The organism is Nonomuraea composti (assembly GCF_012034275.1).
GTDB classification, from domain to species: Bacteria; Actinomycetota; Actinomycetes; order Streptosporangiales; family Streptosporangiaceae; genus Nonomuraea; species Nonomuraea composti.
On sequence record NZ_JAATEP010000009.1, the window covers coordinates 223825 to 281495 of the forward strand.

Sequence of the window (57671 nt, forward strand, 5' to 3'; positions counted from 1 at the left end):
AGCTCCATGCGGCTGATCTTGGACTCGGACGCCCGGATGTGGAATCCGGCCTGTGCCCGGTCCAGCCCGCTGGCCTCGCGGAGACGCCTGAGACTCGCCCCCAGCATGATGCGCCGAACGGTTGAACCGGTCCCGGGCGGATCAATCGACACGTGCTGCTCCTTGGTCGTTTCCTTGCAACACGGCGGGACCGCACCGTTCTCGGCGGCGCCCACCGCACGTAGCGAACTGCACCCGCGATTGCCCCTTTTGTACGGGCGACCGCAGGGTAGCGGAGTATGCACCTACAGTCTGTCACTTCACGGCCGAAAGATCATGGGCCGCGGACAAGATCCCCTTTCCCCCATATTGACCATTTGAGGGCAACCGTAGCGCGTGCACGAGTTGTCTGCACGTGCATTCGCTCTTGCACCTGCACGAGAGTTTGAAGCAGAATGATCACGTGCAACCCACCACGGCACACGGCCAGTGGACCACGTTCGATTGGTGGCCCCCTGTCGGCTGGTGGCCGGAGGCCGCCCGCGATCTGCTGGTCCCCGGCCCGTCCATGAGTGCCACGTTCGTGCTCCCGCCCACCGCCGCCTCGGTCCATTCCGCCCGCAGCTTCACCGTGGGCGCGCTGACCGGCTGGGGTCTCGGCGAGCTGGCCGACAACATGGAGCTGGTGGTCTCCGAGCTCGCCACCAACGCGCTGCGGCACGGCCTGTGCCTCGACGACCCGTGCCGCCAGCGCTCGGTCCACATGTCCCTCGTCCGCCGGGGGCCGCTGGTGACCAGCGCCTTCACCGATCCCGGCTCCTCGGTGCCGGTGCTGCGATACCCTGGCCCCCTTGACACCGGCGGCCTCGGACTCCACATCGTCGAATCGCTCAGCCTCCGCTGGGGCTGGTCCGCACTCGCGCCTCACGGAAAGATCGTCTGGGCAGTCCTCTCCTGACCGGGGGTGATCTGCATTACCGTGGATGGTCATGGCTCACGGTGAGTCCCGCGCGCGACCCCATGAGAGTGCTGACAGATGGAAGATCACCTGCTCGGCTGGCTGCGAACACTGGACGAGGACAGGCTCGGCCGCATCCTGGCCAACAGGCCTGACGCCATCGCCGCGCCCTGGCCCAGGCGGCTCGACACCCTGGCCCAGCGGCTCGGCAACGCCGTCGCCGTGATCGAGACCCTGCGCCGCCTGCCGTTGCCCTGCCTCCAGGTGGCCGAGACCGCCCTGGCCATGACCCGCCCCACCCCCGAGTCGCTGGCGCGCTTCCTGAGCAGCCCGCCCGAGGAGGTGGCGCCCTGGCTGGAGCACCTCTACGACCACGCCCTGGCGTGGCCCGACGACGAAGGCGTCATCCGGCTCGCCGAAGGCGTCTCCCGCTGGTGGACCGCTCCGCTCAGCCTCGGCGAGCCCCTCAGCCACTACCTCAACGCCTGGTCGATCAGCAACGACGCGCTGCACACGCTCGCCCGCAACCTCGGCCTGCCCGTGCAGGGCAACAAGCGCCGCATGATCGCCCGCGTCATCGAGGCGCTCAGCGACACCGACCGCGTCAGGGCGCTGATGCGCCACGCCCCCGAGGGCACCGTGCCGCTGCTCGACCGCTTCGCCTGGGACGGCCCCGCCCTCGCCGTCGACGGCGCCAGGTTCGTCAGCCCGGGCACGCCCGAGCGGTGGTGCGCCGACCACGGCCTGCTCTTCCGGCCGAGCTGGCACAAGGCCGAGATCCCCCGCGAGGTGGCGATCTGCCTGCGCGGCTCCGGCTACCACCCGGCCTTCCTGCCCGACGCGCCCGAGGTGGCCACCATCCCGGTCGACCCCGAGGAGGTCGACCACCTGATGACGCTGGCCGCGCCGCACGTGGTCGAGCGCTGCGCGGCCCTGCTCGACAACGCCTCCAAGACGCCGCTGCCGCTGCTGAAGACCGGCGGCGTGGGCGTGCGTGAGATCCGCAGGGTGGCCAAGGAGACCGGCTGCGACGAGGACGAGACGCGCCTGCTGCTCGAAGTGTGCGCGGTGGCCCGGCTGCTGGCGTGGGACGAGCCGTCCGGCGGCATGATCCCCACCGAGCGCTTCGACCGGTGGCGCCTCGACGAGGGCTCGGCCCGGCTGCGGGTGCTGCTGGCCGCGTGGTGGCGGATGGAGCGGTCCTCGCTGCGCAAGACCGACGGCAAGTACGGCACCCTGCTCGGCGACGACCCGGCCGGCCCCGTGCTCGCCCAGGTGCGCCGGGCCGTGCTGGCGGTGCTCGCCCACCTGCCCGCGGGCACGGCCTTCGCCGACCGCGACAGCCTGATCAGCAGCGTCCACTGGCACGCCCCGCTGATCGACCGCGACCTGCTGCGCGAGTGCGCGCCCGCCGTGCTCGACGAGGCCAGGCTGCTCGGCCTGCTGGCCAACAACACGCTGACCGACCTCGGCCGCGCCCTCGCGGGCCTGACGGCCGGGCCCGGAGACGAGAACGACGACGCCGTCCCCATGGTCGAGCACGACCCGATGCTGGCCGAGGCGGCCACGAGGGCGCTGGCCAGTGTGCGCAGGAGCGCGTTGTTCGGGCCCGACCTGACCGCGGTCGTCACGGGCCCGCCGTCGGCGGAGCTGGCGGCGCTGCTCGACCGCTGCGCCGACCGCGAGTCACGGGGCGCCGCCTCCGTGTGGCGCTTCACCACGCCGAGCGTGCGGCGCGCGCTCGACCAGGGCTACGACGCCGACGAGCTGCTCGACGAGCTGGCCGGGGTGGGCACCATCCCGCAGCCGCTCGAATACCTGGTCCGCGACACCGCCCGCCGGCACGGCGAGGTGACGGTGTCCACGGTCGGGTGCGTGGTGCAGGCCACCGACACGGGGCTGCTGGCCGAGATCGCCGCCAACCGGCGGCTGATCCGGCTGGGCCTGCGGCTGCTGGCGCCCACCGTGCTGGTCAGCGCGGCGCCCGCCGACCGCACGCTGGCGGCGCTGCGCGAGGCCGGCTACTCCCCCGTCCCCGTCTCCGACACCGGCGAGATCACCATCCACCGGGTCAGGGCCGAGGAGAGCGCCCCCGGCAAGCTCATCCTGCTGCCCGGCGGCCAGGTGGCGGAGCTGTCGGAGTTCCCCGGCCTGGCCGAGTACGGCGCGCTGCCCCACATGCTGGCCGAGCCGCCGCCCGACCCGTACGAGCACGCCCGCCGCCTCGTCGCCGCCGGCCGCGCCGACGACGAGAAGAACGGCCGCACCTGGGCGATCATCGGCAGGATGGCGACCAGGCTGCCGACGGCGCAGCAGTCGCTGCTCGGGTTCGTGGTCGACCGGGGCGTGCGCGCCGGCATCACGCTGGCCGACGGGCTGACCGCGACGATCAGCCACGGCGAGCTCAAGGGCGGCGCGCTCGACGCCTGGTGCGAGGAGGCCGGCGACTACCTCGAATTCCCCCTCGCCGAGATCGTCGAGGTGCGCGGGGCTTACTGAAGCGGCTTCGCCTTCTTCAGGTTCGCCACCAGCTCCTCCAGGAACGTCGCGTACCCCTGGTAGCTGAAGGGAGCCTCGGCCGACCACGGGTAGAGCTGGCCCGCCTTGACCGCGGGGAGCTTGGCGAACGTCGGCTTCTTCATCATCTCCTCGGGCTTGAGCGCCTGCGTACGCGTGTCGTAGAGGATCACGTCGGCGTCGTACTCGTCGGCGTTCTCCCAGCTCAGCGTCTGGAAGAAGCCGCCCTCGTCCACCTTGGCCGGGGTGACGACGTTCAGCCCCGCGTTGACCATGTGCACGATGTCGGGGTACTCGGGCGGGTTGACCACCCAGAACGCGTCGGCGCCGCCGGACACGAGCAGGACCTTGAGGTTCTTGAACTGGCCGAGCTCCTTGGTGGCCGCCTCCATGCGGGCCTTGGCCTCGGGCACGCCCTCCATGCCGGCGCCGAGCGACTTGGCGAGCTCCTCGTACCTGCCGATGACCTCGGTGGCGCTCTTGCCGGTGAGCATGATGCCGGCGGTCGGGGCGACCTGCTCGATGGTGTCCTTGGACTTCTCGGGCACGTACCAGAGGGTGCCGTTGATGTACATGCTGCTGACGAGCAGGTCGGGCTGCAACGCGATGTACTGCTCGACGTTGAACTCGTCCCACACGTTGCCCAGGCCCGTGACCTTGGTGATGTCGACGTTGCCGGCCTGCGGGTCCTTGCTGCCGTCCTTCAGCTTGTGCGGGCCGAACACGCCGATCGGGCGCACGCCGAAGTCCCACAGGGCGGCCGCGGCGCCCACCTGGGCGACGATCCTGGTGGGGACCTTGGGCTGCTCAAGCTTCTTGCCGCGGTCGTCGGTGAACGTCCACGCCCGGGCGGGGGCGGCGGACGAGGCCGCGGCCCCGGGGCTCGCCTGCGTGGCCGTCCCGCCGTCACCGCATGCCGCGAGTGTCAGGGCCGTCGCGAGTCCTGCCGCGCCCGCCAGGAAGCCCCTGCGAGCCAGTACCGGTCCCGACATGTACATCTCCAATGGTTAGGCTTGCCTTCTTGTACGGGCATTAGATTAGCCTTGCCTAAGTTTGACTCGCTACGAGAGGGGGTCGGGTGCGCCCGGCTGAGATAACGGTCACGGCCGGAGCGGAACAGCGGGACGGCGGGCCCGACGACGGGCGCAAGGCCAAGGGGCGGCCCTCGGTGCTCGTCGCCGGGCTGATCGTCACGGCCGGCGTGCTGGCGCTGGTCGCCATGGCGAGCGTGGCGCTGGGCGCCCGCTCCGTGTCGTTCTCCACCGTGATCGACGCGTTCGTGGCGCCGGACGGCTCCAGCGACCACACCGTCATCCGCGAGCTGCGCGTCCCGCGCACGCTGCTCGGCCTCGGCGTCGGCGCCACGCTCGGGCTGGCCGGCGCGCTCATGCAGAGCCTGACCCGCAACCCGCTGGCCGACCCCGGGCTGCTCGGCATCGACCAGGGCGCCGCGCTCGGCGTCACGCTCGCGCTCGGCCTGTTCGGGCTCACCGACCCCGTCGTCTACGTGTGGTTCGCCTTCGGCGGCGCGGCGCTGGCCTCCGTCGTCGTCTACGCGCTGGCCTCCGCCGGCCGCTCCGGCTCCAGCCCCGTCCGCCTGGCCCTGGCCGGAGTCGCGTTCGGCATGGTCTGTACGGCCATCGCCTCCGCCATCCTGCGCATGGACCCCCAGACCTTCGACCGCATGCGGTTCTGGCTGACCGGCTCGCTGGCCGGGCAGACGGCCGACACGCTGGTCCGGCTCGCCCCGTTCATGATCGCCGGGCTCGTGCTCGGGCTGCTCCTCGCCAGGCCGCTCAACATGCTCGCCCTCGGCGACGACGCCGGCAAGGCGCTCGGCGTGGCCGTGAACAGGACCAGGATCCTCACCGGCGTCGCCGTCACCCTGCTGTGCGGCGCCGCCACCGCCGCGGCCGGGCCGCTGGTGTTCGTCGGGCTCATCGTGCCGCACGCCGTGCGCGCCCTGGTCGGGCCCGACCAGCGGTGGGTGCTGCCGTACTCGGCGCTGGCCGCGCCCGTGCTGCTGCTGGGCGCCGACGTGATCGGCCGGCTCATCGCCCGGCCGGGAGAGGTGCAGGTCGGCATCGTGTGGGCGGTCCTCGGCGCGCCGATCTTCATCATCCTCGCCCGGCGGAAGAGGGTGGCGGCGCTGTGAACGTCCGCGTCGGCCCCTGGTCCGTACGGCTCGCGCCGCGCGCCCTGCTCGTCAGCGTCGTCCTCGTCGCGGCCGGCTTCGCCGTCACCGTCGCCGCCCTGTCCACGGGCGAGTTCACCGTGCCCGTCCCCGACATCATCTCCGCGATCTTCGGGCAGGGCACGCCCGTCGCCGAGCTCATCGTCGGCAAGCTGCGCGCCCCCCGCGTGGTGACCGGGCTGCTCGTCGGGGCCGCGTTCGGCCTGAGCGGGGCCATCTTCCAGAGCCTGACCCGCAACCCCCTCGGCAGCCCCGACTTCATCGGCTTCACCGCCGGCGCCTCCACCGGCGGCATCCTCGCCGTCGTCGCGGGCGGCTCCGCCATGACGATCGCCGGCGGCGCCCTGGCCGGCTGCGTCGTGACCGCCGTCCTCGTGTACGCGCTCGCCTACCGGGGCGGCGTCCAGGGCTACCGGCTGGTGCTGGTCGGCATCGGCGCGAACGCGCTGCTGCTGGCGGTCAACTCCTACCTTCTCACCAGGGCCAACATCAACGACGCCGCCAACGCCGGCGCCTGGCTCACCGGCAGCCTCAGCGGGCGCGGCTGGGACCACGCCGTCCCCGTGGCGCTGGCGCTGCTCGTGCTGCTGCCGCTGTGCGCGTTCATCGCCCGGCCCATGCGGATGATGGAGATGGGCGACGACGCCGCCAAGGCCATGGGCATCAAGGTCGAAGCCGTCCGCGCCGTCGCCGTCACCGCCGGCGTGCTGCTCGCCGGCGTCGCCACCGCCGCCGCCGGGCCCGTCGTCTTCGTCGCGCTGGCCGCGCCGCAGCTCGCCCGCCGGCTGACCCGCTCCCCCGGCGTGACCCTCGCCTCCTCCGCCCTCATGGGCGCCGTGCTGCTCACCGCCGCCGACCTGGCCGCCCAGCGCGTGCTCGCCCCCACCCAGCTGCCCGTCGGTGTGCTGACCGCCGCCATCGGCGGCACGTACCTCGTCCTGCTCCTGCGAAAGGATCGCCGCTGATGGACTGCCGTCTCTCCGGCACCGGCCTCACCCTCGCCTACGACCAGCGCGTCGTGGCCACGGGCCTGAACGTGACGATCCCCGACGAGTCCTTCACCGTGATCATCGGCCCGAACGCCTGCGGCAAGTCCACCCTCCTGCGGGCGCTGGCCAGGATGCTCAAGCCCAAGACCGGCGCCGTGCACCTCGACGGCGAGGTCATCACCTCGCTGCCGTCGAAGGAAGTGGCGCGGCGGCTGGGCCTGCTCCCCCAGAGCTCCATCGTCCCCGACGGGATCACCGTGGCCGACCTCGTCGCCCGCGGCCGCTACCCGCACCAGAAGCTCATGCGGCAGTGGTCGAAGGCCGACGAGGCCGCCGTGTCGGAGGCCATGCGCGCCACCGACGTCGCCGAGCTCGCCGACCGGATCGTGGACGAGCTGTCGGGCGGGCAGCGGCAGCGGGTGTGGCTGGCCATGGCGCTGGCCCAGGAGACGCCCATCCTGCTGCTCGACGAGCCCACCACGTTCCTGGACATCTCCCACCAGATCGAGGTGCTGGATCTGTGCGCGGACCTGCACGAGCAGGGGCGGACGATGGTGGCGGTGCTGCACGACCTGAACCAGGCCTGCCGGTACGCGACGCATCTGATCGTGATGCGCGGCGGGACCATCGTGGCCGAAGGGGATCCCACCGAGATCGTCACGCCGGAGCTGGTGCGGGAGGTGTTCGAGCTGCGCTGCGAGATCATCCAGGACCCGCAGTCGGGCACGCCCCTCATCGTCCCCGAGGCCCGGCGCCGCGTCCCCGCCTCGTCCTGACGCCCCCTCCCGCCGTACTTCGGCGGGGTCCTTCTGGGGAGGAGGGAGGGCGAGGCACGCGTCGCCTTCGCCCCCTCGGGCGCCATCGCGCATCGCTCCATCCCGCGCCTCGCGCCGCCCGCACCCCGCGCCTCCGCAGCGGTGGGATCGGGCCGTGCGCCGCGCCTTCGCGCGCCCCCGGAGCCGGGCCACGCTCCACCCCACGCCGCGCGCCGCGCTGGACCCCGGGGCCGGGCCGTGCGTGCGGGGGGTCAGGTGAGGGTGGTGGCGAGGGTGGTGAGGGCGGTGAGCGTGCGGTCGCGGCCGTATTCCGTCTGGAGGACGTCCGCCAGCTCCGCCTGCATCGCCGCCAGCAGCGTGTGCGCCAGGACGTCGGCGTCGCCGCCCCTGGACTGGGCGAGCAGGATCGCCACGTGCCGGTGCCAGAACCAGTAGGACCCGATACGGTAGCGGGCGCCCGGGCTGGCCGTCTCCGACATGCGGACCAGGTCGAGGTGGGCGAACAGGAAGTCGAGGTAGGCGCGGACGAAGGCGACCAGCCGCTCGCGGGCGGGCGCGCCGGGCCCGAGCGGCGGCGGCCCGGACAGGATGCGCTGCTGGAGGTCGCGCTCGCGTGCGTCGAGCAGCGCGACCGCCAGCCCCGCCTTGTCACCGAAGCGCCGGAACAGCGTGCCCTTGCCGACGCCGGCCTCGGCCGCGACGGCGTCCATGGACACCGCGTCCACGCCTTTCTCGGCGAACAGCCGCGCCGCCGCGGCCAGCACTTTCTCCCGGTTGCGTGCCGCGTCCGCCCGCTCCTGGACGGGCCGGCTCATGAGCAGCTCCAGCGATGTCTCCCGCACCATCCGGACTTTAGTCCAAATCATCGGCGCTGGAACGCGCCAAAGGACGTGGAAGGAAATCCATCCGCGGGCGACCCTCTGCCGAATGCTCACAACGGCTTCACAGGGGGAGACCACATGGACCACGCCGTCGTCATCGGGGCGAGCATCGCGGGCCTGCTGTCCGCCGCGGCGCTGCACCGCAGGTTCGCGCAGGTCACGGTGCTCGATCGGGACGCGCTCCCGGCGGTGGACGCCCATCGCAGGGGCGCCGGGCAGAGCCGGCACGCGCACGGCCTGCTCGCCAGGGGCAGCGAGACCATGGACGAGCTGCTGCCCGGCCTCTCGGCCGAGCTCGTCGCGCAGGGCGCGATCAGGGGCGACCTTCAGGACCGGGCCCGCCACGTCCATGCGGGCCGCCGCCTGGCGCGGGGCCACAGCGGGCTGACGGGGCTGCTGGTCAGCCGGCCGCTGCTCGAAGGCCAGGTGCGGCGCAGGGTGAGCGCCTTACCGGGGGTGCGGGTGCTGGCCGAGCGGACGGTCACGGGCCTGCTGACGCGGGCGGGCAGCGTCACGGGGGTGCGGCTGGCGAGCGGGGAGGCGATCCCGGCCGACCTGGTCGTGGACGCCTCGGGCCGCGGCTCGCGCACGCCGTTCTGGCTGGGCGAGCTGGGCTGCCGGCCGCCGCGCGAGGAGCGGGTGGCGATCGACCTGAGGTACGCGACGCGCGAGTTCCGCCGCCGCGACGACCATCTCGCCGGTGACCTGGTCGCCGTCGTCGCGCCCACGCCCGAGGTGCCGCGGGCGGGGGTGGCGCTGGCGCTGGAGGACGAGCGCTGGGTGGTGACGCTGGCCGCCTACGGCGAGGACCCGCCGTTCGCCCCGGCCGACTTCGCCGCCTACGCCGCCACCCTCACCGCACCGGACCTGCACCATCTGATCACGGCCGCGGAGCCGCTCGGGGAGCCGCGGGCGTACCACACGCCGGCCGCCATCAGGCGCCGCTACGAGCGGCTGACCTCCTTCCCCGGCGGCCTGCTGGTCACCGGGGACGCGGTCTGCGCGTTCAACCCGCTGTACGGCCAGGGCATGACGGTCGCGGCCATGGAGGCCAGGGCGCTGCTCGACCCCGACCTGGGCGCGGCGGCGTTCTTCCGCCGGATCGCGGCCGTCGTGGACACCCCGTGGGAGCTCACGGTCGGCGCCGACCTGCGCATGCCCGTCGGTGACGGGCGGATGCCGGCGAAGGCCCGGCTGATCGGCGCCTACCTCGACCGCTACCACGCGGCCGCCGCGCACGACGCGGAGCTGACGCGCCGCTTCCTGCGGGTGACGAACCTCTACGACCCGCCGCAGTCGCTGATGAGCCCTCCGGCGCTGCTCAGAGTGCTGCGCAGCGGCGCACAGCGAGCAGTGCCAGTGCCCGCGTGACGTCGAGCAGCTCCTTCAGCTCGACCTGCTCCCTGGGGGCGTGCGCGAACCGCACGTCCCCGGGGCCGTAGTGCAGCGTCGGGATGCCGCCCGCCGCGTAGAGCCGCAGGTCGCTCCCGTACGGCGCCGCCGTCTGGGCGGGCCGGGCCCCGGTCGTGTCCTCGACGGCCCGGCCGACCTGGTCGAGCAGCTCGTGCCCGGCCGGCAGCCGGCCGCTGGCGAACTGCCCGCCCGGCCAGGTCACGACCGGCGGGTTCGCGCGCAGCCACGGGTCGGCGACGTCCGCGACCGCCTCCTCGAACGCCGCCCGCGCCGCCGCCGGGTCCTCGTCCAGCCGCACGCCGAGCCGCCCCTCGGCGACCAGCAGGTCGGGCACGGTGCTGGCCCAGTCGCCGGCGTGCACGGTGCCGATCTCGATCGGGTACGGCATCGCGTTGCCCGCGAACAGCTCGGGCACGTCCCGGTTGCGCTCGGCCTCCAGCCGCCTGATCGCCTGGAACACGGGCCAGAACGCCTCGATCGCGTTGACGCCCTCGTAGCGGGTGGCGCCGTGCGCGGCCCGCCCGGCGATCTCCAGCCGGAACGTCAGCGCGCCCGCGTTCGCGGTGATGATCGCGCCGCTGGTCGGCTCGCTGATCACCGCGGCCTCGGCCGTGTGCCCCCGGTCCAGGGTGGCGAACGCCCCCAGCCCGCCGTCCTCCTCGCTGATCACGCAGTGCACGGCCAGCGGCCTGGCCAGCTCGATCCCGGCCTGCTTGATCGCGTGGGCCACGGCCAGGTTGGCGACCAGGCCGGCCTTCATGTCGCAGGCGCCCCTGCCGTGCAGGGTGCCGCCGGTGATGCGGGCGGCGAACGGGTCGCTGCCCTCCCACTTGGCCAGGTCGCCGGTCGGCACGACGTCCACGTGGCCCTGCAGCGCCAGCGCGGGCGGGCCCTCGCCACCCGGGGTGACGGCCACGACGCCGTACCCCTCCCCCCTCGGCGCCTCGGTGCCGGGGAAGCCGGGGCGGGCGGTCAGGTCGCCGAGGTCGAGCTTCCAGACGTCCACGTCCATGCCGGCCTCGGTGAGCAGGCGGGCCATGCGGTGCTGCAGGTCGGACTCGGCGTCGGTGCCGGTCACGCTGGGGACCCTGACGGTCTCGGCCAGCAGGTTCACGGTCCAGGTCTCGTCGATGGCGTTCAGGACCCGGGCTTCTGCGTCGTGCATGGTGCACACCTTCTCATGAACCCGGATGGCGCTTTGTGGCGATACAGGCCGTGCGGACATGGACGAGCTGGATCATGGTGGTGCCCTTCGCCCTGTGGGCGGCGGTGCGGTTGAGCGGATTCGAACCGGACTGGCCGTGGGTGCCGGCGGTGGCGTACACGCCGTACGCGGTGTGCGCGGCGGTGCTCGGCCTGGCCGTGGCCTGCGTGCTGCGGCGGTGGGCGGCGGGCACGGTCGCGCTCGTGTCGGTGCTGGCACTGGTGCCGGCCGTGCTGCCGCGCGCGCTCGCCGACGGCAACCCCGACGCGGAGGGGCCGGTGCTGCGGGTGCTGGCGGCCAACCTGATGGTCGGCCAGGCGGACACGGCGGAGCTGGTCGCCCTGGTCGAGCGGCTGGAGCCGGACGTGCTGGCCCTGCAGGAGCTCACCCCGGACGCCATGCGGCGGCTGGAGGAGGCGGGGCTGCGCCGCACCCTCCGGTACGCGGTCACCCGCCCGCTGACGGGGGTGGGCGGCTCCGCCGTGTACGCGCGGCATCCGCTCAAGGACGGCGGCTTCATCAAGCTCGGCGCGTTCGGGCAGGCCAGAGCCTGGCTGACGCACTCGGACGGGGACCGTGTCGAGGTCGTCTCCGTGCACCCGTGCGCTCCCAAGCGGGCCGGGCGGCAGCCGTGCTGGCGGGCCGGGCTGGAGGCGCTGCCCAGGGGTGGCGGGGCGGCGCCGCGCGTGCTGGCGGGCGACTTCAACGCCACGCTCGACCACCTGCCGGTGCGCGACCTGCTGGCGTCGGGGTACCGGGACGCGGCCGACGTGATGGGGCGGGGGTTCGTGGCGACGTGGCCGCAGTTCGGGTCGTGGCTGTACTCCCCCGGGGTGACCATCGACCACGTGCTGGCGGACTCGCGGATGGCGGTGCGCGACTTCCAGGTGCTGACGCTGCACGGCACCGATCACCGGCCGGTGTTCGCCGAGCTCAGGCTGCCGTAACCGGCCCCATGGCGGTGGCACCGGCGGCGGGGCGGCCGGTGTGGGCATCCTGGGGGAGCGCGCGTCCGCCTGCTCGTAAACTTGAGCCTGTGGTAGAGCCCAAGTTCGAGATTCAGATGCTGCACGACCGGGTCATGATCAGGTTGGAGCAGGAGGCCGAGGAGCGGCGCAGCGGCTCCGGGATCGTCATCCCCGCGACGGTCAAGATGGCCAACCGCCTGGCCTGGGGCGAGGTGTGCGGCGTCGGCACGAACGTGCGCTCGGTCAAGGTGGGCGACAAGGTGCTGTTCAACCCCGAAGACCAGTTCGAGGTGGAGGTGCACGCCAAGGTCTACCTGGTGATGCGCGAGCGCGACCTGCACGCCGTCGCCACCCAGGAGACCGACCACGGCACCGGCCTCTACCTGTGACCGCCTCTACCTGTGACCGCCTCTACCTGTGACCGCCTCTACCTGTGACCGTGGACGAATGACAGCCACAGGTCGGCGGCCCACGTCCGGGCGGGCACGCCGGCCAGCACGCGCGTGAGCCTGCCGCCGAGGTCGAGCACCGACAGGCGGTAGGCGCCGCGGTGCGGCACGACGGCGATGAGGTGGCCGTCGTCCCACCAGCCGAGCACCGCCGCCGGCCGCGCCGCCACCCGCGCGGCGATCCGGCCCGTGGCCGGGTCCACCAGGCACAGGTGCTCCGCGAAGCGCGACGGGCACCAGGTGAGCAGCCGCTTGCCGGAGGGCGAGAACGGGTCCTCGGGGCCCGTCGGCAGCCCCGCGCCCGCGTACGTGCGCAGCACCGCCCCGTCGGAGGCCCGGTGCACGCGCAGGCCGGCGCCGTGCCGGGTGACGAGGTCGCCGCCCGGGCTCCACCAGAAGCCCGCCCCCGCGCTCAGCCCGGAGATCCGCACCGTGCGGGCGGTTCTGGAGACGACGTCCACGACCGTGAAACCGAGCACCCGCCACGTGCCGCTGACCTTCCGCTCGACCGTGAGCGCCACGCGCCTGCCGTCACGCGCCCACGAGGCGTAGGAGGCGGTCATCGGCTGCTTCACCGTGCGGATGGTGGCGGACCTGCCGGTGGTGCGGTCGGTGACGACGAGATGGTCATAGCCCGAGCGGTAGGCGCGGGGCACGCCGGCCGTCCAGCGGCCGTCCGGCGAGATCGACACCTCCGACAACGTCTTCTCCCAGGTGAAGGCGTTGCCGGTGGCGGACCTGAGATAGGCGCGCTTGGTGCCGAGGCCGTAGGCGGCCAGGCGTACCGGATCGCCCGCCTGCTCGCGGTAGGTCACCCCGCCGGTGCCGGGCAGGACCACCTCCGCCCGCGCGGCGGGAGCTGCCGTGACAGGGACCGAGAAGAGCAGGGACAGCGCGACGGCGAGATGAGCGATCACGCCTCGCACACTAGGCAGCCGGACGGGCGATTCCCCGCCCCGATAACGACCGGGTCTGGATGTGCGGTGCTAGACGAAGCGCTGCGCGATCTCGATGACGTCGATGCCCAGCGTGAGCAGGCCGAAGTAGACGATCACCGCGGCGGCGGCCACCGTGACGAGGAGCACGAGGATGCGCACGATCCAGCCCTGCCGCTTGTACCACTCGGTCCAGGCGTGCAGCGTCTGCTTGCCGAACTCCAGCACCTTGTGCGCCCAGTGGAACTCCGTGGCCAGCACCGCCAGCCCGGCGAACACCACGAGCCAGCCCGGCCCGGGGAACGGCACCATGATGAGCCCGCCCACGACCATGATGGCGCCGATCACGCCGACGACGATCTTCAGGGTGAGCGCGCCCGTACGGGTGGAGCGCACGCCGTCGAGCCAGCCCTTGAAGCCGGAGCGGCGTCCGGGCATGCTCGAGTGCTCGGCGGCCTCGTCCTTGATCACGTCGGCTTCGCCGGTGTCGGAGTTACGAATCGCCACAAGTCCCCCCGGCAGTCGGTGTGCGTCCCAGGATACGACCCTGCCCGGCATGGCCACTTGCAGACGACTAGCAAACCACCAAACCCCATGACCGGTAAAATTTCCCGCCTGAGCAGCCTTTATCCGGCAAACATCGGTTAATGTGCGTTATGCCCGAGGTTCTGCTCCGTACCGTCACCGGCCCTGTACGCGTGGCCGCCATCGACGGCACCGTCCTCCCCCATGAGCACCTGCGTACCGACATGCGCTGGGCGGTCGGCATCGACTCCGACCCGCACCGCTGGCTCGACGAGGAGATGACGGTCAGCGCGGAGCTGCGCGAGCTGCGCCAGTCCGAGCAGCTCGGGCTCGTGGTCGAGCTGACCTGCATGGGCATGGGCCGCGACGCCGCCGCGCTCGCGCGCATCGCCGCCGGCAGCCGGGTGCCGGTCATCGCCTCGACCGGCCTGTTCGCCGAGCCGTTCACGAACGTCGGCGACGAGGACGTGGACAGCCTCACCGCCCGCCTCATGGAGGAGATCGTCAGCGGCGTGGACGGGACCGGCGTCTTCCCGGGCGTCATCGGCGAGGTCGGCTCCTGGGGCCCCGAGCCGACGGCCCGCGAGGAGCGCTGCCTGGTCGCCGCCGCCCGCGCCTCCCTCCGCTCGCGCCTGCCCGTCGCCACCCACGGCAGGAACGGCCTGGCCCTCCTGGAGATCCTGCTCGGCCAGAACCTGCCCGGCTCCCGCATCGCCGTCGGCTACGCGGGCACCGACCTGGGCGCGGCCAGGAAGATCGCCGAGTCGGGCGCGTACGTCAGCCTCGGCGCGCTCGGCCTGGGCGCCGACCAGGCCGCCAGGCTCGCGCTCGGCCTCATCGAGGACGGCCACGCCGGCCGCCTGCTGCTCAGCACCGGCCTCAGCCGGGTGGCGCAGGTGCGCCGCTACGACGGGCCCGGGTACGCGCACCTGTTCCACGCCCTGCTGCCGCGCCTGCGCGAGGCGGGCACCAGCGAGGACGTGATCCGCCTGATCACCCACGACAACCCGCTGCGCTGGCTGACCGACGGGTTCGCCGCCTGACCCTGACTTGACCTCAACCAACGTCAAGGTTGCAGACTGGGCGGCATGATCTTCACAGCAGCGGAACTCGACTACCTCGCCGGCCAGCGGCTCGGCCGCCTCGCCACCGTCGGCCCCGACGGGCAGGTGCAGAACAACCCGGTCGGCTTCTTCGTCCAGGACGGCACCATCGTCATCGGCGGGCACGCCCTCGGCATCTCCAAGAAGTTCAAGAACATCCAGCGCGGCAGCACGATCGCCTTCGTCGTGGACGACCTCGCCTCCGTCGACCCCTGGGTGGCGCGGGGCATCGAGATCCGCGGCACGGCGGTCGCGCTGACCGACGTCGAGCCGCCCGTGCCGTTCTTCTCCCGGGAGGTCATCCGCCTCTCCCCCACCAAGATCATCTCGTGGGGGCTGGACGGGTCCCGATCGAGCCGGAAGGTGTGAAAGCTCGCTAGGATCGGGGCTACACGAGCCTGAACGGGTGGGGGGATGGCGACCGACGACACGCGGAGCACCGGGCGTCTGCGCAGGCCGCTCGCCGCACTGTCGCGCCTGAGCCGGCTGGGCGACGTGCCCGTCGTCGTCATGCTGGCGTGGGCCGGATGGCTGGCGGTCCCGTGGTCGTTCAGCGGCCTCGCCCAGGCCCGCGCGGCCGCCGCCGCGGCGGCCGCCGACGCCGAGACCCCCCAGCTCCAGACCCCGGCCACCGACCAGCCACCGGTCCTGCCGCCCGTCGCCACCCAGTCGCAGGGCCTTCCACCGGACGACGGCCTTCTGCCCGCGACCGGCCGGCCCGCGTCGGTGGCATGGGGCATCCCCGCCGCCCGCGTCGCCCCGTTCACCACCGTCCGCCCCTGGCACCCGGCCCCCGACACGGAGTCCGTGCTGGCGCGGGAGCGGGCCAGGATCGCCGGTGAGGTGCACGACGCGGCCGGTCACGGGCTGGCCGCCATCGCCATGCAGGCCGGCCTCGCGCTCGTCACCCTCGACGACGACCCCGAGCAGGCGCGGGCGTCCTTGCTCGCGATCAAGGAGACCAGCACGACGGCGCTCGCCCACCTGCGGGCGGCGCTCGACGGCATCGACCCGCCCGCCGGCGACCTGGCCGCGCTCATCGACGGCGTCCGGGCGGCGGGCCTGCCCGTGGACGTCGAGCCCCCGGCTCTCACCGTGCCCCCGCACCTCCACGGCCCCGTCTACCGGGTGGTGCGGGAGTCCCTGACGAACGTGCTGCGGCACGCGGGCCCGACCCGGGCACTCGTGCGCGTCACGGAGGCCCCGGGCGAGCTCGTGCTGGAGGTCACCGACCGAGGCATCGGCCCCACGGGCGCGGACGCCGGCGCGGGCGAGGGTCGTGGGGTGGCCGGGATGCGGGCCAGGGTCACCGAGGCGGGCGGCCGGTTCACGGCGGGTCCGCGCGAGGGCGGCGGGTTCCGCGTGGAGGCCAGGTTCCCGCAGGTCTCGGCATGAGCAGCGACACGGCCCAGGGCGCGAACGACGGCACGGCGCGGGGCATGAGCGGCGACACAGTGCGGGGCATGAGCGGCGACACGGTGCGGGGCATGAGCGGCGACGTGGCGCCGGGCATGAGCGGTGATGCGGCGCCGGGCGTGATCAGGGTCGCGGTGGCCGATGATCAGGCCGTGGTGCGGATGGGACTACGGGCGTTGCTGGAGCGGGAGCCCGGCATGGAGTGCGTGGGCGAGGCAGGTGACGGGCAGGCGGCGCTGGCGTTGATCCGGCGCACCCGCCCCGACGTCCTGCTGCTCGACATCCGCATGCCCGGCCTGGACGGCCTGGCCACCCTGCGCGCCATCGCCGGCGACCCGGAGCTGCGCGGCACCCGGATCGTGGTGGTGACGACGTTCGCCGTGGACGAGTACGTCTTCACCGCCCTCCAGGCCGGCGCGAGCGGGTTCCTGCTCAAGGACAGCGCCCCCGACGAGCTGGTCAACGCCGTCCGGGTGGTGGCCGCCGGTGAGGCGTTGCTGTCGCCGGCCATCACCAGGAAGGTCATCGGCCTGTTCGGCAGGCAGGGCGACGCCCGCCCGGTGGAGGGCATCGAGACGCTGACGCCGCGCGAGCGGGAGCTGGTGGCGTGGGTGGCCACGGGCCGGTCGAACGAGGAGATCGCCAGGGAGCTGACGATCAGCCCCGACACCGTGCGCACGCACGTGAGCCGCGCGATGGTGAAGCTGCGGGCGAGGGACCGGGCGCAGCTCGTGGTGTTCGCGATGCGCGCCGGCCTCGCCCTCCCCGGCTGAGCACCCGCCCCCGCTGAGCACGCACCGCCGCTGAACGCACGCCCCCGCCGTGCACGCACCGCCACCGCCGCTGAACACCCGTCCCGGCTGCGCGCGTCACTTCTTCAGGAAGCCTTCGTAGTTGCGTTGCTGGAGCTGGGCCTCGATCTGCTTCACGGTGTCGAGCCCCACCCCCACCATGATCAGGATGCTGGTCCCGCCGAACGGGAAGTTCTGCTGCGTCCCCGGGTCCCGCAGGATCGCGAAGGCGACGAGCGGCAGCAGCGCCAGCACCGCGAGGTACAGCGCTCCGGGTGCGGTGAGCCGGCTGAGCACGTACGCGAGGTAGGCCGCCGTGGGCCGGCCGGGCCGGATGCCGGGGACGAAGCCGCCGTACTTGCGGATGCCGTCGGCCACCTCCTCGGGGTTGAAGGTGATGGACACGTAGAAGTAGGCGAACCCGGCGATGAGCAGCACGTACGCCGTCATGTAGAGCGGGTGCGTCCCGGAGGTGAGGTTGAGCTCGACCCACGCCCGCGCTCCGGGCCCGAGGAGGGGGGCGGCCAGCGTGGGCAGGTAGAGCAGGGACGAGGTGAAGATGACGGGCACGATGCCGGCCTGGTTGACCTTCATGGGGATGTAGGTGTTCTGGCCGAACGTGCGGTTGCCGATGAGCCGCTTGGTGTACGACACCGGCACCCGCCGCTGCGCCTGCTCGACGAACACGACGGCGGCCACGAGGAACAGCCCGGCCACGATCATGACGACGAAGCTCACGGGGCTGAGCACGAAGATCTTCGACAGGTACGCCGGGAACACGGCGACGACCTGGGTGAAGATGAGCAGCGACATGCCGTTGCCGACGCCGCGCTCGGTGATCAGCTCGCCGAGCCACATGACGGCGCAGGCCCCGGCGACCATGGTGAGCACGATGACGGTGACGGCGAGCAGCCCGTCGTCGCGCAGCAGCGGCTGGGTGCAGCCGGGCAGGAGGCGGCCGGTGCGGGCGAGGGTGACGACCGTGCCGGCGTTCAGGACGGCGAGGCCGACGGTGGCGTACCGGGTGTACTGGGTGATCTTCGCCTGGCCGTTCTGTCCCTCCTTCCTGAGCGCGTCCAGCCTGGGGATGACGACGGCGAGGAGCTGCATGACGATGCTCGCCGTGATGTACGGCATGACGCCCAGCGCGAACACGGACAGCTGGAGCATGGCGCCGCCGCTGAGCATCTGCACCATGTCGAACAGGCCGCCGCCGGCGGAGCCGATGCACCGGCGCACCACCACGATGTCCACGCCGGGGGCGGGCAGGAGCTGTCCCAGCCGGAACAGCACGACGATCCCCAGGGTGAACAGCACCTTCCCGCGCAGCTCTGGCGTCCGGAAGACTCGGGTCAAGACGGTCAGCATGGGCACCGAGTCTGCTCGCGGGCGGGGGCGCGGTCGTCCGCCGAGGCGAGGCACCGGCGTACGCAGATCCGCGTATACGGTGATCGGGTGAGCACGCTCTGGGTGATCAGCGGGCCGCCGGGGGCGGGCAAGTCGACGGTGGCGGCCGAGCTGCTGGCCCGCCTGTCCCCGGTGCCCGCGCTGCTCGACAAGGACACCGTGTACGGCGATTTCGTGGCCGAGGTGCTGCGGGCCCATGGCCGCCCCGACGGCGAGCGCGAGGGCCCCTGGTACGACGAGCACATCAAGCGGCACGAGTACGCCGGGCTGACGAGGATCGCCCGGCAGATCAGGGAGCACGGCTGCCCGGTCATGCTGGACGGGCCGTTCACCACGCAGGTGCACGACGCGGCCGCGTGGGCGCGGTGGGTGGCGGAGCTGGGCGGGGCGCCGGTGCGGCTGCTGTGGGTGCGCTCCGACGGGCCGACGCTGCGCGCGCGGCTGACGGCCAGGGGTTTCGGGCGGGACGCGGGCAAGCTGGCGGCGTTCGACGCCTATCTGCGGGCGATCCGGGTGGACGAGCCGCCGGTCGTACCGCATCTGGAGATCGACAATCGGCGGGGCGCGCCGGCGGTCGGGGCGCAGCTCACGGCGGCGGGTATACCGCCGCGAACACGGCGGGCAGCCGGGGAACGAGCCGGGTGAAGCGGCCCTCCTCGTAGGTGGCGCCGGGCTCGTTGGCGAGCTGCTGGGAGACGGGCCCGGCGATGAGGCTGGCGGCCAGGGCCAGGCCCTCCTCGCTGGCGGCGTCGGGGTGCAGCTCGCCGCGCCGGACGGCGTCCCTGATGAGGGTGGCGAAGTGCTCGTGGATGGCCAGCGCGGGCGCGTACGACTCGGGCGAAGGGGTGAATCCGGGCACCGGCCGCCAGAACAGGAGCTGCGCCAGCACCTGGTTGTCCATGATCCACCGGGCGCCGGCCTCCAGCGAGGCCCCCATCCCGCGCAGGCCAGGCTCACCGGGGGCGCGCACGGCGGCGAGGTAACCCTCCTGTCCCAGCTTGAACAGCGCGTCGTAGACCGCGTGCCGCGACGGGAAGTACTTGTAGAGCGAGGGCGGCCGCACCCCCAGGCGCCGGGCGACGGTCGCCAGGCTCAGCCCCGCCACCCCTTCCTCCGCCATGACGTCGAGCGCGATGTCGAGGATCTCGGCCTGCGTCTCGGCCCTGCGGCGGGCTCTGCGGTCGGAAATGTCAGCCATGCCCGATAGCTTAGGCTAATAGTAGTAGCTCTAGCTATGGGGGTGAGTCTGCGTGTCGCGTGACATCGAGCTGATCGGGCTGCGGCAGAACAATCTCAAGAACGTCTCGTTGCGCCTGCCCAAGGAGCGGCTGACGGTGTTCACGGGCGTGTCAGGCTCCGGGAAGTCGTCCGTCGTGTTCGGGACGATCGCGGTGGAGTCGCAAAGGCAGCTGGGCGAGACGTTCAGCGCGTTCGTCAGGCACCGGCTGCCCAAGCACGAGCGGCCGAGAGCCGAGCGCATGGCGAACCTGACGGCGGCCGTCGTCGTCGACCAGAAGCCGGTCGGCGGCGGCGCCCGCTCGACCGTGGGCACGATGACCGAGGTGCAGGCGCTGCTGCGGGTGCTGTTCTCGCGGCGCGGCACGCCGTCGGCGGGGCTGGCCAGCGCCTACAGCTTCAACGACCCGCAGGGCATGTGCCCCGGCTGCGACGGGCTGGGCCGGACGGTCGAGGTCGACCTGGACAAGCTGATCGACCCCGATCTGTCGCTCAACCAGGGCGCCCTGGCCCTGCACCCGATCGGCTCGGCGCCGTGGCAGATCTACGCCGAGTCGGGGTTGTTCGACCCCGACAAGCCGCTGCGCGACTTCACCGGCGAGGAGCGGGAGCTGCTGCTGCGCGGGAGCGGGTTCAAGGTCAAGCGGGGCAGGTACATGAACACGTACGAGGGCGTGGTGCTCCGCTTCAACCGGCTCTACCTGCGGCGGGCGCGCGAGCACGTGGACGAGGAGGCCCGCCCGTACGTGCGCGAGCGCACCTGCGCCACCTGCGGCGGCGCGCGGCTCAACGCGGCCGCGCTGGCATCGAGGATCGACGGCCGCAACCTCGCCGACTACGCCGCGATGGAGGTCACCGACCTCATCGAGGTGCTCGAACGCCTCGACGACCCGGTGGCGGAGGCGGCCGTGGAGTCGCTGCGCAGGATCGAGGCCATCGGGCTCGGCTACCTCAGCCTCGGCCGCGAGACGCCGACCCTGTCGGGCGGGGAGGCGCAGCGCCTCAAGACCGTGCGCAACCTGGGCAGCAGCCTGACCGGCATGACCTACATCTTCGACGAGCCGAGCGTCGGGCTGCACCCGCGCGACGTGCACCGGCTGGGCGACCTGCTGCTGGAGCTGCGCGACAAGGGCAACACGGTGCTGGTCGTCGAGCACAGCCGCGACCTGATCGAGCTGGCCGACCACGTCGTGGACCTGGGGCCGGGCGCCGGCACCGAGGGTGGGCGGGTCGTCTACGAGGGCACGGTGGCGGGGCTCGCCGCCGGCGGCACGCTGACCGGCCGCATGCTGCGCCGGGTGACCCCGCTCAAGGAACGCGTGCGCGAGCCGACCGGCCGGCTCACGATCGCGGGCGCGAACGCCCACAACCTCAGGAACGTCACCGTCGACGTGCCGCTCGGCGTGCTGACGGCCGTCACCGGCGTCGCCGGGTCGGGCAAGAGCACGCTGATGCGGCAGGAGCTCATGGCGCGGCATCCGGAGACGGTCCTCATCGACCAGTCGGCCATCGCCGCCTCCCCGCGCTCCACGCCCGCCACGTTCCTGAACGCGATGGACCCGCTGCGCAGGCTGTTCGCCGAGGCGCACGGGGTGGCGCCGGGCATGTTCAGCTTCAACTCGGCCGGGGCGTGCCCGGTGTGCAAGGGGCGCGGCGAGATCAGGACGGACCTGGCGTTCATGGACCCGGTGACGCGGGTGTGCGAGGCGTGCGGCGGCAGCAGGTACAGCGGCGAGGCGCTGTCGTACCGGGTGGCCGGGCGGACGATCGCGGACGTGCTGGCGATGACGGCGGTCGAGGCGGCGGCGGTGTTCGAGCTGCCGGGCGTGGCCCGGCTGAGCGAGGTGGGGCTCGGCTACCTGACGCTGGGGCAGCCGCTGAGCACGCTGTCGGGCGGGGAGCGGCAGCGGTTGAAGCTGGCGCACCGGCTGCGCGAGCGGGGGCGGGTGTACGTCTTCGACGAGCCGACGACCGGGCTGCACATGGCGGACGTGGACACGTTGCTGGCGCTGCTCGACCGGCTCGTGGACGACGGCAACACGGTGATCGTCATCGAGCACGACCTCGACGTGGTCAAGCGGGCCGACTGGGTGATCGACCTGGGGCCGGAGGCGGGGCAGCACGGGGGCAGGGTGGTGTTCGAGGGGACGCCGGCCGCGCTGGCCCACGCCTCCACCCATACGGCGAAATATCTCGCTAAGGCTCTAGATAGTCGTCGTCCCGGACGTCCATGATCGCCATGTGCCCCGGCAGGTGGCCGATCGCGAAGTCGATGCCGCTGGCCAGCACCGCCGCCTGCGGCGTCACCCCGCACGCCCAGAACACCGGCACCTCCCCCGCCCGCACCTCCACCGGATCGCCGTAGTCGGGCCGGGCGAGGTCGTCCACCCCGATCGCGGCCGGATCGCCGATGTGCACCGGCGCCCCGTGCACCAGCGGGTACCGGCCGCTCACCTCGATCGCGGTGCGCACCAGCTCGCCCGGGATCGGCCGCATCGACACCACCAGCGGCCCCGACAGGCTGCCGGTCGAGCGGCAGGGCACGCTCGTGACGTACATCGGCACGTTCGTGCCCGACTCCAGGTGCCGCACCGGCACCCCGGCGTTCAGCAGCGCCCGCTCGAAGGTGAAGCTGCACCCGATCAGGAACGGCACCAGGTCCTCGCGCCACTCCTCCACCACGTCGTCGAGGTCGGCGACCGCCTCGCCGCCCCGGTAGAGCCGGTAGCCGGGCAGGTCGGTCCGCAGGTCACCCCCGAACAGCTCGGTGGACCACGCCCCCGGCTCCCCGATGTCGAGCACCGGGCACGCCTGGGGGTTTCTGTGGGCGAACAGCAGCAGCTCGTACCGCAGCCGCTTGGGCACGGCGATGAGGTTGGCCTGCGTCCAGCCCTGGCACCAGCCCGCGGTGGGCACCCGCTCACCGGTGCGGAAGCGCTCCCGCGCCTGCGCGGGGCTCAGGTCGGCGACGTCCACGCCTTCGAGCGTAGGAGCGCGGCCTGCGCAGGTCCACCGTCGCGGCCCGCTCGTCACACGGGTTTGACCGGCTCCTTGGCGCGCTCGTCGTACGCCTGCCTGGCCGCGATCACCTCGTCGGCGTGCTCGCCCGCCCACTCGCCGATCGAGCGCAGCACGCCGACGACGCTGCGCCCCAGCTCGTTGAGCTCGTAGTCGACCCGCGGCGGGATCGTCGGGTAGACGGTGCGCACGATCAGCCCGTCGCGCTCCAAGGCGCGCAGGGTCTGCGACAACATCTTCTGCGTGATGCCGTCGAGCATCCTGCGCAGCTCGTTGAAGCGCCGCGGCCCGTCGAGCAGCGCGCCCAGCACCAGGCCCGTCCACTTGTTGGTGAAGATGTCGAGCACCGTGCGCGGCTTGCACGCCTGGAGGAACGCGTCGGCGCCGCCGTACTGGCGTAGGTCGGGAAACGTGGTATCCATCAGGTACCTGAATACCGCAGAAGTGCCTTCTTCACAACGGATACCGGCCTTCACCAGCATGGTCGGTGTGACAGAGAAGATGCGCGCGATCGTCTACCGTTCGTTCGGCGAGCCAGAGGTGCTGGAGCTCGCCGACATTCCGCGGCCCGCGCCGGCCCCCCATGAGGTGCTGGTACGTGTCAAGGCCGCGGGCGTCAACCCGCCCGACTGGAAGCTGCGGCGCACCCCGTACCCGCCGGACTACACCGAGCCGCCGCTCGTCCCCGGCTGGGACGTGTCGGGCGTCGTCGAGCAGGTCGGCGCCTACGTCGGCCGGTTCAAGCCCGGCGACGAGGTGTTCGGCATGGTCAACTTCCCGCTCTACGGCGGGGCCTACGCGGAGTACGTCGTGGCCAGGCCGCGGCAGTTCGCGTCCAAGCCGGCCGGGATCTCGCACGCGCAGGCCGCGGCACTGCCGATGCCGGGGCTGACGGTGTGGCAGGCGTTCGGCGACATCGCCGACGTGTCGCCGGGGCAGCGGGTGCTCGTCCACGCCGCCGCGGGCGGGGTCGGGCACCTGGCCGTGCAGGTCGCCAAGCTGCGCGGAGCGTACGTGATCGGCACGGCGCGGGCCGCCAAGCACGACTTCGTCCTGAGGCTCGGGGCCGACGAGATGATCGACTACACCGGCACGGACTTCGCCTCGGCCGTGTCCGGCGTGGACCTCGTGGTGGACATCGTCGGCAAGGACTATCCGGCCAGGTCGCTGCCGCTGATCCGGCCCGGAGGCGCGCTGATCGCGGTCGCCGGGGTGACGCCCGAGGACGTGGAGGCGTACACGAAGGCGGGGGTGCGGCAGGGCCTGCTCATCGTGGAGCCCGACCACGCGGCGCTGGCGTCGCTGGCCGCGCTGGTGGCGGACGGCTCGCTGACCGTGCACGTGGACCGCGTCTTCCCGCTGGCCGAGGCGGCCAAGGCGCACGCGTTGATGGAGAGCGGCGACTTCGTCGGCAAGCTCGTCCTGGAGATTTGACATCCGACCCCGCGTCAACCTATGTTGACCCTCATAGGCAAGTCAATCAAAGTTGACGCGGGGTGGTTTCGATGGACGCACTGTCGGTCGCCGTGGCGGCCAACCTGCCGGTCCTGCTCTGGGGAGCACCCGGCACCGGGAAGACCTCGGCCGTCCTGGCGCTCGGGCAGCGGCTCGGGCTGCCGGTGGAGGTCGTGGTCGGCTCGATCAGGGAGCCGAGCGACTTCGCCGGGCTGCCGGTGCTGCGCGACCGGGAGACCTGGTTCGCGCCGCCCCGCTGGGCGGAACGGCTGGCCGCCGCGGGGACGGGCATCCTGTTCCTGGACGAGCTCACCACGGCGCCGCCCGCCGTCCAGGCCGCCATGCTGCGGGTGGTGCTGGAGCGGGCCGTCGGGGACCTGGCGCTGCCCCCGTCCGTGCGGATCGTCGCGGCCGCCAACCCGCCCGAGCAGGCCGCCGACGGGTGGGACCTGTCGGCGCCGCTCGCCAACCGGCTCATCCACCTGGACTGGACGGTCAGCGCCGAGTCTGTGGCGGAGGGGTTCATCGGCGGCTTCCCCGCGCCGGCCGCCCCTTTGGGGCAGGTCGGCGGCGCTCTGGCCGGGCGGGCCCGGGCGCTGGTAGGGGCCTTTCTGCGGGTACGGCCGGAGCTGGTGCTCGCGGTGCCGGACGGACCGGCTCGGGCGTGGCCCAGCCCTCGGACGTGGGAACTCGCGGCCACGGCCCTGGCCTGCACCTCGGCCCTCACACCTACGCAGGGCCCCTCTCTTGACGTGATCAGCGGTCCTGTCGCCTATGAGCGGGTGGAGGTGGCGGGACCCGGGATGGAGCGGGTGCGGGCCGAGCTGGTGGTCGGCGCGGTCGGGGAGGCGGCCGGGTTCGAGCTGCTGTCCTGGCTGCGGGACCTGGACCTGCCCGACCCGGCCACCCTGCTCGCCGACCCCACCGCGCCGCTGCCCGACCGGGTGGACCGGGTGCACGCCGTGCTCGGCTCGGTGGTGGCGCACGTGGCCGCCGACGGGAGCACCGATGCGTGGCAGCGGGCGTGGACGGTGATCGGCCGCGTCGCCCGCCGCACCCCGGACGTGGCGGCCACCGCCGCCCGCTCGCTCGCCGCCCGCCGCCCGCACGGCGCCACCCTGCCGCAGGCGGTGCTGGAGCTGGCCCCCGTCCTGCGGTCCGCGGGGCTCATGCCATGACCGAACCTCACGAGCGGTCCAGGGAGCTCACGCCATGACCGAACCTCACGAGACGCCTGCCCCATTCACCGGCTCATCCACCGGCCCATCCACCGGCCCATCCACTGGCCCGGCCGCCGAGCGGGCCGTGCTGGAGCGTTTCGCGGGCGCTCGGTTGTGGGCCGCCGCCCGTGCCCCGTACCTGGCCTCGGCCCTGTTCGCCCTCACCCCGCTCCCCCACGAGGACGCCCCACCCCGTCCCGCCGCCGACGAGCACTGGAACCTGCACCTCAACCCCGCCACCACCCCCGCCACCCCCGTGCCCGAGCTGGGCTGGTGGCTGCTCCACCACGTGGGCCACCTCCTCAGGGACCACCACACCCGCGCCCACCCGTACCAGGAGCACCAGGACGAGGCCCTGCGCTGGGCCCGCGCCGCCGACGCCGAGATCAACGACGACCTGACGCGGGACGCCCCGCCGGACGCGATCTCCCCCGAAACCCTCGGCCTGCCGGACGGCCTGCTGGCCGAGCGGTACGCCGCCCTGCTCGACCTCATCGACCCGCCACCCCACCTGACCCCCTGCGCCCGCCCTCCCTTCACGGGTCCGCAGGCGATGACGGCGCTGGAGCGCGAGCTCCTGTCCAGGGCGGTGGCCGCGGAGATCGAGGCCAGGGGCACCGCTCCCGGCGGGTGGCGGCGCTGGGCCGAGCGGACGCTCCGCCCCGAGGTGGACTGGCGGGCGCGGCTGGCCCGGCTCGTCCGCAGGGGCCTGGCGCGGGCGTCCGGCCGGGTGGACTACAGCCACGCCCGCCCGTCCAGGCGGGCCGCCGCCGCGCCGTCGATCGTCCTGCCCGCCCTGGTGCGGCCCCTCCCCCGCGTCGCCGTCGTCGTGGACACGTCGGGCAGCGTCACCCGTACGGTGCTGGAGCAGGCACTCGCCGAGCTGGACGGCGTGTTGCGCGCCACCGGCCACCGGTGGCTGGAGGTGATCTGCTGCGACACCGAGGCGTACCCGGCCCAGCGGGTGCGGGCGGCGGCGCAGGTGGAGCTGGTGGGCGGCGGCGGCACGGACCTGCGGCCGGGGTTCGAGGCGGCGGCCGGGGCCGACGTGGTGATCGTCCTCACGGACGGCGACACCCCGTGGCCGGCGCGGCGCCCCCGCCCGTACGTCATCGTCTGCCTGTTCGACCCGAACATTATCCCCAGCCTTAGCGGTGACCCCAGCCGTGGCTTCGGCCCCGACCCGCGCCCCGGCTCTGGCGATCGGCACCCGGTTCCCGCGTGGGCGAGCGTGGTCCGCGTACCCCAGGAAAGGAGCGCCAGGTGACGGAGTGGGACGGCTTCACGCAGGGTGAGGTGCGGAGATGGCGAGGGGCCGGGTTCGGCCCCGAGGAGGCGGCGGCGTGGCGGGAGGCGGGCGTGACCGCCCCCGCCGACGCCCGGCTCTGGCGGACGGCCGCCGCCACGCCCCGCACGGTCGTCACCTGGCAGCGGGCCGGCATGGCCCCGCGGGACGCGGTGCGCTGGCACGAACTGGGGGGCGCCCCGCACGACGCCGCCCGCCGGCACCTGGCCGGCGAGCGGCCGCGCCGGGTCCCCTGGTGGTCGCGGCCGGCCGTCCCCGAGCCCGGCCCCGGGGTCGTGGACGCGTTGCGCCGGCTGCTGCGGGCAGGGGTGCCCGCCGACGTGGCGCGCTCGTACGCCGACGCCGGGTGGGACGGGGCCGAGGCCGGGGAATGGGCGCGGCGGCGAGTGGACCAGGGGGACGCCCGGGTGTTCAGGGCGCTGGGCTTCACGGCGGCCGAGGCGGCCAGGACCGCTCAGCCCGCGGTCGAGGTCATGGCCGCGTGGTGGGGCGCCGTACCGTTGGAGGAGGTGGCGTCGTGGTGCGCGGCCGGGCTCACGCCCGCCGAAGCGGCCCGCCAGCGCGCGTCGGGCGTCACGGCTGAACAGGCGTCCGTCCTCCGCGCCCTGTCGTCACCCGGCCCATGAGGTACGGGCGTCCAGCACTCGGCCTCGAAGGTATGCGAGCGCTCAGTATTCGACCTCGAACGTGTGCCAGCGCTCAGTATTCGACCTCGAACGTGTGCGAGCACTCAGTATTCGACCTCGAAGGTGTGCGGCCCGAGCCCGTACCCGCCGCCGAACGGCACCACGTACCCCTGCTCGACCAGCTTGCCCAGGCTCGCCCGTACCTCCTCCTCCGTCAGCCCCGAGGCCCGCACCACACCGTCGAGCCCGGCACTGCCGCCGCCCGACTCGACGGATTGGGCGGCCACCGCCTCGTACACGTGAACGTCCAGGTCGGACAGGGCCTGCACGTCGTGGCGTTCGGTCATGTCCGCTGCCTCGCTCCCTCTCTCAGCCGCGCCGGATCGACCTCCCGGTCGGGGTAGCGGCGGAGGTACTCGGCCTCCAGCTCGTTCGTCCGGGAGGTGTGGCGGTCGAGGGCGTCGTCGGACCCGTGGAAGAAAGTATCGCTCCGGGTGGTGTGCAGCTGGCGCAGCTCGCGTACGAGATCATCGTCGCTGAGCTGGGCCGGATCTATTCCCATCGTCGTCATGCGCTCCCCCTACCCCAGGAACCCCCGAACAATATCTGTCACAATTCCTGACATATAGGCATTGTTTGTAAGAGATCGTCGCCTTACCTTCCCGTTATGGACCTCGAGCTCAGGCACCTCAGGATCGTCCGCGCGGTCGCGGACGCGGGAAGTGTGAGCAAGGCCGCGTCCCTGCTCGGGCTGGCACAACCGGCCCTGACCGCACAGCTCAAGCGCATCGAAAGGGTGCTCGGCGGCGCCCTCTTCGAGCGTGACCGCCACGGCGCCAGGCCCACCCGCCTCGGCGAACTCGTGCTCGACCGGGCACGCGTCCTTCTCCCCGCAGCCAAAGAACTGCAGGACGAAGCCGTACGTTTCGCTCACACCCCCTCCCCCGGCTTCCGCATCGGCGCCACGAACGGGCCGATACTCGGGGGCCTGGTCGACCGGCTCGCCGCCGAGCGGAAGGTCAGCACGTACACGTCGTGGTCGACGCACGAGCTGAACAGCATGGTCGAGCTCGGCCGGCTCGACTACGTCCTGACCGGGGCGTGCGGCGACTCCGGCACCCCCACCGGCACCCTCATCTGGGAGACGATCAGCCTCGATCCCGTCTTCTGCCTGGTCGGAGAGGACCATCCCGTCGCCAAGGAGAAGGAGGTGGAGCTGGCCGACCTCGCCGGCGAGCAGTGGGCGGTGACACCCGGCGACGGCTGTTTCGCCGACTGCTTCGCGATGGCGTGCGCGCGGGCCGGGTTCACGCCGGGCACGATCTACGAGACCGACGTGCCGACCTGCGCCCACCTCGCCCAGGTCGGGCGGGCCGTCGTGCTCTGCCAGGCCACCCACCAGGCCGCGCAGGGGCTGGTCATGGTGCCGCTGGCCGGCGCGCCGCTGCGCTGGCGGCAGCTCCTCGGCCGCCACCCCACCGCGCCCGAGGCCGCCTGGGTGGTCGGTCAGGCCAAACAGGCCCACATGGACGCGGTACGCCGCAGCCCCGTCTACTACGACTGGCTGGTACGAAACCCGGGTTACGGCACCGCTCCATAACACGGCGATAGGGGCAAAGTGATACTCCTCCGCGCCGGGAACCGCCGTTACCGTGACGGCACCCCAGCAGCGAGGAGACACCCATGCTCCGCACCCCGGCGCTGATCGGGATCACGATCGGCGCGTTACTCGTGACGGCGACCCCGGCCGTCGCCACCGCGAAACCACCGTCAGGCGTGGTCGACGCCCTGCAACGCGACCTCGGCATCACCAAGGACCAGGCGATCGACCGCCTGGCCAACGAGGCCCGCGGCAACGCCGCCGCACCCGGCCTGAGCAAGCAGCTCGGCGACCGCTATGCCGGAATCTGGTACGAAGGCCCCGAAAGCGCCCTCGTCGTGGCCAGCACCTCCGCCGCCGACACCGCCTCCATCACCCGCGCCGGCGCCAGAGCCCGCGTGGTGCCGCGCTCGTTCGCACAGCTCACCACCGTCAAGGAGGGCCTCGACCGGACGGCGCCACCGGCCTCCGTCCACAGCTGGGCCGTCTCCCCGCAGAGCAACTCCGTCGTCGTCCTCACCAGCGACGAGCAGGCCGCCCGCGCCTGGGTCGCCACCAGCGGCGTCGCCGACCCCGCCGCCGTCACGTTCGAGCCCTCCTCCGAACGCCCGCGCCCGCTCTACGACATCCGCGGCGGGGACGCCTACTACACCTCGGACGGCTACCGCTGCTCGGTCGGCTTCGCCGCCAGACGCGGCACCCAGCTCGGCTTCACCACCGCCGGCCACTGTGGCACCACCGGCATCACCACCACCGGCTACAACCGCGTCGCCCAGGGGACGTTCCAACTGTCCTCCTTCCCCGGCAACGACTACGCCTGGGTCGCCACGAACACCAACTGGACCGCGCCCGGCGTCGTCAACACCTACACCTCCGGCACCGTCCCCGTCCGCGGCTCGGCCGTCACCCAGCCCCAGGGCTCCGTCTGCCGCTCCGGCTCCACCACCCAGTGGCACTGCGGCGTCGTCCAGGCACTCAACTCCACCGTCAACTACCCCGAAGGCACCGTGTCCGGCCTGACCCGCACCAACGTGTGCGCCGAAGGCGGCGACTCGGGCGGCTCGTTCATCTCCGGCGACCAGGCCCAGGGCATGACCTCCGGCGGCTCCGGCAACTGCACCTCCGGCGGCACCACGTACTTCCAGCCCATAGGCGAGGCCCTCTCAGCCGGCGGCCTCACCCTCGTCACCGCCGGCACCGAACCCCCGCCGACCGGCTGCCAGGGCTACGAGGAGACGTACACCGGCTCCCTCACCTCCAACCAGAGCGCCTACCAGCCGAACGGCTCCTACTACCAGGCCACCGTCTCCGGCCCCCACGCCGCCTGCCTCGACGGCCCCAACGGCACCGACTTCGACCTCTACCTCCAGAAATGGAACGGCTCCTCCTGGGCCGTCGTAGCCAGCGCCACCACCCCCAACCCCGACGAAACCCTCACCTACAACGGCACCTCCGGCTACTACCGTTACCGCGTCCACGCATACACCGGCTCCGGCTCCTACACCCTCGGCCTGAACCGCCCCTAATCCCGACCACCCCCATTACCCGCAGCACCACCGCACCCCTCGCGGCTGTGCTGCGCCTTTGGTGATCGCCTCGGGCTCCAAGAAGGCCGCCAGGCATGGAATGATGTCGGCGGAGACCCGTCTCCCGTCCAGCCGGGCACCACGGCGGGGCCCGATGCTCTAGCCTTAGCTTGCACGGGCTCGGCATGATCCTTCGGTGCCTCGCCCGCGACGCACAACTTCATCCAGGGGCGGTAGCTCAGCCGGTCAGAGCATCGGACTCATAATCCGTGGGTCGTGGGTTCAAGTCCCACCCGCCCTACTCACCAATACCGCGTTCGACCTGGGGTTTCTCGGTTTCCGCCGACCTCGGATCTCGTATTTGATCATGGTCGGTTGCTCGGTGGTTGCTCTTGTGTGCGAACCGTGTACGATGGTAGATCGTCCAAATCGCCATCGTCAGCTCAGACCCCGGTGACGACCATCAGAAGATCAAGTCAGAAGGCCTGGACGACACCGCCGGTCAGCGATGGCCTTGTGCAAAGTCAAGTCTCGTCCAAGCCGCTTCGTCGTGCTCCCCTGACGTCTCTGACCAGCAGATAAAAGATCCGCTGCTTTTCATAGCGAGCAGCCAGCGCGGCGGAGCCCGACTCCCTGGGATCCACCGCGCGCCAATGCTGGATCAGCCGGTGACCGAGTTGAGTGCGGCCAGGTAGCCGAGCCGGTAGCCGTTGGCGTTCGGGTGGAGCGGAGTGGGGTTGAGGACGGGGTGGATCCACGACTGGCTGGCGCAGACGGCGTGCCCGGCGAAGAACGACTGGGCGTCAACGAACTGGAAGCCGGACTTCGCCGCGCTCTGGTCGAGGCTCTGGTTGAGCGCTCGGCCGAACCGGTTGAGTTCCTTGCGCTGGTACTGGTTAGGGACGATCCAGGCGCTGCAGCCCGAGCTCTCCTCGAACAGGAGCGGGTAGCCGAGCACGTAGACCGTCGCAGACGGGGCAGCCTGACGAATCGCGGTATAGGTGGTCTCGACCTTGGCCGCGATGGCGGGCAGACCGGCCACGGCCTGGTTGATCGCTGTGGTGCAGGCCGTGTCGCCGGACTGCATGCAGGTCAGCACCTGCGCCCCCCAGCCGGCGTCGTTCCCGCCGATGGTGATGGTCACCACGTCGGTGTCCGCCGTCAGGCCCGAGATCTGCTCGGCCAGTACGTCGTCGGTCACCGCGCCACCACAGGTGACGTCGGTGAACGCGGTGATGCCGTGGGCCTGGGCCCACAGCGTGGGGTATCCCTGCGGGCTGCGGCCGCAGTCGAGAGTGACTCCTGGGGCGCCGAGGCCGGAGGAGAAAGAGTCTCCCATCGCCACGTACTGGGTGGTCGAGTCGTAAGCGGAAGTGGCTGCATGGGCCGGCGCGACGAACAGGCCGGCGGCGGCCAGCAGGGGAAGGGGAGCGGCGAGAAGACGAACCAGGTTCCTTCGCATGAATGGCTCCAGGGGGTGCGAGGGCGCGCGCGTTCGCATGGTGCGATCGCGGCGGCGGAGGTTAACGCGAAGTAAAGCTAGACCGACCTTTACTTGAGGTCAAGGTCCAATTTGTCGCCTTCAGCGGTCGCGCTCGACCCACCAGTTCAGGGTTGACGGCCAGGCGTGGTCGGCGATGAAGTCCTTTTCGCTGGGCCGCGAGAGGCCGAACTGGCCTGCGACGACAGGGTTATCCTGCCCGGAGGCGAGCGTCGGTCGATCGCGGTCACGTCGATTCGCCCCGTCCTCACCCTGGGTGAAGTTCGTAGACTTGCACGGTGTCCGCACGCACGCATGCCAGTCTCAGCGGTCGCCGCTTCGAGGAAGACGACCTCCTCGATGCCGCGCGAACCGTCTTCCACACCGAGGGATACGCCGCCGCACAGATCGCGGACATCGCCAGGCGAGCCGGGACGACCAAACCGACTCTCTACGCGCGGCTCGGCAACAAGGAGCAGATCTACCTGAGTGTCGTACTGCGCGAGGCCGAGGTCTTCCGGAAGTGGGTCGCCGATGCCTACGAGCGAGGTAGCCACCTGCCCCTCGCGGAACTGTCCCAAATCGGCATGGAGCCGCTCTTCCGCTTCGCGGCCGAGCGGGCCGAAGGCTTCAACCTGCTTTTCCGGGGCGAGAAGACCGGCGACATGCCGGCGACCCTGCGGCGAGAGGTCGTCAACAGCGTGACCGAGCAGCTCACCAGCCTCATCAAACGCCGCCAGGAGGCGTTCGGGTCCGGCCTCGGCTCCAAGGCCGACACTCTTGCCGCAGCCTGCGTCGGCGTCGCCCTCCAAGTCTGTGAGCACACGATCGACCACGGTGGCGACCTGAACGCTGCCCGACATCTCGCGGCCCGCTTTGTCGAGAACGCCTTTCACAACCTCGACGTCGCGTCCCCGACCCCATGACGGCCATCACCGAACCAGCTTGATCGCCTCGCACCCGCGCTGAGTGTGCACGTCCTGTTCAACGCACGAAGCCTGTCATCCGAGTCGAGACATAGGGGCCGAGGGGACCAACACTCCGACCACACGGGGAGCCTGCGGTCAGGGGCAGCATGGCTTTCCGGACCCTGGGCCGAGACATGTCTAAAAACGTTTCAACAGCCTCTTGTCGTCCGCCTCACCAGCGGTTAAGTTGCTCTTTCAGAAGAGCTGAGACGTATAAGTAACAATACGTAAACACCCGTGTGATGTGCGTCTTGACCTTGGAGCGGGCTCCCGCTGTCCAGCGGGTTGAGCATCGCCATCGAGCCGTGTCCGGCGCCGTCGTCCAGTAACTCTCTGAGGAGACTTGAGCCAAGTGGACTTGACCAGCAGCCGACCTCTGACGATCATGCGTGACCACATTCAGCGGGCGGTCGATGGCGGCGTCTGGCCTGCCGTGCAGTTCGCCGTCGCCCGGCACGGCGAAATCCAGGTGTTCGAGTCGTTCGGCGAGGCCCGTGACGGCGACCGGTTCTGCCTGTTCTCGGCCACCAAGCCGATTGTCGCCTCGCTAGTGTGGCAGCTCATCGGCGAAGGGCTGATCGGCCTGGAGACCCGAGTGGCCGAGGTGTGGCCCGAGTTCGGCGCGCACGGCAAGGACGTGGTCACCCTTGAGCACGTGCTGCTGCACACTTGTGGTTTCCCGACGGCCGCCGTCTCTCGCGATGCCATCACCTCCCGCGACAAGCGGGCCGCCGAGATGGCGAAGTGGCGGCTGGAGTGGCAGCCAGGCAGCGGGTTCTTCTACCACGGCATGTCGGCGCACTGGGTGCTGGCGGAGCTGATCCACCGGCTGACCGGCCAGGACTTCCGGCAGGCGCTGCGCGACCGGGTGCTCGACCCGCTGGGACTGGACCGGCTGGAGCTGGGCGTGCCGGTGGAGCGCCAGGGGAACCTCCAGCGGGTCACCTCGACCGGGGTCCGCTCGGTCGATGTGTTTGAGGCGCTGTTCGGGCAGCCGGTCGACGAGGCCGCCGCGGAGGCCGAGCTGGCGGATGTCCTGGCCATCGTCAACGATCCGGAGCTGCGCACCGTGGGCGTGCCGGGCGCGGGCGGGTTCTCCGACGCGGCCAGTATGGCCCTGTTCTACCAAGAACTGCTGCACAACACGGCAGGGCTGTGGCGTCCTGACGTGCTGGCGACGGCCACCGGCGAGATCCGCAACACCTTTCCCGACCCCATCCGCATGGGAGCGCCCGCCAACCGCAGCATCGGCCTCGTCATCGCCGACCCGGACGACGGCGCGGCACTGAAGATCCCATCACACGGCATCGAGGTGCCACTGCAGCCGTTTGGGTCACGGGTGTCGCGCGGCGCGTTCGGCCACGGCGGCGGAGGCGGGCAGTCCGCCTGGGCCGACCCGGCGACCGGCCTCTCGTTCTGCCTGGTCACCAGCGGGATGGACCGCGACGTGGTGGCCGACCTGCGGCGCCATCTCGCCATCGAGTCGCAGGTGCCGGAACTGGCGTAACGGCCACCTCTCCCCACCCCCCGCTCTCGTGAGGAGCCACTGCCATGACCACAGCACAACCCGTGCCGCCCCACCTCGACGAACCCGCAGTGCCCGGCACGTCGATGACCTACCTCGGTGGGCCGCCCTTGCGCCGCTACCTACTCGTCTACATCCTGGCGATGGCGGGCATCACGGCCGCCTACGGCGGTATCGGGTCCATCATCCTGCCGCTGCACATTCAGGACATCGAGTTCGCCCACTGGTTCACGGGGCCTGACGCCACCGTCAACCTGCAGCAACTCACCAACCTCAAGGCCCAGATCGACGCGGGCACCGCCACCGCGACCGCCCAGCAGCAGCATCAGCTCGGCCTGCTCGCCTCCTATGAGGCGGCGCGGGCGGGCAACCTGTCGATCGTCACCGCCGTCGGCGCCATCGCCACCATGCTCGTCCAGCCCATCGCCGGGCTACTGTCGGACCGCACCCGTTCCCGCTGGGGACGGCGCGCCCCCTACATCGCCGGCGGCGCGGTGCTCGGCGCCGCACTGCTGATCGGGGTGCGATACTCCGGCGGCATCGGCGTGATGATCGGGCTCTGGGCGTTCGCCCAGGTGGCGATCAACCTGGCGCAGGGCCCCCTGAACACGACCGTGCCCGACCGGATTCCGGAGAGCAGACTCGCCACGGTCTCCGCGCTGTCGGGGATCGGCACCTCGGGCGGGGCCCTGCTCGGCGCCGTCGCCGCCGGCAGCGTATTCGGTGCCCTGGGCCTGGACAGCTACTACCCCTTCGCCCTGGCCCTGGCTGTCACCGGGCTGCTGTTCGTGCTGGTGGCCCGCGACCGGTCCTCGCTCGCGCTTCAGGTGCCCGAGGCGAACTGGGCGGGTCTGCTGAAGTCGTTCCTGGTCCCGCTGCGTTCGGCGGACTTCCGCTGGGTCTGGGTCGCCTCGCTGACGATGGCGATCAGTTACGCCGTGTCGAACGCCTTCGGCCTCTACATGCTGCAGAGCTACATCCAGCCCGCGCTCAGCACCGCCGAGGCCACCCGGATCATCCCGGTTCTGTCCATCGTCACCCTTCCGGGCATGCTCGTCTCGATGCTGGTCACCGGCAGGTGGTCCGACCGGATCGGCCGCCGCAAGCCGTTCGTGATCGGCGCCTCGATCCTGTTCGCCGCCTCCATGGTGGTGCCGCTGCTGTGGCCGGCGCTGCCGGCCATGTTCGTCCAGACCGTCGTCGGTGGGCTGGCGATCGGCTGCTACCTGGCGGTGGACCGGGCGCTGCTGATCGACGTGCTGCCCGACCGGACCGGCGCCGCCGGCCGCGACCTCGGCCTCGGCGGCATGGGGTTCAGTCTCGGTGGGGCGGTCGGTCCTGTTCTGGCCGGTCAGGTCGTCGGCCTGACCGGCGGTTACAGCATGCTCTGGGTGATGGCGGTCGTGATCGCGCTGGTGGCGACGGTGGCGATCGTCCCGGTCAAGAAGGTCAAGTGAGAATGGAGAACCGCATGCCCGCCTTCCCCGACTCCTTCCTGTGGGGAGCCGCGACTTCGGGACACCAGGTCGAGGGCAACAACACCAGCAGCGACGTCTGGGCGATGGAACACGTCCCCGGGAGTACCTTCCACGAGCCCTCCGGCGACGCCTGCGACAGCTACCACCGCTACCCGGAGGACATCGACCTGCTGGCCGACGCGGGTCTCAACGCCTACCGCTTCAGCGTCGAGTGGTCGCGGATCGAGCCGGAGAAGGGCAGGTTCTCCCGCGCCGAACTCGACCACTACCTGCGGATGGCCGCTACCTGCCACGAACGCGGCCTCACCCCGGTCGTCACGCTCAGCCACTTCACCGTGCCTGCCTGGTTCGCCCGCGACGGTGCCTGGAACCAGCCCGAGGCGCCCGAACTGTTCGAGCGCTACTGCCGTCAGGTCATCGCCCACTTCGCCGGTGAGGTCACCTGGTGGGTCACGCTCAACGAGCCCAATGTGGGCGCGCTGCTGTCCGCGTCCGGGCTGCTCGCCTACGGCGGTTCGGCCGAAGCCGCGCGCGAAGACCCGAAGGAGACATTCGCCCGCCGCGTCGGCGGCGAGCCCAGCACCGCCACCGTCGCCCTGCCCGTCACCACCCCCGAGGGCGTCGCGAACCTCTGCGAGGCGCACCGCCGCGCCCGTACCGCCATCAGGGAACTGCAGCCGAAGGCTCGCGTGGGCTGGTCGCTCACCATCCAGGACTTCCAGGCCGGCGCGGGCGGCGAGCAGAGGGCGGCCGACATGCTGCGGCAGATCGTGGAGCCGTTCCTGGAGCTGTCGAAGGACGACGACTTCGTCGGCGTGCAGACCTACACCCGGATGGTCTTCGGTCCGGACGGCCCCCTCAAACAGCCCCGCACCGAGCGCACCTTCCAGACCGGCTGGGAGTACTACCCGCAAGCTCTCTCCAACGCCGTGCGCCTGGCGGCCAGCTTCACCGGCGTGCCCGTCCTGGTCACCGAGCACGGCATCGCCACCGCCGACGACGACCTGCGCGTCGCCTACCTCCGCGAGGCGCTCACCGGCCTGCGCGGGGCCGTCGCCGACGGCACCGCCGTGCTGGGCTACCTGCATTGGACGCTGCTGGACAACTGGGAGTGGCACGCGGGTTACGCCATGACGTTCGGCCTGGTCGCCCTGGACCGCGAAACCTTCGAACGCGCCCCGAAGCCGAGCCTGCGCTATCTGGGACGGGTGGCTGCGACCAACGGAGCCTGCCTGGACGACAACAGCTCGTCCTGAGCGGAGGCGGTCCCACTGATACGATTCAGCGCGGTGGAAGGCGGGGATCAAGGAGACGTCGATGGCCCGAGCACGGCGAGTCACGTCCATCGACGTGGCCAGAGAGGCCGGAGTCTCGCAGGCCACCGTCAGTTACGTGCTCAACAACGTCTCGCACCAGAAGATCGCCGAGGAGACCCGGCAGCGGGTCTTCGCGGCCGTGCGGAAGCTGGGTTACACCCCCTCGGCCGCGGCCCGTACCCTGCGGCTGGGCCGCAGCGACATCGTGCTGCTGCTCATCGCGAACATCCCGCTGGGCTCCACCGCCATCGAGCTGATCGAGCACCTCACCGCTGACCTAGAACGGCACGGCCTCAGCGTCATCACCCGCATCGAGAGCGGCCGCACCGTAGCCTCGCTGTGGAAGGATCTGGCGCCGGCCGCCGTGGTCTCTTTCGCTCCCCTCGCCAGGCAGCATCGCGCCGACATGCGCGCGGCGGGCACCTACGTGGTCAACGTCTGGGGTGACAGTGACGGCGAGCCGAACGTGATGGCCCAAGGGCAGATCCGCGTCGGACGGATGCAGATCGATCACCTGGTGTCGCGGGGGCATGCCCGGGTAGGCTACGCCGCTCCCGCCGACGCCCGGGTGCGCGCCTTCTTCGAGCCCCGCCTGGAGGGCGTCCGGCAGGGCTGCGCCGAGCACGGCCTGACACCGCCGTCGGTGCGAGAGGTCGCGCTGGACATGGACGCCGCGACCGCCGCGGCGCGCGCCTGGCGGGACGAAGACGTCACCGCCGTGTGCGCCTTCAACGACGAGATCGCCATCGCCCTGCTGGCCGGCCTGCGCGCCGCCGGCCTGTCGGCCCCCGGCGACCTGGCCGTCATCGGCGTGGACGACAACCCCATGGCCCGCTTCGCAGAGCCGCCCCTGACCACGATCGACCAGCACATGGGAGCCGTCGCCGCCGAACTGGCCGACACGGTTCTCGCAGGTTTGGAGAGGCCGGACGCCCGCCGCTCCGCGCCGCCGGAGAGCACGACCTTGGTGATCCGCCGCTCTGCATGAGCCGCTGGGCCTCGAATAAAATCAGTGCCGCACAGCTCCAGCGGCCCTCTACCTTCAAGAGATATGGACATGCAGGAGCTTCTGAGCCGTACGGCGAGAAACGCTGTACGGCAACTCGTCACCGGTCTGGCGGTCGGGGCAATCCGCGAGTACTGGGAGAACGAAGGCTTCGCCGCCGTGCCCGATCTCCCTGCACTGGACACGAGCGTTCGCCGCAACACCTTCGACTCCTACGCCGCAGCGGTCGATTGGACCGATCATCGACATGTCGAACGCTGCGGGTCTTCGAAACCCTCCTGCGGCGCGTCAACCGGGAAAGCGGCGACAATCCGGCGCTATCGTTCGACGAGGTCCGCGACGCCCTCGTCCAGGACGGATACGAGCTCCGTCCGGATCTCCGCATCCGCGCCCGCCACCTCGGCCACCTACAGCTGCACCTGAAGGACCTGTCCGACCCTTCAGGCATTCAAGCCGAGCTCGAAAGAATTCGCCGATCAGTCGCCGAGCACCCGGACGACGCGATCGGTGCGGCCAAGCAGCTGATCGAGGCGACCGCCAAGATCGTTCTCAAGGAGCGCGGCGAGTCGTTGAGTGACCACGATGATCTCGCCGACCTGGTGAAGCGGTCTCAGCAATCGCTCCTGCTCCATCCGCGGCAGTCCCCGTCCTTGAGTAACCCCGACGCCGCGGGTGCCGTGAAGAGGATCCTGGGTGGGTTGTCCTCCATCGCCCTCGGTGTCACCGAACTCAGGAACCAGTACGGTTCCGGGCATGGCAGGCTGAGCGCACCTACCGGGCTCTCCCCGCGCCACGCCCGCCTGGCTGTCAACGCGGCGAGCACATGGTGCGAGGTGATGCTGGAGACGCTCGCGGACCCCTCCGCGCCATGGCGCAGTGCCTCAGCCTGACCATCCCACGATCGAGACGTAGTCGGCCTTCGCCATGCTCAGCCGGCAGGGCAGGCCTCGTAGAACGCCCGGGTCACCGCGGGGTCGGTGAAGCGGCAGCCGAACGTGGGCGAGGCGACGATGCGCGCGTTCAGGAGATCGTCCCCGGCCGGGCGCCGGTGGCCGGGCGCCTCCACCCACCGGCGAAGGTCGTTCCACGCCGTGGTCACCTCGGCAGGGGTGAAGTCGCAGTGCCCCGTGGCGCGGATCGCGCGCTGTACGAGCAGGTCGGACTGGCCGTGACGCGCGACCGCCCGCGCGTAGATCTGCCCTGTCGACAGCGGCACGACCAGATCTCCTATGTCGTTCAAGCTGAGTACAGGCACCCCTGGCTTGCCGAGGATCCGCGGCACGGCGTTCAGCGCCAGGCTGGTACGCTCCTCGACGCTGGCCGGGGCGACGCGCTCGACGATCGGGTTGATGTCGATCGGGGTGGTCGGGGTGTAGCGGGTGGTGACGTTCTGGGCGACGGACGGCCCGGTGGGCGCCAAAGCCAGCAGGAAGTTCGCGTACAACGAGGCGGCGGCGTCGGCACCTGGCCGAGTACCCCCGGATAGATGGGTGATGACCTGCCGGAACTGCCGACCGGCCTCGTTGGCGGGGTCCTGGGTTGTGAGGCCGAGTTTGGACTGAATCTGTGGCAGCGCGGTGCTCGCGTAGTTGGCCGGCGCCGGATAGGCGTCCACGCCGGACAGCGCCTGCGCCGCCAGGTTGACGTCGAGGAAGAAGTCGAACAGGCGGTTGTCGCTCAGCTGGCCGCAGAGCGACAGCCCTGCGGCGTATGAGCCCGGGTATTCCTCCAGGGAGCGGCCGAGGACGTGCCCGCCCATCGAGCCGCCTGAGAGATAGGTCCGGCCAGGCCGGTGGGGAAGCAGCCGAGCGGCGTGGCGGGCCAGAGCGCGGGTGCTGGTCACGCCGTCACCGGCGTCGTAGCCGTTCTTGGTGTAGCTGGATGCAGCCCAGGCATATCCCTGGTTGATCCATGCCTCACGCAGCCCGGAGGGCGGGGTTTCGACAGTGAGGACGGTGCCGCCGCGGAGGCCGTGCGCCCACATCGCGAGCTGCCCGTTCCAGTTCGGCGGGATCTCGATGGTGTAGGCCGCATGCTGATGCATGCCTTGCAGGACGCGGGTCGGCCGACCGCCGACCGTCAGCGGGGGCAGCGGCGGGTTGTCCACCGTGTAGCCGGGCAGCGGCTGGTCGGGGTCGGTGTCATCGGCGGTGGCCGGGGTCGTGGCCGACAGGGCGAGCGCGCAGGCAGTGGCCATCACCGCCGTGGTACGGCGCAGCCGGGGAAGGTGTCGTAACAAGGTGACTCTCCTGAGGGTCAGGGCCGGCGGAGGAGGTAGCGCTGCATCTTGCCGCTGGGGGTCTTGGGCAACGCGTCCACGAAGTGCACGCGGCGCGGGTAGGCGTGCGCGGAGTAGCCCGTACGGACGAGTTGCTGCAGCTCGGCGGCCAGTTCGGGTGTCCCGTCCACCCCGTCGGCCAGGACGGCGAACGCTTCGACGACCTCGCCGCGCAGCTCGTCGGGCCGCCCGGCCACGGCCACCTCGGCGACGGCCGGATGGGTGGCCAGCACGCTTTCGACGTCGAAGGGCGCGATCCGGTAGCCGGCCATCAGGATGAGGTCGTCGTCGCGGGAGGAGAAGAAGAAGTAGCCGTCGTCGTCCACCGTTCCGGCGTCGCCGGTCAGGTACCAGCGGCCGTCCGGGGTGAATCGGGCCGGGGTGTCGGCGTAGCCGGTGAACCACATCAGCGGGCTGGCGGTGACGTCGAGCGCCACCTGACCGTCCACGACGCCGGCGGTGAAGCCGGGCAGCGGCTTGCCCATCGATCCAGGGCGGGTGGGTTCGGAGAGGTCGGGATGCCACGCGTTCACGATCATCATGCCGTGCTCGGTCTGCCCGTAGTGGTCGCGCACCTCGACGCCGAGCGCGCCGGGAGCCCAGGCCGTGATGTCGGGCGTGAGCGGCTCGCCGGCTGAGGAGGCGCGGCGCAGGGTGAGGCCGTCCACCGCGCCGCTTTGCCGCAGGCCACGGTAGACGGTGGGTGCGGCGGCGAAGTTCGTGACGCCGAACGCCTTGAAGACGGCAAGGGTGGAGTCGGCGGTGAAACCGGCGTTCAGCAGCAGGTTGCGTCGGCCCATGGCCAGCGGTGCGAGGATGCCGTAGTACAGGCCGTAGGCCCAGCCGGGGTCGGCGGCGTTCCAGAACACGTCCTCGGCGGTGACGTCCAATCCGTAGTGCAGGTAGCAGGCGAACGAGGCCAGCGCCCCGGCCGGGACCGGCACGGCCTTCGGCGCTCCGGTGGTGCCGCTGGTGAACAGCCTGATCAGCGGGCCCTCTCCCCCGACGGCCACCGCGTCGGCCATCGGCTCGCAACCGGCGGCGATCTCGTTCAGCTCCGGCCCGGCCACCAGCACCGTGAGGTCCGGGAGAGAGGCGAGCTTGTCCTGCTGGCTCGGCTCGGTGACGGCCAGCCGGGCGCCGCTCGCCCGGACGCGCATCTCGATCGCGGGCGTGGCGAACGCGGTGAACAGGGGCACGTGGACGGCGCCCAGCCGCCAGATCGCCAACAGGGTCACCACCAGTTCCCGGCGCTTGCCCATCAGCACGGCGACACTGTCCCCGGCGGTCACGCCGGACAGCGCCAGCACAGTCGCCAGCCGTCTCGACGCGTCCGCCAGCTCCCCGTAGGTCAGGTCGCGGGCGCTGAGATCGGGTTCGACGAAGGTGAAGGCGACCGCCGACGGGTCGTGCCGGTCGCACAACAACTCCGCCGCACACGCCTCGGACGTGCCGAAAACGGCCTGCCAGGACTCGAGCCGCGCGGAAACATCTCTGTAATTCGCGGATGGCATGGGCCATACTCTGCGCCGTGACGTTCAACACGCGTACCCTCCGAAGAGGGTGCCGATGAAGCCCCAGGCCGAGCGGCTGCAGGCCACGCTGACCAGGATCCGGTCCCTGACCGGGGTTTCGCTCGCGTTCGCCGGGCCCGTCGATCGGGACGGCGTGCTCCTCGAACGTTTCGACGGCCCGGTCGTGGGCCCGTTGTCCGGGGTGAAGCTGTCCTTCGGGCACGGGCTCGGCGGGAAGGTCGCCTCGATCCAGCGGCCTGTCGTCGTCAACGACTACGTCCGCGCACCGCACATCACGCACCAGTACGACCGCATCATCAGAGCCGAAGGGCTCCGCGCGATGGTGGCGGTCCCGGTCGTGGTAGCCAAGCGGACAGTCGCCGTCGTCTACGCCGCGTTCCGCGACGCGCAGGTCATCGGCGGTCGCATCTACGACGTCGTCGCAGGCGAGACGAGAACGCTCGAGCACGATCTCGTCGTCGCGCAAGCGCTGAGAACCATCGAGCCTCCGCACGCCGGCGAGGTAGCGGTCGTCGAGGAGAACCGCCGGCTACGGGCCGCCCTGCGTGACACCTACACGCAACTGCGGCTGCTCGCCGCCAGGACCACCGATCCGGAGCTCCGCGAGGAACTGCTGCGCGAGGCCGGACGATTCACCGAGCCGGGGCCGCCCGCGCTCATGCTCACGGCCCGAGAGAACGACGTGCTCGCCCTGGTGGCGGGCGGCCTGACGAATGCGCAGATCGCCGCGGCGCTCGGCCTGACGACCTTCACGGTCAAGAGCTACATGAAGTCCCTGATGAGCAAGCTCGGCGCCGGATCCCGGCATGAGGCGGTCGTCCTGGCCCGCCGGCAGGGCCTGCTGCCCTGAGGAGCCACCTGTAAAAACGTTTCAACAATCTCTTGTCCTCTCGTTTCGGCGAGATTAGATTGCTCTCTCACAAGCACTGAGACGTATAAGTGACTCTGTGGAGCCTCCATGACACCACCCACTTCGCTGCGCGACCACATCCAGAAGGCGGTCGATGACGGCGTCTGGCCTGCGGCCCAGTTCGCCATTGCCCGGCACGGCGAGATCCTGGCATTCGAGTCGTTCGGCGATGCCCGTGACGGCGACCGGTTCTGCCTGTTCTCGGCCACCAAGCCGATTGTCGCCTCGCTGATGTGGCAGCTCATCGGCGAAGGGCTGATCGGCCTGGAGACCCGAGTGGCCGAGGTGTGGCCCGAGTTCGGCGCGCACGGCAAGGACGTGGTCACCGTTGAGCACGTGCTGCTGCACACCTGCGGCTTCCCCAACGCCGCGCTCGACGACGGCGGGATGGAGGCGTGGCGGCTGGAGTGGCAGCCGGGCAGCCGCTACGAGTACCACGCCACCTCGGCGCACTGGGTGCTGGCGGAGCTGATCCACCGGCTGACCGGCCAGGACTTCCGGCAGGCGCTGCGCGACCGGGTGCTCGCCCCGCTGGGACTGGACCGGCTCGAACTGGGCGTGCCGGTGGACCGGCAGGCGGACCTCAAGCGGGTCACCGCCACCGGGAAGCGCTCGATGGAGGTGCTGGAGGCGCTGTTCGGGCAGCCGATCGACGAGGCCGTCCTGGACGCCGACTCGGCGCGGACGCTGGCCGTCGCCAACGACCCAGAGCTGGTGACGGTGGGGGTGCCGGGCGCGGGCGCCTTCTCCGACGCGGCGAGCGTGGCCCTGTTCTACCAGGAGCTGCTGCACAACAGGGCAGGCCTGTGGCGGCCGGACGTTCTGGCCACGGCCACCGGCGAGATCCGTAACACCCTTCCGGATCCGATACGGATGGGTGCTTCCGCCAACCGCAGCATCGGCCTGATCATCGCCGGACCCGACGACGGCGCGGCGCTGAAGATCCCGTCGCTCGGCGTCGAGGTGCCGCTGCGGCCGTTCGGCGGCGCCGTGTCGCCCCGGGCGTTCGGGCACGGCGGCGCGGGCGGGCAGTCCGCCTGGGCGGACCCGGCCACCGGCCTGTCGTTCTGTCTGCTGGTCAACGGGTTCGACCGCGACCTGCTGGGCGACACCGAGCGGCACGCCGCCATCGAGTCGCGGGCGGCGCAGTGGGCATGACATCTGACCTCTCCCTCGCCGAGCAGGCATCTCTCACCTCGGGCGGCACCGCCTGGACCACCAAGGCCGTCCGCGACGTCGTACGGGAGCTGCGCCTGTCGGACGGCCCGCACGGGCTGCGGCGACCGCAGGACGGGTCGCTGCTGTCCCCCAGCGTGCCCGCCACCTGCTTCCCGCCCGCCGTCACGTCTGGATCGACGTGGGATCCCGCGCTGGTCCGCCGCATCGGCGCCGCTCTGGCACGGGAGGCCTCGGCTCTCGGCGTGGACGTCATCCTGGGCCCCGGGATCAACATCAAGCGCAGCCCGTTGTGCGGCCGCAACTTCGAGTACTTCTCCGAGGACCCGCACGTCAGCGGCGTCATGGGCGCGGCGCTGGTGGATGGCGTCCAGTCTCTTGGGATCGGCGCCTGCGTCAAGCACTTCGCCGTCAACAACCAGGAGACGGACCGGATGCGCGTCAGCGCGGACGTGGACGAGCGCACGCTGCGCGAGCTGTACCTGCCGGCCTTCGAGCGAGTGGTGCGCGAGGCCCGACCGTACACCGTGATGGCCGCCTACAACCGGATCAACGGCGTGTACGCGTGCGAGAACCGGTGGCTCCTGACACAGGTCCTACGTGAGGAGTGGGGCTTCGACGGCCTGGTGATGTCCGACTGGGGCGCCGTCAACGACCGGGCCACCTCCCTCGCCGCCGGCCTCGACCTGCAGATGCCGCCGAACGGCACCGACCGCCAGGTCACGGCGGCGGTCGAGGAGGGCCGCCTGGACCGGGAGGTCGTCACCACGGCCGCTGGACGCGTCCTGCGGCTGCAGGAGCGCGTGGACCAGGCGGAGCGCTTCGACGACTGGGACGCCGACGCCCACCACGAGCTGGCCCGCGAGGCGGCGCGGGCGGGCGCGGTCCTGCTGAAGAACGACGACGGCCTGCTGCCGCTCGACCCGATGGCGCGGCTCAAGGTGGCGGTCATCGGCGAGTTCGCCCGCACCCCGCGCTACCAGGGCCACGGCAGCTCCCGCGTGACGCCCACCCGCCTCGACACCGCCTGGGACGCGCTGCGGCAGGCGGCGGGACCGGAACTGCAGCTGACCTTCTCCCCCGGCGGGTCCACGGCTGTCGCCGACGCGGCCGAGGCCGACGTCGTGCTGCTCTTCCTCGGCCTTCCCGAGGAGTCGGAGATGGAGGGGCAGGACCGCGCCGACATCGCCCTGCCCCGCCACCAGGTGGATCTGCTGCGCGAGGTGGCCGCCGTCTGCCCCCGGGTCGCGGTCGTGCTGGCCAACGGCGGCGTGGTGTCGGTGAGCAACTGGCGGGACGACGCGCAGGCGATCCTGGAGTGCTGGCTGGGCGGGCAGGCGGGCGGGACCGCGGTGGCCGACCTGGTCTTCGGCGCGCACAGCCCGTCGGGCAAGCTGACCGAGTCGATTCCGCTCCAGCTCCAGGACGTGCCCTCCTACCTGCACTTCCCCGGCCAGGACGGCCACACCGTGCACGGCGAGGGCCGCTACGTCGGCTACCGCCACTACGACACCCTGGACGTGCCGGTGGCCTACCCGTTCGGGCACGGGCTGAGCTACACCACCTTCTCCTACGAAGGCCTGGAGGTGGAGAAGACCGGCGAGAACGCCTGGACGGTCCGCGTCACCATCACCAACACCGGCTCCCACCCCGGCGCGGAGGTCGTCCAGCTCTACGTCGCCTTCGACGAGCCGCACCCCACCCGCCCCCGGCACGAGCTGCGCGGCTTCACCAAGCTGCCTCTGCAGCCAGGTGCGTCGGCGCAGGCAGAGTTCCGGCTCACCGGCCGCGACCTGGCCTGGTACTCGACGAAACGGGGCGGCTGGCGCATCGACCCCGGCACGTTCACGGTCGAGGTGGGCGCCTCCTCCCGCGACATCCGACTGCGGGCCGAGCTGCACACCCCGGGCGACGGCATCGCCGACGAGCTGACCGGCGCGTCCTCGCTGGGCGAGTGGCTCGGCCATCCGGTCGGCGGCAAGCTGCTGCGCCAGCGGCTCACCGAGCATCCAGGCGCGGTCAAGCTCGACGACGTCGACTCCATGGTGCTGTCCGCCGTCGCCCAGATCCCGCTCGCCAAGTTCACCGGGCCCATCCTCGGGCTCACCCCGGAAGCGATCGCCGCACTCGTCGCCGCCGCGCAGGAGGAATCATGAGCTTTCACCCGCAGATCGCCGCCCGGCTGGCGCACGCGACGGGGCCCGAGGTGCTGAGCGAGCCTTTCGGCCCGTCCGAGACGTGGGATCTGAAGATCGAGGACCGTGAGATCGAGGGGCCGGGCGGCCCGCTCCGGTTGCGGATCTACCGTCCCGTGAGCGAGGCGCCCGATCGGCCGTGCCTGGTGTGGATGCACGGCGGCGCCTGGGTCGGCGGCGACCTGGACATGCCCGAAGCCCATGAGACCGGCCGGGGCGTCGCCGGACGGGCGGACGCGGTCGTCGTCTCCGTCGAATACCGGCTGTGCGACGAGAGCGTGCACTTCCCCGCCCCGGTGGACGATGTCGTCACCGCCTACCGGTGGGTGCGGGAGCACGCCGCCGAACTCGGCGTCGATCCGGCCCGGGTCGCGCTGGGCGGGGCCAGCGCCGGCGGCAACCTGGCCGCCGGAGCGTCCCTGCGGCTGCGCGACGAGGGCGAGACGCCCTGGCAGGCGCTGCTGCTGTACCCGCTGGTGCACGCCCCGCTGCCGGAGCCGTCGGACGAGCTGGCCGCCGCCCTGGCGATGCTGCCCGCCGCGTTGAGCTTCCCGTCCCATCTCATGGACCAGGTGTTCGCCATCTACCTGGACGGCGCGCCGGTCGAGACGGCCTCGCCGTACGCGTTCCCCGGCCACTCCGGCGACCTGAGCGGCTTCCCGCCCACCTACCTCGACAACGACGAGTTCGACCCGCTGCGCGGCAGCGGCGAGCGCTTCGCCGACCAGCTCCGCGCCGCCGCCGTGGAAGTCGAGCAGGTCACCTCGCCGGGCGTCGTGCACGGCCACCTCAACCTCGTCGGCCTCGACGTCGCCCACGCCACGCTCGACCGCATGGCCGCCCGGCTGCGGAGGCAAGGATGAGCGAGGTCGCGGGGAGGTTCGACCCGCTGTTCGAGCCGGTGGTGGCGGCCTTCGCCGACACGGTGACCGAGCCGGAGTCCGGCGGCGCCGCTCTGTCGGTCTGGCATCACGGCGTCGAGGTGATCAACGTGTGGCGCGGCACCGCCGACGCCCGCACCGGCCGGGCGTGGGACGAGCGGACCATGGCCGTGCTGTTCTCCGCCACGAAAGGGCTGGCGGCCCTGGTCGTCGCCGGCCTCGCCGAGCAGGGCAGGATCGACCTGGACGCGCCGGTGGCGCGGTACTGGCCGGAGTTCGGCGTCCATGGCAAGGACACGCTCACCGTCGGGGACCTGCTGGCGCACCGCGCCGGACTGATCTCACCCGACACCGATCTCGGGCTGGACGAGGTGCTGGACAGCCACCGGTTCGCGGCACGCCTGGCCGCACAGCAGCCCCGGTGGACACCCGGCGCAACCCACATGTACCACGCGATCACCTGGGGGCCGCTGGTCCGGGAGGTGGTGTGGCGAGCGACCGGTCAGGAGCTTCCCTCGCTGTTCCGCTCGCCCGATGTGACGTTGCAGGCCACGGACACCGAAGTTGCCCGGGTCGCCCACCTCACCCCCTCACCGGCGTACGAGGCGCAGGGTCGCATGCTGGAGCAGTTGCTCACCGACGAGGCGAGCAGGCGTTTCCTCACGACCGGCGGCGCCTTCCCGCTGGGTTTCGTCACCGAGGACGGCGGCTTCAACGACCCGCGTGTGCAGAAGGCCGGCCTGGTCAGTGGTAGTGGCCTCGGGACGGCGTCCGCGCTCGCGCGGGTCTGGTCCTCGGTGGTGACGCCGACCGGCGGGCGGCGACTGCTGTCCGAGCGCGGTGTCACCCTGCTCACCCGCGAGCGCAGCAGCGGGCCCGGCTTCATGGACGCGGGCAACCCAGGACCGTTCCACCGCTGGGGTGTCGGCGTGCAACTCTCGTCCGAGGCACTTCCGCTGCTGTCCGACGCGTCGTTCGGCCACGACGGGGCGGGCGGCCAGGCCGGATTCGCCGATCCCGTCCACCACGTCGGCTTCGGCTACCTCACCAACCGCATGCAGGCCACGAGCAACGTCCCGCAGGTCGTCTCCGCGCTCAGAACGGTGCTCGACGCGGCGTAACGAAAGGAAGCGTCAGCGTGCTCGACCACGCTTTCATGATCACCGTCGATGCGGAGCGCGGCACCGCTCTCCTGCTCGGCACCCGGCTCGCGCTCACCCAGCCCGCCTCGCGGGTGGTGCGGGCCGTCCTCCGGGCGACCGCCCACGGCGCGTACGAGGCGCGCATCGGCGGGCGTCCCGTGAGCGACGCCGTCCTGTCCCCCGGCTGGAGCTCCTACGAGTGGCGGCTGCAGGTGCAGGAGTACGACGTCACCCACCTGATAGCCGACGTCGTCGGCGTCGAGGTGCTGCTCGGCAACGGCTGGTGGCGCGGCGGCCTCGGCTTCGGCGGCCTGAACCTGGACTACGGCCCCTCCCTCGGCTTCATCGCCGAGCTGGAGGTGACCTACCAGGACGGCACCGCCCAGGTGCTGGTGACCGGACCGCACTGGACCGCGCGCCGCTCCTCCATCATTGAGAACAGCCTCTACGACGGGGTACGCATCGACGCCCGCCCGCCGTCCGACGAGCAGTTGACCGTCCGCACGGTCGAGTTCGACCGCTCCACGCTGGTCCCGCAGACGAAACCGGCCATCATCCGGCACGAGACGCTACGCGCGGTCCGCACCTGGTCATCCCCCAGCGGCAAAACCCTCGTCGACTTCGGGCAGAATCTCGTCGGCTGGATCCGGCTGCGCGCCTCCGGACCGGCCGGGACGGAGATCACCGTCCGGCACGCCGAGGTCCTGGAACACGGCGAGCTGGCCACCCGTCCTCTTCGCGGCGCCCGCGCCACCGACACCTTCGTGCTGTCCGGCGGCCCCGAGGACGTCTTCGAGCCCACCCTCACCTTCCACGGCTTCCGCTACGCCGAGATCACCGGCCATCCCGGCGACCTGGAAGCCGTGGTGGTGCACTCCGACATGAGCCGCACCGGCACGTTCGAGTGCTCGAACCCCCTGGTCAACCGGCTGGTGGAGAACTCCGTGTGGGGGCAGAGGGGCAACCTCCTGGACCTGCCCACCGACTGCCCGCAACGCGACGAGCGCCTCGGCTGGACCGGCGACATCGCCGTCTACGCGCCGGCCGCCTGCTACCAGTTCGACTGCGCCGACGTGCTGCACGGCTGGCTGCTCGACCTCGCTGTGGAGACCGAGCACTCCGGCTACGTCCCGTTCGTGGTGCCCAACGTGCTCAAGCACGCGCCCGTCGAGGCCCGCGCGAAGAGCGAGTTCATGCTCGGGCCGACCGCGATCTGGGGCGACGCCGCCGTCTGGGTGCCCGAGAGCCTGTGGCATGCCTACGGCGACCGCGACCGGCTGGCCGTGCACTACCCTGCCATGGTCCGGCACCTGGAGGGAGCCGAAGCCAGGCTCTCCCCGTCGGGTCTGTGGGACACCGGGTTCCAGTTCGGCGACTGGCTCGACCCGACCGCACCTCCTGACCGGCCCCAGCAGGCGAAGGCGGACCCCGGAGTCGTCGCGACGGCCTGCCTGTACCGCAGCGCCCGCTTCGCCGCCGAAGCGGCCGGCATCCTGGGCCGGAATCAGGATGCCCGCCGCTGGCGGAACCTGGCCGATCGCACCCGCGACGCCTTCGTCAAGCACTACGTGCACGACGACGGCACCGTCCACTCCGACGCTCAGACGGTCTACGCGCTGGCCATCCACTTCGGGCTGCTGGACGGCGACCTGCGCCAGGCCGCCGGGGACCGGCTCGCGGCCCTGGTGCGGGAGGACGGCCACCGGGTGGCTACCGGCTTCGCCGGCACCCCTTACGTCACCTGGGCGCTCACGAAAACCGGCCATGTCGACGACGCCTACCGGCTCCTGCTCCAGGAGCAATGCCCGTCCTGGCTCTACGCCGTCACCATGGACGCCACCACGATCTGGGAACGCTGGGACTCCCTGCTGCCCGACGGCACCGTCAACCCGGGCGAGATGACCAGCTTCAACCACTACGCCCTCGGCGCCGTCGTCGACTGGCTCTACAAGTCGGTCGCCGGCATCCGCCCCGCCGAGCCCGGCTACCGCCGGATCCTCCTGCAACCCACCCCCGGCCCAGGTCTCGACTGGGCCCACGGCGCCCTGGACACCCCCCACGGCCGCATCACCTGCGGCTGGCGCCGCCAGAACACGGGTTACGACGTCGAGATCAGCGTCCCGGAAGGCATCGAGGCGGACGTCGTCCTGCCCGACGGCACCCGGCACACGGTGACCGGCGGCACCCATGACTTCCGGAGCGCCCCATGACCACAGCCCAGCCCGTCCACCCCCACCTCGCCGAACCCTCGGTCCCGGGCACGTCGATGACCTACCTCGGCGGTCCGCCCTTCCGCCGCTACCTGCTCGTCTACATCCTCGCGATGGCGGGCATCACGGCCGTCTACGGCGGCATCGGCGCGGTCATCCTGCCCTTACAGGTCCAGGACATCGAGTTCGCCCACTACTTCACCGGCCCGGACGCCACCGCGAACCTGCAGCAGCTGACGAACCTCAAGGCACAGATCGCCGCGGGCACCGCCACCGCCACCGCGCAGCAGCAACACCAGCTGGCCCTGCTCGCCTCCTACGAGGCGGCCCGGGCGAGCAGCCTGTCCATCGTCACCGCGGTCGGCTCCATCGCCACCATGTTCGTCCAGTCCATCGCCGGGCTGCTGTCGGACCGCACCCGCTCCCGCTGGGGCCGGCGCGCCCCGTGGATCGCCGGCGGAGCCGTACTCGGCGCCGCCCTGGTGATCGGCGCCCGGTACTCGCCCGGCATCGGCCTGCTGATCGCCACCTGGGCGCTCGCCCAGCTCTCGATCAACGCCGCCCAGGGAGCGCTGGGCACCACCGTGCCGGACCGCATCCCGCACCACAAGCTCGGCACCGTCTCCGCCCTGTCCGGCATCGGCACCCTGTTCGGCGCGCTGCTCGGCTCTGTGGCCGCCGGCACCCTGTTCGGCGCGATGGGCCTGGACGCCTACTTCCCCTTCGCCCTGGCCCTGGCCGTCACGGGACTGCTGTTCGTGCTGGTCGCCCGCGACCGCTCCTCCACCGGACTTCAGCTCCCTGCGGCCAACTGGCTGGGCCTGCTCAAGTCGTACGTCATCCCGCTGCGCTCCCCGGACTTCCGCTGGGTCTGGGTCGCGTCGGTGACGATGATGTTCAGCTACGGCGCTTCCAACGCCTTCAGCCTGTACATGATGCAGAGCTACATCCAGCCCGCTCTCAGCACCGCCGAGGCCACCCGGCTCATCCCGGCCATGTCCCTGACCGTCCTGCCGGGCACCCTCATCGCGATGCTCGTCACCGGCAGGTTGTCCGACCGCATCGGCCGCCGCAAGCCCTTCGTGATCGGCGCCTCGGCGCTGTTCGCCGTCTCCATGCTGGTGCCGCTGCTGTGGCCGACGCTGGCGTCCCTGTTCATCCAGAACGTCATCGCCGGCCTGGCCGCCGGCTGCTACCTGGCCGTGGACCGGGCCCTGCTGATCGACGTGCTGCCCGACAAGCAGGCCGCGGGCCGCGACCTCGGGCTGGGCAGCATGAGCTTCAGCTTCGGCCAGGCCATCGGCCCCGTCGTCGCCGGCCAGCTCGTCGCCCTGACCGGCGGCTACGGCGTGGTCTGGGTGCTCTCACTGCTGGCCGCGATCGCGGCCGCCGCAGCCATCATGCCGGTCAAGAAGATCAGGTGAACTGACGGATTTGGTCGGGACGAAGCGGAGAGTTAACCCGAACGTCACCCAGACGAAAATCTAGCCCAAGTCAAATTTTGGTGCTACGGTCCAAGCACCAATATCTAGCAGCGGCTAGATTTTCGCTTCGTGAGTACAGGAATGCCGCGATGTCCCTGCCCGAGCCGCAGCCCGCCACCACCGCCCAGGTCGCCCTCCCCCAGCTCCCGAGCGGCAGCGACCCCCACCATGAGAAGGTTCCCAAACGGACCGTCTTCGCCATCCTGATCACGACCTTCGGCAACGCCGTAGCCACCCTGATGCCGACGCTCGTGGCCCTGCCGATCATCGTCGCGCGCGTCGCCCCCGGGAACAAGGAGTCGGCCCTGGGTATCGCCCTCGGCATCAGCGCATTCGGTGGCATGCTGCTCGCGCCGGTGTTCGGAGCCCTCAGCGACCGCACCACGTTCCGGCTCGGCATGCGCAGGCCCGGCATGATCATCGGCACCGCGATCACCATCACGGGGCTGGTGCTCCTCGGCCTCGCCGGCAGTCTCGCCATGGTGTACACCGCTGTGATGATCATGGCCCTGGGCGCGGCCATCAACGGCGCGTCCCACGCGGCGATGATCCCCGACAGTATCCCGGACCGCCTGCGCGGCCGCGTGCTCGGGTTCTCGACCGTGACAGGAGTTTCGGCCGGACTCATCGCGAGCATCGCCGGGCCGATGTTCATCGACCACCAGTTCATCATGGCCGCCGGAGCCACGCCCCTGTTCGCGCTCGCCACGTTGATCGGGGTCCTGCTCTACCGTGACCGGGTGCTCGATCCTGAGGACGTTCCCCGCCAGCCACTCGTCCGCACCATCCTGCAGGGCTACCGCTTCAATCCCCGGAGCGCGCCGGACTTCGCCTGGGTCTGGCTCGGCCGCTTCTTCGTCACCTTCGGCATCGCGTTCACCGGCTCCTTCACCATCTACTTCCTCACCGATCACTTGAAGGTGAGCCAGGCCGAACTGGCCCCGCTCATTTCGATCAACAGCGTGCTGCAACTGGGCGCGACCACCGTCGGCACAATCGTCGGCTCCGTCGTCGTCGACAGGGTCCGCAGCCGCAAGAGCCTGGTCCTCGTGTCCGCGCTGCTGCTCGCGGCGGGCGGCGTGATCGTCGCGTTCTCGACGACCATCCCGATCTTCTACGCCGGCAGCCTGCTGCTTCTCTTCGCCGTCGGCCTGTTCATCCCCACCGATGGGGTGCTGGTGATGAGCGCCCTGCCGGGCGGCGGGAAGAGCGACGTCGCCAAGTACATGTCCCTCATCGTGATCGCCGACCAGCTCCCGCGCTCGATCGGCCCCGTGATCGCTCCGGCCGTCATCGCGTTCGGCGCGCTCACCCCACTGGGCGGCTACTCCGTCCTCTACCTCGTCGGAGGCGTCGTGGCCATTCTCGGCGGCGTGCTCGTCCGGCAAGTGCGCGGCGTCCGCTGAACATCCCGCGAACCGAAGCCAGAGAACCTGCGCGCCGGGAATCGGCGCATGAGGAGCACACATGACAGACCAGCACACCGCGGATCTTCCGCCGATCGGAGAGATTCTGGCGGCTCTCGAGGCCGCTCCTCCCCAGGACGACAGTGGCGGTTACAGCACAGATCGCCTCATCGAGCTCGAAGCGGAGCTGGCCGCCTTGGAGGTCAGGGACTTCACGATCTCCGCACCCGCCGGCCCGATCCCCGCACGCGGCTATCGTTCGCAAGACCATGCGCCGGTCAGCGCGCTGGTGTGGGTTCACGGCGGCGCGTTCGTCGGCGGCAGCCTCGACATGCCGGAGGCGCACTGGGTCGGGCTCAGTCTGGCCGCCCGAGGCATCCCGGTGCTGTCGGTGGATTACCACAAGGCGCTGCACGGCGTGACGTTCCCCATTCCCTCCGACGACATCCGCGCGGCCTGGACGTGGGCGCTCGAACATCGCGAGGAGCTCGGGTTCGCGGACATCGCGGTCCAATCTCGGGGGCGCGAGCGCGGGCGGCAACCTCACCGCCGGGGTCGCGAAGCGGCTGTCCATGGAGAGGCAGGCCGTGCCGGCTTCGCTTCTCCTCGTCTACCCCCTCGTGCATGCGGTGCCGCCGCCTCCCTCCGGCGATCTGCTCCTGGCCCTGCGGGAACGAGGCATGGCGTCCGGGGCGCACGACGTCTTGATCCAGGCGGCCACCGCGCACTTCGCGGGCGCGGCGAGTGTGGAGGACGAGATCGCGTTCGCCGCCAACGGAGCGGTGCCCGAAGGACATCCGGCGACCTTCATCTACAACGCCGACGCCGACGGGCTGAGGGCATCGGGCGAGGCGTATGCGACCAAGCTCGCACAGGCCGGGGTCGATGCGACGGTGGAAACACTGCCCGGATCGACGCACGGCTTCCTCAACGAACCCGAGTCCGCTGCCGGGCGGGCAGGCGTCGATCGGCTGGAGCGGTGGCTGAAGCGGGCAGGCGATGAGTCTCCCGCCCGGTTCGCGTGAACGCCTGACAAGTCCCACTGTCCCGACATGAGCAATCCCGAGGAACCACGCATATGAGCTCTCTCACGCGCCATCTTCCCGATCCCTGGGTCGCGGCCTGGATCTCGCCCGTCGAGTCCGAGGAGCTACCGGACGACCGCCCCGCGTACCTGCTGACGGGCATCGTGACGATCGACGGGCCCGTGGCGGACGCATCCCTGCACGCGACCGCGCTGGGCGTCTACGAGGTGTTCGTCAACGGTACGCGCGTGGGCGACGAGGAACTCTCCCCCGGCTCCACCAACTACGACGAAACACTGTACGCGCAGTCTCACGACGTCACATCGTTGCTCCGGAGCGGGGAGAACCGGATCGACATCGTCCTGTCCGATGGCTGGTACCGCGGCCGCACCGGCTCCGAGCAGCGGCAGAATTCCTGGGGCACGGTCACCGCCGCGCTCGCCCAGCTCGACTACTCGACTTCCGACGGCCGGACCCAGGTGTTCGGCACGGACGGGACGTGGACCTGCCGACCGTCGCAGATCGTGCGTGCGGACCTGATGACCGGCCAGACCACCGACTTCTCGGTTCCCCTGCCGGCCGCGCTGCCCGTCCGGATCGGGCTGGTGTGCCCTCCGGCCCCGACGCGGTCGCCGGCGCCGCCGGTGCGGCGCGTCGAGGAACTGGCCCCGGTGTCGGCCACGCCCCTCGCTGAAGGCGTCACGATCGTCGACTTCGGGCAGAACATCGCCGGCTGGGCGCGGCTCACCGGCCTCGGCGCCCCCGGTTCGCAGACGGTCCTGGAATTCGGTGAACATCTCGACGCCGCCGGGGACCTGACCACGGCGCACCTCGACACGCACACGCCCCAGGGCGAGCACATCCCCTGCCACCAGATCGACCGCGTCATCGCCGGCACCGGCGAGGAGGTGTTCGAGCCGCACCACACGGTGCACGGGTTCCGCTACGTCCGCGTCACGCACCCTGGACGTGCGTTCGACCCGGGCTCCATCACCGCGATCGTCGTGCACACCGACCTGCGGCGGACCGGTTGGTTCGGCAGCAGCGACGATCGGCTGAACCGGCTGCACGAGGCCGCGGTGTGGACGTTCCGCGGCAATGCCGTGGACGTGCCCACGGACTGTCCCACCCGCGAACGGCTCGGCTGGACCGGCGACTTCCAGGTCTTCGCACCCACAGCCGCGTTGCTGTTCGACATCGACGGCTTCGCGCGCAAGTGGCTGCAGGCGGTACGCGACGACCAGTACGACGACGGCAGCCTCGCGATGTACTCGCCGGACCCGGGCCGCATGAAGCTCTCCGACCATCCTGCCCGGGTCGGTGGCGGCTCGGCCGGCTGGGGCGACGCGGCGGTCGCCGTGCCCTGGACGCTGTATCGGCACTACGCCGACCGCGACATCCTGGAGACGAGCTGGCCGTCGATGCGTGCCTGGGTGGAATTCGCGTTGCGCACGGCCCGCGAGCGCCGCCACCCCTCACGCACGGGGACGCCGGCGCCGCACGAGCAGTACCTCTGGGACGGCTCATTCCACTTCGGCGAATGGCTGGAACCCAAGACCGGCCCGTCAGTGGACGTCGCCGAGGCCTTCCGCGCGCTGCTGGCCGCCGACCAGGGCGAGGTGGGCACCGCCTACCTGTTCCGCTCGACCGGCCTGCTCGCCGACATCGCCGACGTCCTCGGCCGCGAGGACGACGCCGCGCACTACCGGGCCGTCGCGCAGCGGGTGCGCGCGGCCTGGCACACCGATTACTTCGACGGCCACCGGGGACGCACGGCGTCGGACACGCAGGCGTCCTACGTGCGCGCCATCGACTTCGGGCTGATCCCCGACCGCCTCGTCCCCCGTGCGGCCGACCGGCTGGCCGAGCTGATCGCCCAAGCCGATGACCACCTGGCCACGGGATTCCTGTCCACCGGATCGCTGCTGCCGGTGCTCGCCGACACCGGGCACGCCGACCTCGCCTACACCCTGCTCACTCAGACCGGCGTCCCGTCCTGGCTCGAAATGCTCGAACGGGGCGGCACCACGTTCTGGGAGAACTGGGACGGCGTGGACGGCGCGGTCGCCTCGGGCTCGCTCAACCACTACAGCAAGGGCGCCGCGATGCGCTTCCTCTACAGCCACGTCGTCGGCCTGCGGCAGGCTCCGGGCTCGGCGGGGTGGCGCGAGTTCGTGGTGACCCCGCTACCGGGCGGCGGCCTGACCCACGCCTCGGCCACGCTGCACACCGTCCAGGGCGTCATCGGAGCGGCCTGGACCCGCAGCGGCAACGACCTCACAGTCACCGTCACCGTCCCCGAAGGCGCATCTGCCACCGCACTCCTGCCCGGCGCACCCCCGAAACCGCTCCCGCCGGGCACCACGACGATCAGCTCTTGAAAAGGATCATGGACCTTCCGAACGACTTCCTGTGGGGCGCCGCCTCCTCCGCCCACCAGACCGAAGGCAACAACACCAACTCCAACTGGTGGCACCTGGAGAACGCCCCGCGCTCACCACTCAAGGAACGCAGCGGCGACGCCGTGGACAGCTACCACCGCTACCCCGAGGACATGCGCCTGCTGGCCGAGGCCGGCCTGAACGCCTACCGCTTCAGCATCGAGTGGGCACGCATCGAACCCACGCCCGGCGAGTTCTCGTCCTCCCAGCTCCGGCACTACCGGGCGATGATCGAGACCGCCTTCGAGCTCGGCCTCACCCCGGTCGTCACGCTGCACCACTTCACCAACCCCATGTGGTTCACCCACGCAGGCGGCTGGCGGAGCCCCGACGGGATTGAGCGTTTTGCCCGGTACGTGACCGAGGTCGGCTCGATCCTCCACGACGTGCCGTGGGTGTGCACCATCAACGAACCGAACATGATCGCGGTTATCTCCGACCTGTTCGCCCAGCCCACCGACGGCGACCGGCTCGACGATCGGGCGATCACCGCCCTGGCTCTCCCGGCTCCCGCCGACGGCGTTTCCCAGGTACTCGAACGCGCGCACCGCAGAGCGGTGGAGATCCTGCGCGAACGCACCGATGCCCGTATCGGGTGGACGGTGTCGAACCAGGCGTTCGAAGCAGAACCCGGCTGCGAGGAAGTGCTCAAGGACGTCAAGTGGGCCTGGGAGGACCGCTTCCTGGAGGTGTCCAAGCACGACGACTTCGTCGGCGTGCAGT

52 protein-coding genes, 1 tRNA gene and 1 pseudogene (2 of these 54 only partly in view) are annotated in these 57671 nt (G+C 71.4%); 39 read left to right on the forward strand and 15 right to left on the reverse strand.

Annotated features, from left to right (window positions below):
* Positions 1–107, reverse strand: partial view of a helix-turn-helix domain-containing protein gene (locus HCN51_RS15605; RefSeq protein ID WP_168010388.1) — the 5' portion only. It extends 715 nt beyond the left edge of the window; 107 of the gene's 822 nt are visible here — the first part of the coding sequence; the start codon lies at positions 105–107; the stop codon falls past the left edge of the window.
* A 335-nt stretch (positions 108–442) separates the two neighbouring features.
* On the opposite strand from HCN51_RS15605, the gene HCN51_RS15610 reads away from it, so the two are divergent.
* Both HCN51_RS15610 and HCN51_RS15615 read left to right on the forward strand, forming a co-directional pair.
* Positions 443–937, forward strand: a complete 495-nt coding sequence (locus HCN51_RS15610) for an ATP-binding protein (RefSeq protein ID WP_080041321.1) — start codon at positions 443–445, stop codon at positions 935–937.
* Between the two features lie 78 nt (positions 938–1015).
* A complete protein-coding gene (locus HCN51_RS15615) occupies positions 1016–3436 on the forward strand; it encodes a helicase-associated domain-containing protein (RefSeq protein WP_168010328.1) in 2421 nt (806 codons plus the stop codon).
* Here the strand turns inward: HCN51_RS15615 and HCN51_RS15620 are convergent.
* Positions 3430–4446 carry an ABC transporter substrate-binding protein gene (locus HCN51_RS15620; RefSeq protein ID WP_168010329.1) on the reverse strand — a complete coding sequence of 339 codons (1017 nt, stop codon included), beginning with the start codon at positions 4444–4446 and terminating at the stop codon, positions 3430–3432. The two genes, HCN51_RS15615 and HCN51_RS15620, sit on opposite strands and share 7 nt — an antisense overlap.
* A gap of 86 nt (positions 4447–4532) precedes the next feature.
* Here HCN51_RS15620 and HCN51_RS15625 point away from each other — a divergent pair, with 86 nt between their 5' ends.
* From HCN51_RS15625 to HCN51_RS15635, 3 genes are read left to right on the forward strand one after another with little or no spacing between them, the layout of a single operon-like run.
* Positions 4533–5609, forward strand: a complete 1077-nt coding sequence (locus HCN51_RS15625; protein WP_346433658.1) for a FecCD family ABC transporter permease — start codon at positions 4533–4535, stop codon at positions 5607–5609.
* A complete protein-coding gene (locus tag HCN51_RS15630; RefSeq protein WP_168010330.1) occupies positions 5606–6613 on the forward strand; it encodes an iron chelate uptake ABC transporter family permease subunit in 1008 nt (335 codons plus the stop codon). Before HCN51_RS15625 ends, HCN51_RS15630 begins: the two co-directional genes overlap by 4 nt.
* Positions 6613–7413 carry an ABC transporter ATP-binding protein gene (locus HCN51_RS15635; RefSeq protein ID WP_168010331.1) on the forward strand — a complete coding sequence of 267 codons (801 nt, stop codon included), beginning with the start codon at positions 6613–6615 and terminating at the stop codon, positions 7411–7413. Before HCN51_RS15630 ends, HCN51_RS15635 begins: the two co-directional genes overlap by 1 nt.
* A gap of 251 nt (positions 7414–7664) precedes the next feature.
* Here the strand turns inward: HCN51_RS15635 and HCN51_RS15640 are convergent, their stop codons facing one another.
* The gene (locus HCN51_RS15640) at positions 7665–8258 is read right to left on the reverse strand and encodes a TetR/AcrR family transcriptional regulator (protein ID WP_206067044.1); all 594 of its coding nucleotides are present in this window, start codon (positions 8256–8258) and stop codon (positions 7665–7667) included.
* Between the two features lie 114 nt (positions 8259–8372).
* On the opposite strand from HCN51_RS15640, the gene HCN51_RS15645 reads away from it, so the two are divergent.
* Complete coding sequence (locus HCN51_RS15645; protein ID WP_168010332.1) at positions 8373–9665, forward strand: FAD-dependent oxidoreductase; 1293 nt, start codon at positions 8373–8375, stop codon at positions 9663–9665.
* Here the strand turns inward: HCN51_RS15645 and HCN51_RS15650 are convergent.
* On the reverse strand, positions 9616–10872 hold the full coding sequence (locus HCN51_RS15650; protein ID WP_168010333.1) for an ArgE/DapE family deacylase: 1257 nt from the start codon (positions 10870–10872) through the stop codon (positions 9616–9618). The genes HCN51_RS15645 and HCN51_RS15650 overlap by 50 nt on opposite strands.
* Before the next feature lie 50 nt (positions 10873–10922).
* Between HCN51_RS15650 and HCN51_RS15655 the strand changes: the two genes are divergently transcribed.
* Both HCN51_RS15655 and HCN51_RS15660 read left to right on the forward strand, forming a co-directional pair.
* Positions 10923–11858: an endonuclease/exonuclease/phosphatase family protein gene (locus HCN51_RS15655; protein WP_168010334.1), complete on the forward strand. Its 936-nt coding sequence runs from the start codon at positions 10923–10925 to the stop codon at positions 11856–11858.
* A gap of 89 nt (positions 11859–11947) precedes the next feature.
* Positions 11948–12268: a GroES family chaperonin gene (locus HCN51_RS15660; RefSeq protein ID WP_043632105.1), complete on the forward strand. Its 321-nt coding sequence runs from the start codon at positions 11948–11950 to the stop codon at positions 12266–12268.
* Positions 12269–12306: 38 nt separating this feature from the next.
* Here the strand turns inward: HCN51_RS15660 and HCN51_RS15665 are convergent, their stop codons facing one another.
* Both HCN51_RS15665 and HCN51_RS59415 read right to left on the reverse strand, forming a co-directional pair.
* Positions 12307–13245 (reverse strand): TolB-like translocation protein, encoded by a 939-nt coding sequence (locus tag HCN51_RS15665; RefSeq protein ID WP_168010335.1) that lies wholly within the window; start codon positions 13243–13245, stop codon positions 12307–12309.
* A gap of 69 nt (positions 13246–13314) precedes the next feature.
* Positions 13315–13770: a TIGR02611 family protein gene (locus HCN51_RS59415; RefSeq protein WP_168010336.1), complete on the reverse strand. Its 456-nt coding sequence runs from the start codon at positions 13768–13770 to the stop codon at positions 13315–13317.
* Between the two features lie 149 nt (positions 13771–13919).
* Here HCN51_RS59415 and HCN51_RS15675 point away from each other — a divergent pair, with 149 nt between their 5' ends.
* The 4 genes from HCN51_RS15675 (at position 13920) to HCN51_RS15690 (ending at position 17080) form a co-directional block, all read left to right on the forward strand.
* Complete coding sequence (locus HCN51_RS15675; RefSeq protein ID WP_168010337.1) at positions 13920–14831, forward strand: phosphotriesterase family protein; 912 nt, start codon at positions 13920–13922, stop codon at positions 14829–14831.
* 45 nt (positions 14832–14876) lie between these two features.
* Positions 14877–15260: a PPOX class F420-dependent oxidoreductase gene (locus HCN51_RS15680; protein ID WP_206067046.1), complete on the forward strand. Its 384-nt coding sequence runs from the start codon at positions 14877–14879 to the stop codon at positions 15258–15260.
* A 45-nt stretch (positions 15261–15305) separates the two neighbouring features.
* Positions 15306–16286, forward strand: a complete 981-nt coding sequence (locus HCN51_RS15685) for a sensor histidine kinase (RefSeq protein WP_168010338.1) — start codon at positions 15306–15308, stop codon at positions 16284–16286.
* Between the two features lie 116 nt (positions 16287–16402).
* On the forward strand, positions 16403–17080 hold the full coding sequence (locus tag HCN51_RS15690) for a response regulator (protein WP_428981539.1): 678 nt from the start codon (positions 16403–16405) through the stop codon (positions 17078–17080).
* Positions 17081–17176: 96 nt separating this feature from the next.
* Here the strand turns inward: HCN51_RS15690 and secY are convergent, their stop codons facing one another.
* A complete protein-coding gene (gene secY, locus HCN51_RS15695; RefSeq protein WP_168010340.1) occupies positions 17177–18466 on the reverse strand; it encodes a preprotein translocase subunit SecY in 1290 nt (429 codons plus the stop codon).
* Between the two features lie 87 nt (positions 18467–18553).
* On the opposite strand from secY, the gene HCN51_RS15700 reads away from it, so the two are divergent.
* Entirely contained in the window at positions 18554–19150 is a 597-nt protein-coding gene (locus HCN51_RS15700) for an AAA family ATPase (protein WP_168010341.1), read from the forward strand.
* Here HCN51_RS15700 and HCN51_RS15705 read toward each other — a convergent pair.
* Positions 19092–19703 carry a TetR/AcrR family transcriptional regulator gene (locus HCN51_RS15705; protein ID WP_168010342.1) on the reverse strand — a complete coding sequence of 204 codons (612 nt, stop codon included), beginning with the start codon at positions 19701–19703 and terminating at the stop codon, positions 19092–19094. The two genes, HCN51_RS15700 and HCN51_RS15705, sit on opposite strands and share 59 nt — an antisense overlap.
* Before the next feature lie 52 nt (positions 19704–19755).
* Here HCN51_RS15705 and HCN51_RS15710 point away from each other — a divergent pair, with 52 nt between their 5' ends.
* On the forward strand, positions 19756–21975 hold the full coding sequence (locus HCN51_RS15710; protein WP_168010343.1) for an excinuclease ABC subunit UvrA: 2220 nt from the start codon (positions 19756–19758) through the stop codon (positions 21973–21975).
* On the opposite strand, the gene HCN51_RS15715 is transcribed toward HCN51_RS15710, so the two are convergent.
* Entirely contained in the window at positions 21938–22717 is a 780-nt protein-coding gene (locus HCN51_RS15715) for a putative hydro-lyase (RefSeq protein WP_168010344.1), read from the reverse strand. The genes HCN51_RS15710 and HCN51_RS15715 overlap by 38 nt on opposite strands.
* Before the next feature lie 53 nt (positions 22718–22770).
* Entirely contained in the window at positions 22771–23181 is a 411-nt protein-coding gene (locus tag HCN51_RS15720) for a winged helix-turn-helix transcriptional regulator (protein ID WP_168010345.1), read from the reverse strand.
* Between the two features lie 58 nt (positions 23182–23239).
* Between HCN51_RS15720 and HCN51_RS15725 the strand changes: the two genes are divergently transcribed.
* From HCN51_RS15725 to HCN51_RS15740, 4 genes are all read left to right on the forward strand, one after another.
* Positions 23240–24193, forward strand: coding sequence for an NADP-dependent oxidoreductase (locus HCN51_RS15725; protein ID WP_240972852.1), 954 nt, complete (start codon positions 23240–23242; stop codon positions 24191–24193).
* A 71-nt stretch (positions 24194–24264) separates the two neighbouring features.
* On the forward strand, positions 24265–25392 hold the full coding sequence (locus HCN51_RS15730; RefSeq protein ID WP_168010346.1) for an AAA family ATPase: 1128 nt from the start codon (positions 24265–24267) through the stop codon (positions 25390–25392).
* Between the two features lie 34 nt (positions 25393–25426).
* A complete protein-coding gene (locus HCN51_RS15735) occupies positions 25427–26701 on the forward strand; it encodes a vWA domain-containing protein (protein ID WP_168010347.1) in 1275 nt (424 codons plus the stop codon).
* Entirely contained in the window at positions 26698–27366 is a 669-nt protein-coding gene (locus HCN51_RS15740) for a hypothetical protein (RefSeq protein ID WP_168010348.1), read from the forward strand. The genes HCN51_RS15735 and HCN51_RS15740 overlap by 4 nt, the downstream gene beginning before the upstream one ends.
* Positions 27367–27470: 104 nt before the next feature.
* Here the strand turns inward: HCN51_RS15740 and HCN51_RS15745 are convergent, their stop codons facing one another.
* On the reverse strand, positions 27471–27713 hold the full coding sequence (locus HCN51_RS15745) for a hypothetical protein (protein WP_155128200.1): 243 nt from the start codon (positions 27711–27713) through the stop codon (positions 27471–27473).
* On the reverse strand, positions 27710–27937 hold the full coding sequence (locus tag HCN51_RS15750; RefSeq protein WP_168010349.1) for a DUF6158 family protein: 228 nt from the start codon (positions 27935–27937) through the stop codon (positions 27710–27712). The genes HCN51_RS15745 and HCN51_RS15750 overlap by 4 nt, the downstream gene beginning before the upstream one ends.
* A 96-nt stretch (positions 27938–28033) precedes the next feature.
* On the opposite strand from HCN51_RS15750, the gene HCN51_RS15755 reads away from it, so the two are divergent.
* From HCN51_RS15755 to HCN51_RS15765, 3 genes are all read left to right on the forward strand, one after another.
* Entirely contained in the window at positions 28034–28966 is a 933-nt protein-coding gene (locus tag HCN51_RS15755) for a LysR family transcriptional regulator (protein WP_168010350.1), read from the forward strand.
* A gap of 83 nt (positions 28967–29049) precedes the next feature.
* A complete protein-coding gene (locus tag HCN51_RS15760; RefSeq protein WP_168010351.1) occupies positions 29050–30492 on the forward strand; it encodes a S1 family peptidase in 1443 nt (480 codons plus the stop codon).
* A gap of 227 nt (positions 30493–30719) precedes the next feature.
* Positions 30720–30793, forward strand: a tRNA-Ile gene (locus HCN51_RS15765).
* 360 nt (positions 30794–31153) lie between these two features.
* Here the strand turns inward: HCN51_RS15765 and HCN51_RS15770 are convergent.
* Complete coding sequence (locus HCN51_RS15770; RefSeq protein ID WP_168010352.1) at positions 31154–31954, reverse strand: SGNH/GDSL hydrolase family protein; 801 nt, start codon at positions 31952–31954, stop codon at positions 31154–31156.
* A 317-nt stretch (positions 31955–32271) separates the two neighbouring features.
* Here HCN51_RS15770 and HCN51_RS15775 point away from each other — a divergent pair, with 317 nt between their 5' ends.
* The 6 genes from HCN51_RS15775 to HCN51_RS15800 all read left to right on the forward strand — a co-directional run bounded on the left by HCN51_RS15775 (position 32272) and on the right by HCN51_RS15800 (position 39155).
* Complete coding sequence (locus HCN51_RS15775) at positions 32272–32898, forward strand: TetR family transcriptional regulator (protein WP_168010353.1); 627 nt, start codon at positions 32272–32274, stop codon at positions 32896–32898.
* A gap of 427 nt (positions 32899–33325) precedes the next feature.
* Complete coding sequence (locus HCN51_RS15780) at positions 33326–34447, forward strand: serine hydrolase domain-containing protein (RefSeq protein ID WP_168010354.1); 1122 nt, start codon at positions 33326–33328, stop codon at positions 34445–34447.
* 44 nt (positions 34448–34491) lie between these two features.
* Positions 34492–35922 carry an MFS transporter gene (locus HCN51_RS15785; RefSeq protein WP_168010355.1) on the forward strand — a complete coding sequence of 477 codons (1431 nt, stop codon included), beginning with the start codon at positions 34492–34494 and terminating at the stop codon, positions 35920–35922.
* A gap of 2 nt (positions 35923–35924) precedes the next feature.
* Positions 35925–37199 (forward strand): glycoside hydrolase family 1 protein, encoded by a 1275-nt coding sequence (locus tag HCN51_RS15790; protein ID WP_240972888.1) that lies wholly within the window; start codon positions 35925–35927, stop codon positions 37197–37199.
* Between the two features lie 61 nt (positions 37200–37260).
* A complete protein-coding gene (locus HCN51_RS15795) occupies positions 37261–38247 on the forward strand; it encodes a LacI family DNA-binding transcriptional regulator (RefSeq protein ID WP_168010356.1) in 987 nt (328 codons plus the stop codon).
* A gap of 248 nt (positions 38248–38495) precedes the next feature.
* Positions 38496–39155, forward strand: coding sequence for an abortive infection family protein (locus HCN51_RS15800; RefSeq protein ID WP_168010357.1), 660 nt, complete (start codon positions 38496–38498; stop codon positions 39153–39155).
* Between the two features lie 38 nt (positions 39156–39193).
* Here HCN51_RS15800 and HCN51_RS15805 read toward each other — a convergent pair whose 3' ends face one another.
* Positions 39194–40504, reverse strand: a complete 1311-nt coding sequence (locus tag HCN51_RS15805; protein WP_168010358.1) for an alpha/beta hydrolase family protein — start codon at positions 40502–40504, stop codon at positions 39194–39196.
* A gap of 17 nt (positions 40505–40521) precedes the next feature.
* Positions 40522–42057 carry an AMP-binding protein gene (locus HCN51_RS15810; RefSeq protein ID WP_168010359.1) on the reverse strand — a complete coding sequence of 512 codons (1536 nt, stop codon included), beginning with the start codon at positions 42055–42057 and terminating at the stop codon, positions 40522–40524.
* A gap of 55 nt (positions 42058–42112) precedes the next feature.
* Here HCN51_RS15810 and HCN51_RS15815 point away from each other — a divergent pair, with 55 nt between their 5' ends.
* The 12 genes and pseudogenes from HCN51_RS15815 to HCN51_RS15865 form a co-directional block, all read left to right on the forward strand.
* Positions 42113–42928, forward strand: a complete 816-nt coding sequence (locus tag HCN51_RS15815) for a helix-turn-helix transcriptional regulator (protein ID WP_168010360.1) — start codon at positions 42113–42115, stop codon at positions 42926–42928.
* Positions 42929–43036: 108 nt separating this feature from the next.
* Positions 43037–44146 carry a serine hydrolase domain-containing protein gene (locus HCN51_RS15820; protein ID WP_168010361.1) on the forward strand — a complete coding sequence of 370 codons (1110 nt, stop codon included), beginning with the start codon at positions 43037–43039 and terminating at the stop codon, positions 44144–44146.
* Positions 44143–46320: a glycoside hydrolase family 3 C-terminal domain-containing protein gene (locus HCN51_RS15825; RefSeq protein ID WP_168010362.1), complete on the forward strand. Its 2178-nt coding sequence runs from the start codon at positions 44143–44145 to the stop codon at positions 46318–46320. The genes HCN51_RS15820 and HCN51_RS15825 overlap by 4 nt, the downstream gene beginning before the upstream one ends.
* The gene (locus HCN51_RS15830; protein ID WP_168010363.1) at positions 46317–47222 is read left to right on the forward strand and encodes an alpha/beta hydrolase; all 906 of its coding nucleotides are present in this window, start codon (positions 46317–46319) and stop codon (positions 47220–47222) included. Before HCN51_RS15825 ends, HCN51_RS15830 begins: the two co-directional genes overlap by 4 nt.
* Positions 47219–48361, forward strand: a complete 1143-nt coding sequence (locus HCN51_RS15835; protein ID WP_168010364.1) for a serine hydrolase domain-containing protein — start codon at positions 47219–47221, stop codon at positions 48359–48361. Before HCN51_RS15830 ends, HCN51_RS15835 begins: the two co-directional genes overlap by 4 nt.
* Before the next feature lie 17 nt (positions 48362–48378).
* Positions 48379–50592: a family 78 glycoside hydrolase catalytic domain gene (locus HCN51_RS15840; protein WP_346433659.1), complete on the forward strand. Its 2214-nt coding sequence runs from the start codon at positions 48379–48381 to the stop codon at positions 50590–50592.
* Positions 50589–52016: an MFS transporter gene (locus HCN51_RS15845; RefSeq protein ID WP_168010365.1), complete on the forward strand. Its 1428-nt coding sequence runs from the start codon at positions 50589–50591 to the stop codon at positions 52014–52016. The genes HCN51_RS15840 and HCN51_RS15845 overlap by 4 nt, the downstream gene beginning before the upstream one ends.
* 149 nt (positions 52017–52165) lie before the next feature.
* On the forward strand, positions 52166–53482 hold the full coding sequence (locus HCN51_RS15850; protein WP_168010366.1) for an MFS transporter: 1317 nt from the start codon (positions 52166–52168) through the stop codon (positions 53480–53482).
* 61 nt (positions 53483–53543) lie between these two features.
* A pseudogene (locus HCN51_RS62960) lies at positions 53544–53948 on the forward strand (alpha/beta hydrolase); the annotation flags it as partial.
* A 10-nt stretch (positions 53949–53958) separates the two neighbouring features.
* Positions 53959–54507: an alpha/beta hydrolase gene (locus HCN51_RS15855; RefSeq protein ID WP_346433662.1), complete on the forward strand. Its 549-nt coding sequence runs from the start codon at positions 53959–53961 to the stop codon at positions 54505–54507.
* Between the two features lie 53 nt (positions 54508–54560).
* Complete coding sequence (locus HCN51_RS15860; RefSeq protein WP_168010368.1) at positions 54561–56888, forward strand: alpha-L-rhamnosidase; 2328 nt, start codon at positions 54561–54563, stop codon at positions 56886–56888.
* A gap of 8 nt (positions 56889–56896) precedes the next feature.
* Positions 56897–57671: the 5' portion of a glycoside hydrolase family 1 protein gene (locus HCN51_RS15865; protein ID WP_168010369.1), read on the forward strand. Its footprint extends 434 nt past the window's final position; 775 of the gene's 1209 nt are visible here — the first part of the coding sequence; it begins with the start codon at positions 56897–56899; the stop codon falls past the right edge of the window.

Coding starts and splice junctions, on each gene's coding strand:
- HCN51_RS15615 (WP_168010328.1), top strand. CDS start 1,016: ATGGAAGATCACCTGCTCGGCTGGCTGCGAACACTGGACGAGGACAGG.
- HCN51_RS15620 (WP_168010329.1), bottom strand. CDS start 4,446: ATGTCGGGACCGGTACTGGCTCGCAGGGGCTTCCTGGCGGGCGCGGCA.
- HCN51_RS15635 (WP_168010331.1), top strand. CDS start 6,613: ATGGACTGCCGTCTCTCCGGCACCGGCCTCACCCTCGCCTACGACCAG.
- HCN51_RS15640 (WP_206067044.1), bottom strand. CDS start 8,258: ATGGTGCGGGAGACATCGCTGGAGCTGCTCATGAGCCGGCCCGTCCAG.
- HCN51_RS15645 (WP_168010332.1), top strand. CDS start 8,373: ATGGACCACGCCGTCGTCATCGGGGCGAGCATCGCGGGCCTGCTGTCC.
- HCN51_RS15650 (WP_168010333.1), bottom strand. CDS start 10,872: ATGCACGACGCAGAAGCCCGGGTCCTGAACGCCATCGACGAGACCTGG.
- HCN51_RS15675 (WP_168010337.1), top strand. CDS start 13,920: ATGCCCGAGGTTCTGCTCCGTACCGTCACCGGCCCTGTACGCGTGGCC.
- HCN51_RS15680 (WP_206067046.1), top strand. CDS start 14,877: ATGATCTTCACAGCAGCGGAACTCGACTACCTCGCCGGCCAGCGGCTC.
- HCN51_RS15685 (WP_168010338.1), top strand. CDS start 15,306: ATGGCGACCGACGACACGCGGAGCACCGGGCGTCTGCGCAGGCCGCTC.
- HCN51_RS15690 (WP_428981539.1), top strand. CDS start 16,403: ATGAGCGGTGATGCGGCGCCGGGCGTGATCAGGGTCGCGGTGGCCGAT.
- secY (WP_168010340.1), bottom strand. CDS start 18,466: ATGCTGACCGTCTTGACCCGAGTCTTCCGGACGCCAGAGCTGCGCGGG.
- HCN51_RS15705 (WP_168010342.1), bottom strand. CDS start 19,703: ATGGCTGACATTTCCGACCGCAGAGCCCGCCGCAGGGCCGAGACGCAG.
- HCN51_RS15720 (WP_168010345.1), bottom strand. CDS start 23,181: ATGGATACCACGTTTCCCGACCTACGCCAGTACGGCGGCGCCGACGCG.
- HCN51_RS15725 (WP_240972852.1), top strand. CDS start 23,240: ATGGTCGGTGTGACAGAGAAGATGCGCGCGATCGTCTACCGTTCGTTC.
- HCN51_RS15730 (WP_168010346.1), top strand. CDS start 24,265: ATGGACGCACTGTCGGTCGCCGTGGCGGCCAACCTGCCGGTCCTGCTC.
- HCN51_RS15735 (WP_168010347.1), top strand. CDS start 25,427: ATGACCGAACCTCACGAGACGCCTGCCCCATTCACCGGCTCATCCACC.
- HCN51_RS15745 (WP_155128200.1), bottom strand. CDS start 27,713: ATGACCGAACGCCACGACGTGCAGGCCCTGTCCGACCTGGACGTTCAC.
- HCN51_RS15750 (WP_168010349.1), bottom strand. CDS start 27,937: ATGACGACGATGGGAATAGATCCGGCCCAGCTCAGCGACGATGATCTC.
- HCN51_RS15755 (WP_168010350.1), top strand. CDS start 28,034: ATGGACCTCGAGCTCAGGCACCTCAGGATCGTCCGCGCGGTCGCGGAC.
- HCN51_RS15760 (WP_168010351.1), top strand. CDS start 29,050: ATGCTCCGCACCCCGGCGCTGATCGGGATCACGATCGGCGCGTTACTC.
- HCN51_RS15770 (WP_168010352.1), bottom strand. CDS start 31,954: ATGCGAAGGAACCTGGTTCGTCTTCTCGCCGCTCCCCTTCCCCTGCTG.
- HCN51_RS15780 (WP_168010354.1), top strand. CDS start 33,326: ATGCGTGACCACATTCAGCGGGCGGTCGATGGCGGCGTCTGGCCTGCC.
- HCN51_RS15785 (WP_168010355.1), top strand. CDS start 34,492: ATGACCACAGCACAACCCGTGCCGCCCCACCTCGACGAACCCGCAGTG.
- HCN51_RS15790 (WP_240972888.1), top strand. CDS start 35,925: ATGGAGAACCGCATGCCCGCCTTCCCCGACTCCTTCCTGTGGGGAGCC.
- HCN51_RS15795 (WP_168010356.1), top strand. CDS start 37,261: ATGGCCCGAGCACGGCGAGTCACGTCCATCGACGTGGCCAGAGAGGCC.
- HCN51_RS15810 (WP_168010359.1), bottom strand. CDS start 42,057: ATGCCATCCGCGAATTACAGAGATGTTTCCGCGCGGCTCGAGTCCTGG.
- HCN51_RS15815 (WP_168010360.1), top strand. CDS start 42,113: ATGAAGCCCCAGGCCGAGCGGCTGCAGGCCACGCTGACCAGGATCCGG.
- HCN51_RS15820 (WP_168010361.1), top strand. CDS start 43,037: ATGACACCACCCACTTCGCTGCGCGACCACATCCAGAAGGCGGTCGAT.
- HCN51_RS15825 (WP_168010362.1), top strand. CDS start 44,143: ATGACATCTGACCTCTCCCTCGCCGAGCAGGCATCTCTCACCTCGGGC.
- HCN51_RS15830 (WP_168010363.1), top strand. CDS start 46,317: ATGAGCTTTCACCCGCAGATCGCCGCCCGGCTGGCGCACGCGACGGGG.
- HCN51_RS15835 (WP_168010364.1), top strand. CDS start 47,219: ATGAGCGAGGTCGCGGGGAGGTTCGACCCGCTGTTCGAGCCGGTGGTG.
- HCN51_RS15845 (WP_168010365.1), top strand. CDS start 50,589: ATGACCACAGCCCAGCCCGTCCACCCCCACCTCGCCGAACCCTCGGTC.
- HCN51_RS15850 (WP_168010366.1), top strand. CDS start 52,166: ATGTCCCTGCCCGAGCCGCAGCCCGCCACCACCGCCCAGGTCGCCCTC.
- HCN51_RS15860 (WP_168010368.1), top strand. CDS start 54,561: ATGAGCTCTCTCACGCGCCATCTTCCCGATCCCTGGGTCGCGGCCTGG.